This is a genomic window from Pseudomonas sp. L-22-4S-12 (assembly GCF_009799935.1).
Classification (GTDB): domain Bacteria; phylum Pseudomonadota; class Gammaproteobacteria; order Pseudomonadales; family Pseudomonadaceae; genus Aquipseudomonas.
In genome coordinates this window covers 1,175,260-1,226,074 of record NZ_WELL01000001.1, presented here as the reverse complement: position 1 = coordinate 1,226,074, position 50,815 = coordinate 1,175,260, and the positions used below count along the sequence as shown (strand labels likewise).

The 50,815-nt window shown below is 68.2% G+C and carries 54 protein-coding genes (1 of these 54 cut by a window edge); 37 read left to right on the top strand and 17 right to left on the bottom strand.

Features of this window, described 5'->3' with window-relative positions; genetic code table 11:
• Window positions 1-365, top strand: a 365-nt coding sequence (locus F3I16_RS05575; RefSeq protein WP_306110086.1) for a hypothetical protein, incomplete at its 5' end; no start/stop codon positions are given.
• A gap of 193 nt (window positions 366-558) precedes the next feature.
• Complete coding sequence (locus F3I16_RS05570) at window positions 559-1,281, top strand: trans-aconitate 2-methyltransferase (RefSeq protein WP_160492710.1); 723 nt, start codon at window positions 559-561, stop codon at window positions 1,279-1,281.
• Between the two features lie 113 nt (window positions 1,282-1,394).
• Here the strand turns inward: F3I16_RS05570 and F3I16_RS05565 are convergent, their stop codons facing one another.
• Both F3I16_RS05565 and F3I16_RS05560 read right to left on the bottom strand, forming a co-directional pair.
• Window positions 1,395-2,477: a fatty acid desaturase gene (locus F3I16_RS05565; RefSeq protein WP_160492709.1), complete on the bottom strand. Its 1,083-nt coding sequence runs from the start codon at window positions 2,475-2,477 to the stop codon at window positions 1,395-1,397.
• A gap of 41 nt (window positions 2,478-2,518) precedes the next feature.
• Complete coding sequence (locus F3I16_RS05560) at window positions 2,519-3,607, bottom strand: ferredoxin reductase (RefSeq protein ID WP_160492708.1); 1,089 nt, start codon at window positions 3,605-3,607, stop codon at window positions 2,519-2,521.
• A 152-nt stretch (window positions 3,608-3,759) separates the two neighbouring features.
• Between F3I16_RS05560 and fabR the strand changes: the two genes are divergently transcribed.
• The 7 genes from fabR (at window position 3,760) to F3I16_RS05525 (ending at window position 8,995) form a co-directional block, all read left to right on the top strand.
• Entirely contained in the window at window positions 3,760-4,407 is a 648-nt protein-coding gene (gene fabR, locus F3I16_RS05555; protein ID WP_160492707.1) for an HTH-type transcriptional repressor FabR, read from the top strand.
• 154 nt (window positions 4,408-4,561) lie between these two features.
• Window positions 4,562-5,062, top strand: coding sequence for an urease accessory protein UreE (gene ureE, locus F3I16_RS05550; RefSeq protein ID WP_160492706.1), 501 nt, complete (start codon window positions 4,562-4,564; stop codon window positions 5,060-5,062).
• A 279-nt stretch (window positions 5,063-5,341) separates the two neighbouring features.
• The gene (locus F3I16_RS05545) at window positions 5,342-6,016 is read left to right on the top strand and encodes an urease accessory protein UreF (protein ID WP_160492705.1); all 675 of its coding nucleotides are present in this window, start codon (window positions 5,342-5,344) and stop codon (window positions 6,014-6,016) included.
• A gap of 13 nt (window positions 6,017-6,029) precedes the next feature.
• Entirely contained in the window at window positions 6,030-6,644 is a 615-nt protein-coding gene (ureG, locus tag F3I16_RS05540; protein ID WP_160492704.1) for an urease accessory protein UreG, read from the top strand.
• Window positions 6,645-6,664: 20 nt separating this feature from the next.
• Window positions 6,665-7,237, top strand: a complete 573-nt coding sequence (locus F3I16_RS05535) for a HupE/UreJ family protein (protein ID WP_160492703.1) — start codon at window positions 6,665-6,667, stop codon at window positions 7,235-7,237.
• 322 nt (window positions 7,238-7,559) lie between these two features.
• Window positions 7,560-8,147, top strand: a complete 588-nt coding sequence (locus tag F3I16_RS05530; protein ID WP_160492702.1) for a TIGR00730 family Rossman fold protein — start codon at window positions 7,560-7,562, stop codon at window positions 8,145-8,147.
• Window positions 8,148-8,227: 80 nt separating this feature from the next.
• A complete protein-coding gene (locus tag F3I16_RS05525; RefSeq protein WP_160492701.1) occupies window positions 8,228-8,995 on the top strand; it encodes a tetratricopeptide repeat protein in 768 nt (255 codons plus the stop codon).
• Between the two features lie 5 nt (window positions 8,996-9,000).
• Here the strand turns inward: F3I16_RS05525 and F3I16_RS05520 are convergent, their stop codons facing one another.
• Window positions 9,001-9,855, bottom strand: a complete 855-nt coding sequence (locus F3I16_RS05520; protein ID WP_160492700.1) for a mechanosensitive ion channel family protein — start codon at window positions 9,853-9,855, stop codon at window positions 9,001-9,003.
• A gap of 165 nt (window positions 9,856-10,020) precedes the next feature.
• Here F3I16_RS05520 and F3I16_RS05515 point away from each other — a divergent pair, with 165 nt between their 5' ends.
• From F3I16_RS05515 to F3I16_RS05500, 4 genes are all read left to right on the top strand, one after another.
• The gene (locus tag F3I16_RS05515) at window positions 10,021-11,061 is read left to right on the top strand and encodes an extracellular solute-binding protein (protein WP_160492699.1); all 1,041 of its coding nucleotides are present in this window, start codon (window positions 10,021-10,023) and stop codon (window positions 11,059-11,061) included.
• The gene (locus tag F3I16_RS05510; RefSeq protein WP_160492698.1) at window positions 11,058-12,773 is read left to right on the top strand and encodes a diguanylate cyclase domain-containing protein; all 1,716 of its coding nucleotides are present in this window, start codon (window positions 11,058-11,060) and stop codon (window positions 12,771-12,773) included. Before F3I16_RS05515 ends, F3I16_RS05510 begins: the two co-directional genes overlap by 4 nt.
• Window positions 12,774-12,837: 64 nt before the next feature.
• Window positions 12,838-13,836, top strand: coding sequence for a response regulator (locus F3I16_RS05505; protein ID WP_160492697.1), 999 nt, complete (start codon window positions 12,838-12,840; stop codon window positions 13,834-13,836).
• A 2-nt stretch (window positions 13,837-13,838) separates the two neighbouring features.
• Window positions 13,839-14,282, top strand: a complete 444-nt coding sequence (locus F3I16_RS05500) for a PAS domain-containing protein (RefSeq protein WP_160492696.1) — start codon at window positions 13,839-13,841, stop codon at window positions 14,280-14,282.
• Window positions 14,283-14,370: 88 nt separating this feature from the next.
• Here the strand turns inward: F3I16_RS05500 and F3I16_RS05495 are convergent, their stop codons facing one another.
• From F3I16_RS05495 to F3I16_RS05485, 3 genes are all read right to left on the bottom strand, one after another.
• Window positions 14,371-15,693 (bottom strand): DEAD/DEAH box helicase, encoded by a 1,323-nt coding sequence (locus tag F3I16_RS05495; protein WP_160492695.1) that lies wholly within the window; start codon window positions 15,691-15,693, stop codon window positions 14,371-14,373.
• 168 nt (window positions 15,694-15,861) lie between these two features.
• Window positions 15,862-16,464 (bottom strand): PolC-type DNA polymerase III, encoded by a 603-nt coding sequence (locus tag F3I16_RS05490; RefSeq protein ID WP_160492694.1) that lies wholly within the window; start codon window positions 16,462-16,464, stop codon window positions 15,862-15,864.
• 9 nt (window positions 16,465-16,473) lie between these two features.
• Window positions 16,474-16,983 carry an NYN domain-containing protein gene (locus tag F3I16_RS05485; protein WP_178116640.1) on the bottom strand — a complete coding sequence of 170 codons (510 nt, stop codon included), beginning with the start codon at window positions 16,981-16,983 and terminating at the stop codon, window positions 16,474-16,476.
• Between the two features lie 89 nt (window positions 16,984-17,072).
• Between F3I16_RS05485 and F3I16_RS05480 the strand changes: the two genes are divergently transcribed.
• A complete protein-coding gene (locus tag F3I16_RS05480) occupies window positions 17,073-17,747 on the top strand; it encodes a YciC family protein (protein WP_160492692.1) in 675 nt (224 codons plus the stop codon).
• 34 nt (window positions 17,748-17,781) lie between these two features.
• Window positions 17,782-18,216 carry a VOC family protein gene (locus F3I16_RS05475; protein ID WP_160492691.1) on the top strand — a complete coding sequence of 145 codons (435 nt, stop codon included), beginning with the start codon at window positions 17,782-17,784 and terminating at the stop codon, window positions 18,214-18,216.
• Between the two features lie 25 nt (window positions 18,217-18,241).
• Here F3I16_RS05475 and F3I16_RS05470 read toward each other — a convergent pair whose 3' ends face one another.
• Together F3I16_RS05470 and F3I16_RS05465 are read right to left on the bottom strand one after the other, a co-directional pair.
• Window positions 18,242-19,081, bottom strand: coding sequence for an SDR family oxidoreductase (locus tag F3I16_RS05470; protein ID WP_160492690.1), 840 nt, complete (start codon window positions 19,079-19,081; stop codon window positions 18,242-18,244).
• A gap of 67 nt (window positions 19,082-19,148) precedes the next feature.
• Window positions 19,149-19,388, bottom strand: a complete 240-nt coding sequence (locus F3I16_RS05465; protein ID WP_160492689.1) for a CDGSH iron-sulfur domain-containing protein — start codon at window positions 19,386-19,388, stop codon at window positions 19,149-19,151.
• Window positions 19,389-19,498: 110 nt separating this feature from the next.
• Between F3I16_RS05465 and F3I16_RS05460 the strand changes: the two genes are divergently transcribed.
• Window positions 19,499-20,572 carry an endonuclease/exonuclease/phosphatase family protein gene (locus tag F3I16_RS05460; RefSeq protein ID WP_160492688.1) on the top strand — a complete coding sequence of 358 codons (1,074 nt, stop codon included), beginning with the start codon at window positions 19,499-19,501 and terminating at the stop codon, window positions 20,570-20,572.
• Window positions 20,573-20,675: 103 nt separating this feature from the next.
• Window positions 20,676-21,416 carry an ABC transporter substrate-binding protein gene (locus F3I16_RS05455; RefSeq protein WP_160492687.1) on the top strand — a complete coding sequence of 247 codons (741 nt, stop codon included), beginning with the start codon at window positions 20,676-20,678 and terminating at the stop codon, window positions 21,414-21,416.
• Between the two features lie 3 nt (window positions 21,417-21,419).
• Here the strand turns inward: F3I16_RS05455 and hrpB are convergent, their stop codons facing one another.
• Entirely contained in the window at window positions 21,420-23,939 is a 2,520-nt protein-coding gene (hrpB, locus tag F3I16_RS05450) for an ATP-dependent helicase HrpB (RefSeq protein WP_160492686.1), read from the bottom strand.
• 137 nt (window positions 23,940-24,076) lie between these two features.
• Between hrpB and F3I16_RS05445 the strand changes: the two genes are divergently transcribed.
• The 6 genes from F3I16_RS05445 (at window position 24,077) to F3I16_RS05420 (ending at window position 27,498) form a co-directional block, all read left to right on the top strand.
• Window positions 24,077-24,493: a polyribonucleotide nucleotidyltransferase gene (locus tag F3I16_RS05445; protein ID WP_160492685.1), complete on the top strand. Its 417-nt coding sequence runs from the start codon at window positions 24,077-24,079 to the stop codon at window positions 24,491-24,493.
• Complete coding sequence (locus tag F3I16_RS05440; protein ID WP_160492684.1) at window positions 24,493-24,999, top strand: DinB family protein; 507 nt, start codon at window positions 24,493-24,495, stop codon at window positions 24,997-24,999. Before F3I16_RS05445 ends, F3I16_RS05440 begins: the two co-directional genes overlap by 1 nt.
• Window positions 24,996-25,880, top strand: a complete 885-nt coding sequence (locus tag F3I16_RS05435) for a cation diffusion facilitator family transporter (RefSeq protein ID WP_160492683.1) — start codon at window positions 24,996-24,998, stop codon at window positions 25,878-25,880. The genes F3I16_RS05440 and F3I16_RS05435 overlap by 4 nt, the downstream gene beginning before the upstream one ends.
• Before the next feature lie 347 nt (window positions 25,881-26,227).
• Entirely contained in the window at window positions 26,228-26,707 is a 480-nt protein-coding gene (locus tag F3I16_RS05430) for an Lrp/AsnC family transcriptional regulator (RefSeq protein ID WP_160078483.1), read from the top strand.
• Window positions 26,708-26,803: 96 nt separating this feature from the next.
• Window positions 26,804-27,019: a DUF2788 domain-containing protein gene (locus tag F3I16_RS05425; protein ID WP_160078482.1), complete on the top strand. Its 216-nt coding sequence runs from the start codon at window positions 26,804-26,806 to the stop codon at window positions 27,017-27,019.
• Between the two features lie 86 nt (window positions 27,020-27,105).
• Window positions 27,106-27,498: a globin gene (locus tag F3I16_RS05420; RefSeq protein WP_160492682.1), complete on the top strand. Its 393-nt coding sequence runs from the start codon at window positions 27,106-27,108 to the stop codon at window positions 27,496-27,498.
• Window positions 27,499-27,519: 21 nt separating this feature from the next.
• Here F3I16_RS05420 and F3I16_RS05415 read toward each other — a convergent pair whose 3' ends face one another.
• Window positions 27,520-28,089 carry a pseudouridine synthase gene (locus F3I16_RS05415; RefSeq protein WP_160492917.1) on the bottom strand — a complete coding sequence of 190 codons (570 nt, stop codon included), beginning with the start codon at window positions 28,087-28,089 and terminating at the stop codon, window positions 27,520-27,522.
• A gap of 203 nt (window positions 28,090-28,292) precedes the next feature.
• Here F3I16_RS05415 and F3I16_RS05410 point away from each other — a divergent pair, with 203 nt between their 5' ends.
• Both F3I16_RS05410 and F3I16_RS05405 read left to right on the top strand, forming a co-directional pair.
• Window positions 28,293-29,318 (top strand): NAD(P)-dependent alcohol dehydrogenase, encoded by a 1,026-nt coding sequence (locus F3I16_RS05410; protein WP_160492681.1) that lies wholly within the window; start codon window positions 28,293-28,295, stop codon window positions 29,316-29,318.
• A 56-nt stretch (window positions 29,319-29,374) separates the two neighbouring features.
• A complete protein-coding gene (locus tag F3I16_RS05405) occupies window positions 29,375-29,818 on the top strand; it encodes a GNAT family N-acetyltransferase (RefSeq protein ID WP_160492680.1) in 444 nt (147 codons plus the stop codon).
• Between the two features lie 19 nt (window positions 29,819-29,837).
• On the opposite strand, the gene amn is transcribed toward F3I16_RS05405, so the two are convergent.
• The 4 genes from amn to F3I16_RS05385 form a co-directional block, all read right to left on the bottom strand.
• On the bottom strand, window positions 29,838-31,313 hold the full coding sequence (amn, locus tag F3I16_RS05400; RefSeq protein WP_160492679.1) for an AMP nucleosidase: 1,476 nt from the start codon (window positions 31,311-31,313) through the stop codon (window positions 29,838-29,840).
• A gap of 99 nt (window positions 31,314-31,412) precedes the next feature.
• Window positions 31,413-33,062, bottom strand: coding sequence for an acyl-CoA dehydrogenase family protein (locus F3I16_RS05395; RefSeq protein ID WP_160492678.1), 1,650 nt, complete (start codon window positions 33,060-33,062; stop codon window positions 31,413-31,415).
• 1 nt (window position 33,063) lies between these two features.
• Window positions 33,064-33,699 (bottom strand): TetR/AcrR family transcriptional regulator, encoded by a 636-nt coding sequence (locus F3I16_RS05390; RefSeq protein ID WP_160492677.1) that lies wholly within the window; start codon window positions 33,697-33,699, stop codon window positions 33,064-33,066.
• Window positions 33,700-33,806: 107 nt separating this feature from the next.
• Complete coding sequence (locus F3I16_RS05385; protein ID WP_160492676.1) at window positions 33,807-36,209, bottom strand: hybrid sensor histidine kinase/response regulator; 2,403 nt, start codon at window positions 36,207-36,209, stop codon at window positions 33,807-33,809.
• A 201-nt stretch (window positions 36,210-36,410) separates the two neighbouring features.
• Between F3I16_RS05385 and F3I16_RS05380 the strand changes: the two genes are divergently transcribed.
• From F3I16_RS05380 to F3I16_RS05365, 4 genes are all read left to right on the top strand, one after another.
• Window positions 36,411-37,208 carry a hydroxymethylpyrimidine/phosphomethylpyrimidine kinase gene (locus F3I16_RS05380; RefSeq protein WP_160492675.1) on the top strand — a complete coding sequence of 266 codons (798 nt, stop codon included), beginning with the start codon at window positions 36,411-36,413 and terminating at the stop codon, window positions 37,206-37,208.
• Window positions 37,209-37,218: 10 nt separating this feature from the next.
• Window positions 37,219-37,854 carry a thiamine phosphate synthase gene (thiE, locus tag F3I16_RS05375; protein ID WP_160492674.1) on the top strand — a complete coding sequence of 212 codons (636 nt, stop codon included), beginning with the start codon at window positions 37,219-37,221 and terminating at the stop codon, window positions 37,852-37,854.
• Window positions 37,855-37,871: 17 nt separating this feature from the next.
• On the top strand, window positions 37,872-39,155 hold the full coding sequence (hemL, locus tag F3I16_RS05370; RefSeq protein ID WP_160492673.1) for a glutamate-1-semialdehyde 2,1-aminomutase: 1,284 nt from the start codon (window positions 37,872-37,874) through the stop codon (window positions 39,153-39,155).
• Window positions 39,156-39,308: 153 nt separating this feature from the next.
• Window positions 39,309-39,857 carry a tetratricopeptide repeat protein gene (locus tag F3I16_RS05365; RefSeq protein ID WP_160492672.1) on the top strand — a complete coding sequence of 183 codons (549 nt, stop codon included), beginning with the start codon at window positions 39,309-39,311 and terminating at the stop codon, window positions 39,855-39,857.
• Between the two features lie 109 nt (window positions 39,858-39,966).
• Here the strand turns inward: F3I16_RS05365 and F3I16_RS05360 are convergent, their stop codons facing one another.
• Entirely contained in the window at window positions 39,967-40,290 is a 324-nt protein-coding gene (locus F3I16_RS05360) for a DUF1820 family protein (RefSeq protein WP_160492671.1), read from the bottom strand.
• Between the two features lie 133 nt (window positions 40,291-40,423).
• Between F3I16_RS05360 and miaB the strand changes: the two genes are divergently transcribed.
• The 5 genes from miaB to lnt all read left to right on the top strand — a co-directional run bounded on the left by miaB (window position 40,424) and on the right by lnt (window position 45,912).
• On the top strand, window positions 40,424-41,752 hold the full coding sequence (gene miaB / locus F3I16_RS05355) for a tRNA (N6-isopentenyl adenosine(37)-C2)-methylthiotransferase MiaB (RefSeq protein WP_160492670.1): 1,329 nt from the start codon (window positions 40,424-40,426) through the stop codon (window positions 41,750-41,752).
• A 97-nt stretch (window positions 41,753-41,849) separates the two neighbouring features.
• Window positions 41,850-42,857: a PhoH family protein gene (locus tag F3I16_RS05350; RefSeq protein ID WP_160492669.1), complete on the top strand. Its 1,008-nt coding sequence runs from the start codon at window positions 41,850-41,852 to the stop codon at window positions 42,855-42,857.
• Complete coding sequence (ybeY, locus tag F3I16_RS05345) at window positions 42,850-43,308, top strand: rRNA maturation RNase YbeY (protein WP_160492668.1); 459 nt, start codon at window positions 42,850-42,852, stop codon at window positions 43,306-43,308. Before F3I16_RS05350 ends, ybeY begins: the two co-directional genes overlap by 8 nt.
• A gap of 51 nt (window positions 43,309-43,359) precedes the next feature.
• Window positions 43,360-44,199 (top strand): HlyC/CorC family transporter, encoded by an 840-nt coding sequence (locus tag F3I16_RS05340; RefSeq protein WP_160492667.1) that lies wholly within the window; start codon window positions 43,360-43,362, stop codon window positions 44,197-44,199.
• Between the two features lie 174 nt (window positions 44,200-44,373).
• The gene (lnt, locus tag F3I16_RS05335) at window positions 44,374-45,912 is read left to right on the top strand and encodes an apolipoprotein N-acyltransferase (protein WP_160492666.1); all 1,539 of its coding nucleotides are present in this window, start codon (window positions 44,374-44,376) and stop codon (window positions 45,910-45,912) included.
• A 70-nt stretch (window positions 45,913-45,982) separates the two neighbouring features.
• Here the strand turns inward: lnt and F3I16_RS05330 are convergent, their stop codons facing one another.
• Together F3I16_RS05330 and F3I16_RS05325 are read right to left on the bottom strand one after the other, a co-directional pair.
• Window positions 45,983-46,744, bottom strand: a complete 762-nt coding sequence (locus tag F3I16_RS05330; RefSeq protein ID WP_160492665.1) for a YdcF family protein — start codon at window positions 46,742-46,744, stop codon at window positions 45,983-45,985.
• A gap of 45 nt (window positions 46,745-46,789) precedes the next feature.
• On the bottom strand, window positions 46,790-47,245 hold the full coding sequence (locus tag F3I16_RS05325; protein ID WP_160492664.1) for a hypothetical protein: 456 nt from the start codon (window positions 47,243-47,245) through the stop codon (window positions 46,790-46,792).
• A 177-nt stretch (window positions 47,246-47,422) separates the two neighbouring features.
• Between F3I16_RS05325 and leuS the strand changes: the two genes are divergently transcribed.
• The 3 genes from leuS to holA form a co-directional block, all read left to right on the top strand.
• Complete coding sequence (gene leuS / locus F3I16_RS05320; RefSeq protein ID WP_160492663.1) at window positions 47,423-50,035, top strand: leucine--tRNA ligase; 2,613 nt, start codon at window positions 47,423-47,425, stop codon at window positions 50,033-50,035.
• Window positions 50,036-50,088: 53 nt separating this feature from the next.
• Window positions 50,089-50,700: an LPS assembly lipoprotein LptE gene (gene lptE, locus F3I16_RS05315; protein WP_160492662.1), complete on the top strand. Its 612-nt coding sequence runs from the start codon at window positions 50,089-50,091 to the stop codon at window positions 50,698-50,700.
• A gap of 72 nt (window positions 50,701-50,772) precedes the next feature.
• Window positions 50,773-50,815, top strand: partial view of a DNA polymerase III subunit delta gene (gene holA / locus F3I16_RS05310; RefSeq protein ID WP_160492661.1) — the 5' end (the start) only. Its footprint extends 992 nt past the window's final position; only the first 43 of its 1,035 coding nucleotides appear in the window; its start codon is at window positions 50,773-50,775; its stop codon lies off the right edge, out of view.

The window sequence follows — 50,815 nt, the reverse complement described above, 5'->3', positions numbered from 1 at the left end:
AGAACGGCGCCGAACGCAGCAAAACCTTCCGCGTCGCCGAAGGCGGTGCCGAGCGTCTGCTCCAGCGCAACGAGGTCGCCGAGAACGGCGCCGAACGCAGCAAAACCTTCCGCGTCGCCGAAGGCGGTGCCGAGCGCCTGCTCCAGCGTGGCGCTGTCGCCGAGAACGGTGCCGAGCGCAACAAGGCCTTCCGCGTTGCCGAAGGCGGCTCGGATCGCCTGATCCAGCGCGACGCGGTCGCCGAAAACGGCGCCGAACGCAACAAGGCCTTCCGCGTTGCCGAAGGCGGTGCCGAGCGGCTGCTCCAGCGTGACGCGGTCGCCGAGAACGGCGCCGAACGCACCAGGGCCTTCCGCGCAGCCTGAAGCCAGCCGGCCTCGCCAGCTGATCGATAGCCGCCAGCAGTAAGGTCCCGCACGTGAAGCCGCACAACCCAGCCGAACGAGCCGGTGACTGCCCCCGCATTCACCGGCTTTTTACTGCCCGCCGGCAACCCAGGCTGGGCGCGCTGGAGCCGACTGCCTTATAGTCCCGCCATCAGGATCAGGCAGGGCAGCCATGCACACCATCGAACGGATCTACCCCAAGGATCTCGACCCGCGCAGCCGCGACGACCAGAACACCCTGCGCATCCACATGGAGCGCTACGAGTTCGCCGCCGACAACCTCAGCGGCCAGCACATCCTCGACATGGCCTGCGGCTGCGGCTACGGCACCGCCCTGCTGGCCGAGCGCAATCCGCAGCGGCAGATCACCGGAGTCGATATCGACCCCGACGCCATCGCCTATGCCCGGCAGCACTATCGCCTGCCCAACCTGCGCTACGTCTGCGCCGATGCCGAACGGTTCGCCGCCGAGCAGCCGTTCGACAGCATCGTCAGCCTGGAAACCATCGAGCACCTGCCCAGCCCCCAGCGCCTGATCGACAACTACGCCCGCCTATTGGCCGAACGAGGTCGAGTCATCGCCTCGGTGCCGATCACCCCGACCCTGGACGGCAACCCGCACCATTTGCACGACTTCAGCCGCCGCTCGTTCTTCGCCCTGTTCCGCCAACATGGCCTGCGCCCGCAGGCGCACTTCGAACAGATCCAGTGGTGGCAGTTCAAGGGACTGTTTTCCAAACGCCCGGACCAGACCAAGCGGCACCGTTCGGAAGGCGTCGGCAACGCCGTGCTGCTCTATTACCAGCGCCGCCCGCTGTACCTGTTCGCCCGCCTCGGCTCGATGCTGCGCTACGGCTTCAGCAACCGCTACCTGACCTGTTCGTTTCAGCGCTGAGCACCCGCTGTTTGTGGGGCTTATGGTTGTAGGAGCGAATTCATTCGCTATAGCAGGCAGCGGCAATCATCACCTGCTCGCGAATAAATTCGCTCCCACATCCAGGGCCATGTTCAGCCGCCGGCGACTGCGTTCTGCGGCAAACGGTACTTCCAGATCCGCCGCAGCACCGTGGCCAGCTGCGCGCTGAAGCTGCCGCAGTTGTAGACCTGGCCATAGCGCGCGGCGATCGCGCGCACTTCCACCGCCAGCGCTGCATAACGCCGCGCCGGCAGATCGGGGAACAGGTGGTGCTCGATCTGGTGGCTGAGGTTGCCGGTGAGGATGTGAAACAGCTGGCCGCCGCTCAGGTTGCTCGACCCGCGCAACTGGCGCAGGTACCAGTGGCCGCGGCTCTCGCCGACCACCGAGTCCTTGCCGAACACCGCCGCCTGCTCGGTGAAGTGGCCGCAGAAGATCACCGCAAAGGTCCACAGGTTGCGCAGCAGGTTGGCCAGGGCGTTGCCCGCCAGCACGGCCAAGGCGTTGGCGCCCAGCAGCAGGGCCAGCAGGGGGAAGAACAGGTAGTCCTTGCACCACTGGCGCAGCACCTTGGCCTTGAACTGGCGCAGCAGCGGACGCAGCTCGTCCTTGCTCATCCTGCCCTTGTAGACCTGGTCAAGACGCAGGTGCTGGATGGCGATCGAGTACTGGAACAGCAGCGCCTGCAAGGTCACCCACAGCGGTTGCCAGCGGTAGAAGGGCTTCCAGCGCTGCTCGGGGAACAGACGCACCAGGCCGTAGCCGACGTCGTCGTCCATGCCCAGCACATTGGTCCAGGTGTGGTGCACATGGTTGTGGGTGTGCCGCCAGAAATCGGCCGGGCCGGCGATGTCCCATTCGTAGCGGCGCCCGGCGAATTCCGGGTCGTTCATCCAGTCGTACTGACCGTGGATGACGTTGTGGCCCAGCTCCATGTTTTCGAGGATCTTGCCCAGCCCCAGCAGCAGCGTACCGAGCAGCCAGGTCGGCAGAAACCAGCCGAGCATCAGCAACGCCCGCCCGCTCCAGCAGCACAGCCGCACCGCACCGCGCACCCGGCGGATGTAGCGGGCATCCGCCGCGCCCAGATCGGCCAGGGTACGACTGCGCAGGGCATCCAGTTCGGCGCCAAAGGCATCCAGTTCCACGCGGCTCAGTTCGCGATCGCTACGCATAGTCGTCACCTCGGTTGGCCTGCCGCAGCGGCTGGCGAGAATTACAGATCGATGTCCACATCGCCCGCCGGCGCACTGATGCACAGGCGGATCGGCTGGCCCGGCTCGGCGAACAGCGCGCCGCTGCGCAAATCGCGCACCGTGCCGCCGAGCAGGGTGCAGGTGCAGCTGGCGCAGATGCCCTGGCGACAGCCATGGGCCGGGCGCAGGCCGGCGGCCTCGGCCTGTTCCAGCAGGCTGCGCGCGCTGTCCCCGGTGACCTGCCGGCGCGCGCGGGCAAAGCCCAGGCGCACCGCGCTGCCGGGTTCGACACTGCGCTCGGGAGCGGTAAAGGCTTCCACCTGCAGCGGCCCACGCCAGTGCCGGGCGACTGTTTCGACGAAGCCGGCCGGCCCGCAGGCCAGCACGTGGTCCGGCGCCAGCCCCTGCAGGTGCTCGCCGGTAAAGCGCCCGCGCAGTGGTTCATCGGCCGCCGGCTCGCCGGTCAGCGCCCAGCGCACGCTCAGGTTCGGATGGCGCTGCATGAGTTGCTGCAGCTCCTCGACAAACGGCCGCTGGCCCTGCTCGCGCACGTAGTGCAGCAGGCTGATCGGCGCGGCAAAGCCCCGGCTCAGGGCCTCGCGCAGCAGACCGAGCAAGGGCGTGATGCCGCTGCCCGCGGCCAGCAGCACCACCCCGGCGGAGTCCTGCGGCCAGTGCAGCTCGCCCTGGGCCTGGCCCAGCTCCAGCACGCTGCCGATAGCCAGGTGGTCGAGCAGGCGATTGGACAGGCGCCCACCCGGCTGACGGCGAATCGCCAGCTCGATGCGCCCGCCATGGCCGACGCGGGTCAGGCTGTAGCTGCGGCTGTGGCGCACGCCGTCCAGCTGCAGGTACAGCTGTACATGCTGGCCGGCGCGCCAGCCGCGCGCATTGCCGTTGCAACGCAGGCGCAGCGTCAGCATGTCTTCGGCCACCCACTCGCGCCCCTCGACGCGGGCGAACACCCGGTTCAGGCGCCAGCCTGGCTGCAGCCAGGCCAATACGGCATCCACCTCGGCCTCGCGCAACCAGCGCCGCTGCACCAGCCAGCGCAATGGCTGCAGCAGAGGACTCAGGGCACGCGACCAGCTCAGCGGGATTAGGGTCATGGCAGGGCTCCAGTGAACACTTGTACACAACAATGGCAGAGGCGCCATTTGTCAGTCAACACTCGTTCACTGGAATAGCAGGTTCGACGCCTGCGAAGCGCATTTGTTAGAGTGCGGCGCAAACCTGCCCCATAGCGAAACACCGAGTCCCCATGTCGCCACGCGCCGCACAGAAACAGCAGACCCGACATGCCCTGATGGATGCCGCCCGTGAGCTGATGGACAGCAACCGCGGCTTCGACAGCCTCAGCCTGCGCGAGGTCAGCCGGGCCGCCGGCATCGTGCCGACCGGCTTCTACCGGCACTTCCACGACATGGACGAACTGGGCCTGGCGCTGGTCGCCGAGGTCGATGCCACCTTCCGCGACACCTTGCGCGAAGTACGGCGCAACGAGTTCGAGCTGGGCGGCATCATCGAGGCCAGCACGCGGATCTTCCTCGACGCCATCAGCGCCAACCGCAACCAGTTCCTGTTTCTCGCCCGCGAGCAGTACGGCGGCTCGCAGCCGGTGCGCCAGGCCATCGGCCGGCTGCGCCAGCAGATCACCGACGACCTGGCGGCCGACCTCAAGCTGATGAGCCGCATGCCGCACCTGGACGATGCCGCGATCGACGTGGTCTCCGACCTGGTGGTGAAGACGGTCTTCGCCACCCTGCCGGAGCTGATCGACCCGCCGGCCGCCTCGCTGCCGGCCCACCTCACCCCGGAAGCCAAGATGGTTCAGCAGCTGCGCTTCATCTTCATCGGCGCCAAGCACTGGCAAGGCCTGGGCCTGGGCCTGGACAGCGCCGGGAGCTAGACGCACCAAAAGGCGGCATCCCGGCCAGCCAGGCACCAAAGCAAGGCGACATCTAGCCCCGTATTCAGGCACGCCGCCGCCAACCGCGGGGCCCCTCCGTTCTTGGCAAGCCCCTTGCTCTAGCACCAGCACATACTCAGGCCGGAAGCCCGCCATGCTGGTGATTCACCACCGCCTCGAACCCCAGCCGCACTGGGACGAAGAGCTGCACCTGACCTTCGATGCCCGCAGCAAGAGCCGCCTGCGCTGCTTCAGTGCAGCCGGTGAAGACGTCGGCCTGTTCCTCGACCGGGGCCAGCCGCCGCTGCGCGATGGCGACTGCCTGCGCGCCGAGGACGGGCGCATCGTGCGCGTCTGCGCGCGCCCGGAAGCGCTGCTGCACGTCACCTGCGCCAACGCCTTCGAACTGACCCGCGCCGCCTACCACCTGGGCAACCGCCATGTCGCCCTGCAGCTGGGCGACGGCTGGCTGCGCCTGCTCGACGACTATGTGCTCAAGGCCATGCTCGACCAGCTCGGCGCCAGCACCTGCACCCTCGAGGCGGCGTTCCAGCCGGAACATGGCGCCTATGGCGGCGGCCACCACCATTCGCACGCCGGCGACGCCGACTTCAACTACGCACCGCGCCTGCACCAGTTCGGCGTGCGCCTGTGAACAAGGCCTGGGCGCTCTTCAGGCTAGCCAGCCCGCAGCGGCCGCCTGGCCCGCTGGCTACCCCCGACGCAGGCCACGCCATGAATGAAGCCATGTACCTGTTACGCGTTGCCATGCCGCGCCGTTGTTTAGCTCAAGCGCTCGCGGTGGCTGCCCTGGCTGTTCGTGGGAGCGAATTCATTCGTGAGCAGGGCCTACGCCGAGCGGCCGGTTTATCGCGGATAAATCCGCTCCCACTCAAGCGCGATGGCCTGTGCAGCACGCTATTGGGACAGAGCCATGAATAAAGCCTGGGCACTGCTGCGTCTGGCCAGCCCGCAACTGCCGATCGGCGGCTACAGCTACTCGCAAGGCCTGGAAATGGCCGTCGAGCAAGGCCTGGTCGACAGCCAGGACAGCGCCGCGCGCTGGATCGCCGATCAGTTGCTGCTCAACCTGGCGCGCTTCGAGGCGCCGCTGCTGCTGGCCCACTGCACGGCCGCCGCAACCGGCGACTGGCCGACCCTGGGCGAGCTGGCCGAGCAACACCGCGCCAGCCGCGAGACCCGCGAGCTGGCCCTGGAAAGCCGGCAGATGGGCTACTCGCTCAGGCAGCTGCTCGACGGCCTGCCGGAACTGGACCAGGCCGCCCGCGCGTTTCTCGCCGGGCACGCCGAAATCGGCCTGGCCGCCGCCTGGGCCCTGGCCGCCCGCGCCTGGCGAATCGACGCCCAGGATGCCCTCGTCGCCTGGCTGTGGGGCTGGCTGGAAAACCAGCTGGCGGTGCTGATGAAGACCCTGCCGCTCGGCCAGCAGGCCGCCCAGCGCCTCACCTCGCAACTGCTCCCCCGGCTGGAACAGGCGCAGCGCCTGGCCAGCACACTCGAACCCGGCCACTGGGGCAGCGCCGCCTTCGGCCTGGCCCTGGCGAGCATGGCGCACGAGCGCCAGTACAGCCGTCTATTCCGCTCTTGATAAGGAAGCACCCATGAACAGCCAACCCCTGCGCGTCGGCATCGGCGGCCCGGTCGGTTCCGGCAAGACCGCCCTGACCCTGGCCCTGTGCCTGGCCCTGCGCGAGCGCTACAACATCGCCGTGGTCACCAACGACATCTACACCCAGGAAGACGCCCAGTTCCTGGTGCGCAACCAGGCTCTGGCGCCGGAGCGGATCATCGGCGTGGAAACCGGCGGCTGCCCGCACACGGCGATCCGCGAGGACGCCTCGATCAACCTGGAAGCGGTCGACCAGCTCAACCGACGCTTCCCCGGCCTCGACCTGATCATCGTCGAATCCGGTGGCGACAACCTCTCGGCCACCTTCAGCCCCGAGCTGTCGGACCTGACCCTGTACGTGATCGACGTATCCGCCGGCGACAAGCTGCCGCGCAAGGGTGGCCCCGGCATCTGCAAGTCCGACCTGCTGGTGATCAACAAGGTCGACCTGGCGCCGCTGGTCGGCGCCTCCCTGGAGGTGATGGACCGCGACGCGCGCAAGATGCGCGGCGACAAGCCCTTCGTCTTCAGCAACCAGAAGGTCGGCCAGGGGCTCGACCAGATCATCGCCTTCATCGAACGCCACGGCATGCTGACTGCCGCCTGAGTCAGCGCAAGGAGCCCGTCATGAACCTGCGTAAAAGCCTGTATGCCCTCGCCCTGTTCCTCACCCCGGCCGTGGCCTTCGCCCACCCCGGGCACGACCACGCCGGCCTGCTGGCCGGCCTGAGCCACTCGCTGCTGGGCCTCGACCACCTGCTGGCGATGCTCGCCGTCGGCCTGTGGGCCGCCCAGCAGCAGGGCGCCACGCGCTGGGCGCTGCCGCTGACCTTCGTCGCCAGCATGCTGCTGGGCGGCCTGCTCGGCTTCGCCGGCCTGCGGCTGCCGCTGCTGGAAACCGGCATCGCCGGCTCGCTGCTGGCCTTCGGCCTGCTGGTGGCCGTGGCCGCGCGCCTGCCGCAGGCCGTGGCGCTCGGCCTCACCGGCCTGTTCGCCCTGAGCCACGGCGTGGCCCATGGCCTGGAGCTGCCGGCACTGGCCAGCCCCTGGACCTATGCCGCCGGTTTCGTCGCCGCCACCGCCGCCCTGCACGCCAGCGGCTATGCCCTGGTGCGCTACCTGCCGCAAGCGGCGACGCCGCTGGTGCGCCTGGCGGGCACCGCCACGGCCGGCACCGGGGTCTGGCTGCTGGCCGGCTGAGTACCGGCCGACGATCCCGCGAGCCAAAGCCTGTTATTAACGCAGGCTGGCCGACGCGCAGCAGATCGTGGACAGGTTCCGAGGCAAGCCGGCGCTATCGCCACGATCGAGACAATCAACCGATCACCTGCGCCGGCAGCGGCTAGGCTGCAACTGTAGCCCCCAGGAGATCCGCCCATGTCGCTCAGCAGCCTGCTGCACAGCCTGTTCGCCGCCTATGCCGCCGGTGCCAGCGGCAACTGCCCGGACGAACACGCGCTGATTTGAACCGCGACCCCGCCAAGGTCTACCCTGTGCGCCATTTCGCCCACAGGAGCCTTGCATGAGCCTCAAGTCCGTCTGCGTGTTCTGCGGTGCCAGCACCGGCAGCAACCCGCTCTACCGTGAAGCCGCCGTCACCCTCGGCCGTACCCTCGCCGAGCGCGGCCTGACCCTGGTCTATGGTGGCGGGGCCGTGGGCCTGATGGGCGTGGTGGCGGACGCGGCCCTGGCGGCCGGCGGCCAGGTGATCGGCATCATCCCGCAGAGCCTGGAGCGCTCGGAAATCGGCCACAAGGGCCTGACCCGCCTGGAAGTGGTCGACGGCATGCATGCACGCAAGGCGCGCATGGCCGAACTGGCCGACGCCTTCATCGCCCTGCCCGGCGGCCTCGGCACCCTGGAGGAACTGTTCGAGGTCTGGACCTGGGGCCAGCTCGGCTACCACGGCAAGCCGCTCGGCCTGCTCGACGTCAACGCCTTCTACCGCCAGCTCAGCGGCTTCCTCGATCATCTGGTGGCCGAAGGCTTCGTCCGCGCCCCGCACCGCGGCATGCTGCAACGCAGCGAAGCGGCCGGCGAACTGCTGGATCGCCTGGCCGCCTGGCAGCCGGACGTGGCGCCGAAGTGGGCCGACAGCACGCCAAGCTGAACCCGGTCACAGACCCGCGCCTGACAGCCCGGCGGGCACGTGGTACATAGAGGGCCCTCTCAGCACGGATGCCGAAACCCATGCCCCTCCTCGCCCTGTTACTCATCGCCTGTCAGGTGTTCTGCGGTCTGCACGTGGTGCGCAGCGGCCAGGAACGCTACTGGATCTACCTGATCATCGCCCTGCCCGGCCTCGGCTGCCTGATCTATGCCCTCGGCATCATGCTCCCGGACCTGCTGCGCAGCCGGCGCGGGCGCCGCGCGGTCAACCAGCTGCAGGATCGCCTCGACCCCGAGCGCCATCTGCGCGCCCTGCGCAACGACTTGGAAATCAGCGACACCCGGGAAACCCGCATGCGCCTGGCCGACGAGCTGCTGCGCCTGGGCCAGGCCGCAGAGGCCGTCGAGCACTACCGCGCGGCCCTGCGCGGCATCCATGCCCAGGCCCCGGACATCCTCCTTGGCCTGGCCCGCGCCCAGCTGGCCAACGGCGAGGCCGCGGCCTGCCGGCTGAGCCTGGAACAGCTGCGCGAACACAACCCCGACTTCCGCAGCGCCGATGGCCACCTGCTGTATGCCCAGGCCCTGGCGCAGCTGGGCGAGACGCTCAAGGCGGAAGAGGAGTACCGCGCCCTGCTCGGCTACTTCGCCGGCCCCGAGGCGCCCCTGCATTACGCCCTGCTGCTCAAGCAGCTGGGACGCAGCCGCGAGGCGCGCGAGCTGCTGGAGCAGATCGACCGCCACGCCCGCCGCGCGCCCAAGCACTACCGCAACCTGCACCAGACCTGCCTGGCCCAGGCGCGCAGCGAGCTGCAGGAGCTGCGCAGGCCGCTCGACCAGCAGGTCTGAGCCCGTCAGGCGTTCGGCGCCTGCTGCATGATCACCCGCTGCGCCGCCATCGGCGCCGGGAAGCCGGCCTCGCCCAGGGCATCCTTGAGCACCTTGTTGCTGTCGAAATAGACCTGCCAGTAGTGGTCGTTATGGCAGTAAGGCCGCACCGCCAGCACCGGGCCGACCAGGTTGAACTCGAGGATTTCCACGTCCACCGCGGGCGTGGCCAGCACATTGTCGATGGCGCCAATGCGCTGCTTGAGCAGGGCCACCGCCGCCTTCCAGTCCGCCGCGCCGGACAGCTGGGCCTGCAGGTCGACCCGGCGGAAGGCGTTGTGCGAATAGTTCTGGATGTTGTCGCTGAAGATCTTGTTGTTGCCGACCAGAGTCAGCACGTTGTCCGGGGTGTTGATCGCCGTGGCGAACAGGCCGATCTCGGTCACCGTGCCAGTCACCCCGCCGGCACTGATGAAGTCGCCGACCTTGAACGGGCGCAGGACGATGATGAAGCCGCCGGCGGCCAGGTTGGCCAGCAACCCCGACCAGGCCATGCCGATGGCCAGGCCGACCGCGGCGATCAGCGCGGCGAAGGTGGTGGTCTGCACGCCGAAATAGCCGAGGATGCCGATCACCAGGATGATGTTGAGGGTCACGGTGATGAAGGAACCCAGGTAGCGCAGCACGGTCGGGTCGACCTTCTGCTTGCCCAGGGCCTTCTGCACCAGGCCGACGGCAAAGCCGATCAGCCAGCGGCCGATCACCCAGAAGGCGATGGCCGCGAGAATCTTCACACCGAACGCCGCGCCATACTGGGCGACCAGGTCGAGCAGTTGATTGGCCTTGGCGGTTCCGGCGCTGAGCAGGGCGTTCTCTTCCATGGCGGCATTCCTGTAGAAAGTGGCTGACCCGGAAAACGCTAGCACGCCCCGCCAGAATTACCCGCCGGCCCCCGCCAAAGCACCGAAAAGGGGCAGCGCAGACGGCTCGGCAAGGCAGATTGCCATCGTATACACTGCAGAAGCTCCCTTGTTCTGGCCTCGTCCATGACGTACCTGCGCCCGCTGCTGTTCACCCTGCTCACCGTTCTGACCCCTGCCCTGGCTCATGCCGGCAGCCAGACGTTGCGCCTGCTCGCCTGGCCCGGCTATGCCGACGCGGACCTGGTGGCCGAGTTCGAGGCCCGGCACGATGTGCAGGTCGAGGTGACCCTGGTCGGCAGCGACGACAAGCTGCGCAGCAAGCTGGCCGAAAACCAGGGCGGCAACTACGACCTGATCGCCGCCAACACCGCGGAAATCGAGTACTACATCGGCCGCCACCTGCTGCAACCGCTGCAGCCGGCGCGCATCGCCAACACCACCCGCCAGCTCTGGCGCTTTCGCGACTACCCGAAGATTCCCGGCATCATGGCCGCCGGCAAGGTCTACGCGATCCCCTACACCTACTCGGACATGGGCCTGATCTACGACCGCCAGCAGTTCGCCGAGCCGCCCACCTCCATCACCAGCATGTGGGACCCGCGCTACCGCGGCAAAGTGCTGGCCTTCAATGGCAGCAGCCACAACTTCTCCCTGGCCAGCCAGGCCCGCGGCCGCGACCCGTTCAACATCGCCGCCGAGGAATTCCCCCAGGTCGCCGAGCAGCTGATCGCCCTGCGGCGCAACGTGCTGACCTTCTATGCCCTGCCGGAGGAAGCCGTCAGCCTGTTCCGCGAGCACTCGGTGGCCCTGCTCTTCGCCAACTACGGGCGCCAGCAACTCAAGCAGCTGCGCGATGCCGGCGCCGATGTCGGCTACGTGATCCCGCGCGAAGGCGCCCTGGCCTGGCTCGACTGCTGGGCGATCAGCCGCGGCGCGCGGGACGTGGCCCTGGCCGAGGCGTGGATCGACTTCACCCTGGAGGCCCATGTCAGCCGCGCCCTGAGCGAGCGCCAGGGGCTGTCCAATACCCTGGAAGAGCCGAGCGGCACGGACAAGCCCGGCCAGCTGATCTGGCTGCGTCCGGTCGAGGACGACGCCCGCCGCGCCGCACTGTGGCAGCGCATCCTGTCCGGCGAACGACCGCCGCTGCAGGAGGCGCCATGAAGTTCGGCATCGCCCTCAAGCTGGGCGCCCTGCTGGCCCTGTTCGGCATCCTGGTTTCCGGCCTGACCGGCTACTACTCCTACCACAACAGCCGCGGCCTGCTGCTCAAGGCCGCCGAGCGCGACCTGCTGACGGCCGCCCAGGTGCTCGGGCGCAACCTGCGCAGCAGCGTCGAGGGGGCTTCCCGCGACGCCCTGCTGCTGGCCGGCGTCGCCCAGGTACGTGACCTGCCGGCCGCCGCCAGCCGGATCGAACGCGAACACGTGGACGGCGACCTGGGCGTGCTGTTCCGCTCGCTGCTCAGGGTGCACCCCGAGTACGTGCAGATCCGCCTGATCAGCGCCGCCGAGCATGGTCTCGAGCAGGTGCGGGTGGACCGCGACGGCGAGCGCCTGCTGCAGATCGACGGCACCCAGATGCAGGAGAAGGGCCACTACGCCTATGTGTTCGACACCCTGCGCCTGCAGCCCGGCGCGGTGCGCCTGTCGCCGATCGTGATCAACCACGAGCAGGGCGCGCACTCCGGCCAGGACCGGCCGACCCTGCACGTCTCCACGCCGGTGGCCGACAGCAGCGGCAAGGTGGTCGCCCTGATCGTGATCAACGTCGACCTCGCCCAGCTGTTCGCCCAGCTGCAAAGCGACCTGCCCGAACAGTACCGGGTGTACCTGAGCAATCGCTGGGGCGACCTGCTGATCCACCCGCAGCCCAGCCGCACCTTCGGCTTCGACCAGGGCCGGCGCTGGTTCATCCAGGACGAATTCCCCGAAGTCGCCAGCCTGCTGGCCGACAACGGCCGCGAGAGGCTGGTCACCCGCGGCGCCGAGCGGGCCCAGCGCGACCCGCTGGTGGCGGCCTTCGTGCGCCTGTCGGTCAGCCCGCAGAGCGCCGAGCGCTTCGTCATCCTCGGCCTCGGCCAGCCGCAGAGCCATGTCCTGGCCGAAGCCAGCGGCCTGGGGCAGCGCATCGCCCAGGTGGTCCTGCTGTTCAGCCTGCTCGCCCTGCTGGTCGCCGTGGTCGCCTCGCGCGCCATGACCAGCCCGCTGAAGCTGATGAACCAAGCCGTGCAGCTGTTCTCCCGGGAGCGGCGGATCAGCGAGCTGCCGCGCCGCCAGGACGAGCTGGGCCAGCTGGCGCATAGCTTCCGCCAGATGCAGGAGGAAATCCTCAGCCACCTCGACGAGCTGACCCGCAGCCGCAGCGCCCTCGAGCACCTGGCCCGGCACGACCCGCTGACCGGCCTGCCCAACCGCCGGGTGTTCTTCGAGCGCCTCGAACATGCCCTGGCCACCTCAAGGCGCAGCGGCAAGCAGTTGGCCGTGCTGTTCGTCGACCTCGACCACTTCAAGCAGCTCAACGACAGCCTCGGCCACAGCCTCGGCGACCACGTGCTGCAGGCGGTGGCCAACCTGCTGCGCTCGGCCACCCGCGAGAGCGACACGGTGGCGCGCCTGGGCGGCGACGAGTTCGTCATCCTGTTCGAGGTGGTCGAAGATCCCCAGCACATCGTCGCCATCCTGGAAAAACTGCACGACCGCTTCCAGCTGCCCATGCTGATCGACGGCCACGAGGTGCGGGTCCAGGCCAGCATGGGCGTCAGCCTGTTCCCGCGCGACGGCGACGACATCGAGGCCCTGGTGCAGCAGGCCGACCGTGCCATGTATGCGGCGAAGAACGCCGGGCGCAACACCTACTCGTTCACGCCGAACTGACCCGCCCCTGCCCGGCCGCTATGCTGGGGCTATTGCCAACCAACCTCTGCCGCATGGTGCTCCGGTGATTCCACTTCTGGTCTGCGACGATTCCGCCATGGCGCGCAAGCAGCTGATCCGGGCCCTGCCGCCCGAATGGCCGGTGCGCATCAGTCAGGCCAGCCAGGGCGAAGAGGCCCTGGCCGCGATTCGCCAGGGCCTCGGCCAGGTGGTGCTACTCGACCTGACCATGCCAGTGCTGGACGGCTACCAGGTACTCGCCCAGCTGCGCGCCGAAGGCCTGCAGAGCCGGGTCGTGGTGGTTTCCGGCGATGTCCAGGCGGAGGCCCTGCGCCGCGTGCAGGAACTGGGCGCGCTGGGTTTCATCAAGAAGCCGGTGGCCGCCGAGGAACTGCGCGCCACCCTGATCCGCCTGGGCCTGTTCCACCCGCCGGCCGTCCAGGCGCCGCCCCAGCCGCGCGCCGAGCCGGCGCTCAGGGTCAACTTCCGCGATGCCCTGCGCGAGGTCAGCAACGTCGCCATGGGCCGCGCCGCCGCGCTGCTGGCGCGGGTGCTGAAAGTCTTCGTGCGCCTGCCGATCCCCAACGTCAATATCTTCGAGGTCAGCGAGCTGCACATGGCCCTGCTCGACGCCCAGCGCGGCGAACGCCTGAGCGCGGTGTGCCAGGGCTTCATCGGCGATGCCATCGCCGGCGAGGCGCTGCTGCTGTTCCATGATTCGGAGACCGGCGACATCGCCCGCCTGCTCGGCTGGCAGCCACAGAACGACACGGAAACCTCGGAGATGCTGCTCGACCTGGCCAGCATCCTGATCGGCGCCTGCCTGTCCGGCATCGCCGAGCAGATCGACGTGCGCTTCTCCCAGGGCCACCCGCAGCTGCTCGGCCAGCACGCCTCCATCGAGCAGCTGATCAGCCTCAACCAGCGGCGCTGGAAGCAGACCCTGGCGGTGGAGATCAGCTACGGCCTGGAAGGCCACGCGGTGCACTTCGACCTGCTGCTGCTGTTCACCGAAGACTCGCTGCCGCGCCTGACCCAGAAAATCCACTACCTGATGGAGTAGCCATGCCGGCGCAGATCGATATCAAAGAAGTGCATTGGCTGCTCGACATCGTGCAGTGCCTGGATGTCGGGGTGATAGTGCTGGATCGCAGCTATCGCATCGAGGTGTGGAACAGCTTCATGGAGAACCACTCCGGCCTGGGCAGCGACGCGGTGCAGGGGCGCTGCCTGTTCGAGCTGTTCGGCGAAATCGACGAGCCCTGGTTGCGGCGCAAGGTGGAAAGCGTGGTGCAGCTGGGCACCCGCGCCTTCAGCCTGTGGGAGCAGCGCCCCTACCTGCTGCACTTCAAGAGCTACCGGCCGATCACCGGCCAGGCCGATTTCATGTACCAGAACGTCACCATCCTGCCGCTGGCCGCCGCGCAGGGCGAGGTCGAGCATGTCTGCGTGATGCTCTACGACATGACCGATGCGGCCATGCACAAGCTCGGCCACCAAACCACCTAAGCACGGCGCCACAGCCGCTAGGGTGCGCCGCGCGCACCACCGACCACACGGGGCCCAGGTGCGCACGGCGCACCCTACGCAAGGCTGATCAGGGCCTCTTCTTCGCCTTGCCGCCGAAGCCCGGTGCCTTGCGCACGGCCTTGACCACCGGCGCGGCCGGCTCCTCGGTTTCCAGCCACTTGCCCAGGCCGGCCTTGCCACCGACCACCTTGGGCTTCTTCGGTTTTTTCGGCTTCTTCAGCACCTGGCCGCTGGCGTCGGTCTGCGGCACCCGGTGATCCGGCTCGAAGCCCGGCTCGTCGACCCGGCGCAGGGTCTGACGGATCAGCACTTCGATGGCCGACAGCAGCTGCACTTCGTCGGCACACACCAGCGATACCGCCTGACCCGTGGCGCCGGCGCGGCCGGTGCGGCCGATGCGGTGCACATAGTCCTCGGCGACGATCGGCAGGTCGAAGTTGACCACCAGCGGCAGGTCGTCGATATCCAGGCCACGGGCCGCCACGTCGGTGGCCGCCAGCACCCGCACCTCCCCATCCTTGAAGCGCTGCAGGGCGCGCAGGCGCGACGGCTGCGGCTTGTCGCCGTGGATCGAGTCGGCGGCGATGCCTTCGGCCAGCAGCAGCTTCTCCAGTTCGTCGACGCCCTTGCGGGTCTTGACGAACACCAGCACCTGATCCCAGCGCTGGCTGCGATACAGGTGCAGAAACAGTTCGCTCTTGCGCTTCTTGTCCACCGTCACCAGCCACTGCTTGACGCTCTGCGCCGCGGCATTGCGCGGGCTGACCTCGACACTCAGCGGATCGTGCAGCAGTTCCTTGGCCATGCTGCGGATGGCCTCGGAGAAGGTCGCGGAGAACAGCAGGGTCTGGCGCTTTTTCGGCAGGGCGCAGAACACTTCGTCCAGCTCGCGGGCGAAGCCCAGGTCGAGCATGCGGTCGGCCTCGTCCAGCACCAGCGCCTGCAGCTGGTTGAACTTCACCGCGTTCTGCCGGTACAGGTCGAGCAGCCGGCCGGGGGTGGCCACCAGCAGGTCGATGCCCTTACGCAGCTTCATCATCTGCGGGTTGATGCTGACCCCGCCGTATACCGCATAGGTCCGCAGCGGCAGGTTCTGGCCGTACTGCAGGATGCTCTGGTGCACCTGCTCGGCCAGCTCGCGGGTGGGCACCAGCACCAGGGTGCGCACCGAGTTGCTCGTCACCTGGCCGCCTTCCATGGTCAATTTTTGCAGCAGCGGCAGGGCGAAACCGGCGGTCTTGCCGGTGCCGGTCTGCGCCGCGGCGAGCAGGTCGCGGCCCTTGAGCACGGCAGGGATCGCCTCCTTCTGCACCGGTGTCGGGGTGCGGTATTCGAGGCCGTCGAGGGCGCGCAGCAGGGGGTCGATCAGGCCGAGGGCGGCGAAAGTCATGGCAGGTAACCGGCAAAAGAGGAACAGGTGCGCAGTTTACCTGCTGTGCCGCTCCAGTGCCCGTAACGGCCTGTAGGTTGGGTTGAGGAGCCCAGCGACGAAGCCCAACGCAGCAAGCCCCGCAACGTTGGGCTTCGCTGCGCTCAACACCAACCTACATGCGCCGCGTCAGGCCTTGAGCAAGGCGCGCACCTTGGCCGCCGAGAGCTTCTGCAGGCCGCACAGGTAGGCATGGCTGACTTCGGCCACGCCGTAGCGCTCGCGCAGGCGGCTGGCCAGCCGCAGGGTCAGGTTGGCCGCCATTTCCGCATCGGCCAGCGCGCGGTGGGCCTGGCCGGTGTCCGGCAGGTTGGCCCAGCGGTTGAGGTTGCCCAGCTTGTGGCTGGGCGCCTCCGGCAGCAGGCGGCGGGCCAGCAGCAGCGAGCAGGCGAATTCCTGCCGGCGCGTGCGGCGCAGCAGGGCCAGCTCGGCATCCCAGAACTTCGCGTCGAACGCGGCGTTGTGCGCCAGCAGCGGCGTGGCCCCGACGAAGTCGGCCACCTCGCCCATCACCTGGGCCACCGGCGGCGCGCTGCGCACCATGGCATTGCTGATGCCGGTGAGCTGCTCGATGAACGGCGGAATCCACGCCCCGGCATTCATCAGGCTCTGGTAGCGCTCGACGATCCGCCCACCCTCGATGATCGCCACGCCGATCTCGGTCGGCCGGGCATTCTGCGCCGGCGACATGCCGGTGGTTTCAAAGTCGATTACGGCAATACGGTCCTGCATCCAGCGTCCTCAATTCTTTAGTAGCAGCGCGCCGTCTATCGGCACATAGCGGTCGGCGGCGCGGATCAGCGAGTTGGCGGTCAGCCCGGGCACGCCATACACGCAGCTGCTCACCCCGTGGGCGCTGCGCACTTTGTCCAGCAACAGGTCGAAGTCGCCATCACCGGAGGCCAGCACCACTTCGTCGACCCGCGGTGCGGCATCCAGCACGTCGATGCAGATGCCCACGTCCCAGTCGCCCTTGGCCGAGCCGTCGCTGCGCTGGATAAAGGGTTTCAGGCGCACCTCGAAGCCCAGGTTGCGCAGGATCTGCTGGAACTGGCGCTGCTTGGGATCGCCGCGGTCGATGGCATAGGCGTAGGCCTCGACTATCTGCCCGCTGGCGCTGACCTCGGCCCACAGGGCGGCATAGTTGAAGTGGCAGCCATGGGCCTGGCGCACGGTGTAGTAGAGGTTCTGCACATCGGCGAACAGGGCGATTTTCTTCACGGGGAAACCTGTAGTGAACGCGGCGGCCATTATGCGTCAGCCGGCAGCGATGCGCGTCATGTTCGCCGGCCCCGGCCATCGGCTAAAGTGAAAGCTGAAGTACTGCCGCGAACCCTGCCATGAACCCACTCAGCGTCCTGCGCGATTCATTCATCTTCTTCAGCCGCAACCTGCGCAGCATCGCGCCGCTGTGCCTGCCGCTGATCGCCGTGGAGTGCCTGCTGCGCGCCGTGGTCGCCGGCCTGGTGCCGCCGGCGCACTCACCCACCTACGAGCTGCTGGTCGGCCTGGTGGTCTACCCGCTGTACAGCGCCGCGCTGATCCTGTTCCTCGACGCCCGCAGCCAGGGCCGCCGGCCGAGCCTGCGCAACCTGCTGGCGGCCAGCGCGCTGCTGTGGCCGGGTTTCGCCGTGCTGGCCGGGCTGAGCACCCTGCTGATCATGCTGGCCGCCAGCGCCTTCGTGCTGCCGGCGCTGTGGGTGATGGTCAAGCTGGCCTTCGCCGAATACCTGCTGGTGCTGCGCGGGCTGACGCCGCTGCAGGCGATGCGCGAGAGCTTCATGCTGACCGTCGGCCACTTCTGGTCGCTGCTGGCCTGCGTGCTGCTGGTGATAGTGCCGCTGTGGCTACTCGACGACTGGACCCTGCAACTGCTCGGCGAACAGCCGGATGCCGTCGGCAGCCTGCTGCTGGACATCCTCAACGGCTTCCTCCAGCTGTTCTCCACGGTGGTGCTGTTCCGCTGCTTCATGCTCTGCACCCCGCAACCGGCAGAGGAAAGCCAGAGCAGCTAGGCTGGCAGGACTGTTTATTCCAAGAGGAAGACGCATGTCCGCAGTAAACCCGAGCATCCTGTCGCACGTCTCGATAGGCACCAACCGCTTCGAGCAGGCCGTGGCATTCTACGATCAGGTCCTGCCGACCCTCGGCTGCAAGCGCATCCTGGCCCATCCCGGCGCGGTGGCCTGGGGCCGCGAGTACCCGGAGTTCTGGGTGCAGACGCCGATCGACGGCCAGCCGGCCAGCGTCGGCAACGGCAGCCACTTCGGCTTCGTCGCCCCGGACAAGGCCTCTGTGCAGGCCTTCTACGCCGCCGCCCTGGAGGCCGGCGCCAGCCCCGACGGCCCGCCCGGGCCACGCCCGGACTACGGCGAGCCCTACTACGGCTGCTTCGTGCGTGACCTCGACGGGCACAAGATCGAGGCGGCCTACTGGGACATGGCGCAGCTCTACGAGCTGTATACCGAGCCGCACAGCCACTGAGCATCTGCCGTAGGGTCGCCCCTTCCTAGCGCCTGGAGCCCGGCTTCAACCCGGACAGCCGCGGCAGCAGCACCCGCTCGAACAGGCGCGGGAAGAAGCGCGCCAGCAAACGCGCCCGCCAGTTGACGTTGGACAGCACCAGCAGGCGCCGGCGGCGCAGGGCGCCACGGTAGATGGCCTCGGCGACATCCTGGGCGGAGGCCACCTTGCCGATCGCCAGCGGCGGTTGCTGGGCCACCGAGCCGTCGCCGACCAGGGCGTTCTTGCGCAGGTCGGTGGCGGTAAAGCCGGGACAGACCAGCATCACGTTCACCCCCGAGCCCTTGAGCTCGGCGCGCAGGGTCTCGAACAGGCCGTGCAGGGCATGCTTGCTGGCGTTGTAGGCGCTGCGGTAGAGCAGCGGGGCGAAGCCGGACAGCGAACTGAGCACGATGATCTGCCCGCGCCGCGCCACCAGGCTCGGCAGCGCGGCCTTGGTGCAGTGCACGGCGCCGAAGTAGTTGACCGCCATGACCCGCTGGAACACCGTCAGCTCGGTCTCGGCAAACGTGCTGCGGTGGGTGATGCCGGCATTGTTGATCAGCACATCGATGCCGCCGAAGCGCTCGCAGGCCTGCGCCACCGCCTGCGCCACCGCCGCCGCATCGGCCACGTCGCAGCGCAGGCCGATGGCCTCGCAGTTGAGGTTGTCGCGCAGGTGCTGCAACAGGCTGTCGAGCTCCGCCTGCTGCAGATCGAGGATCACCAGGCGCGCGCCGGCCTGGGCCAGGCGCATGGCCAGGGCGCGGCCAATGCCGGCACAGCCGCCGGTAATCAGCACCACCTTGCGTTCGAACACCTTGCTGGCGAATACCTTGCGATACATACGAGCTCCCATGGTTCTGCAATCTGCCGCCGCGCAAATGAGCCGGCGAGCAGCAACAGCTTATGCCCTACAGATCGTTATGCGTACCGTCGCACAGCGGCGGCGTATGGCTGTGCTTGCAGCCGCAGAAGAACAGGGTCTCGCTGTGTTCGGCATGCAGCTTCAGCGGCCGCAGGCCGGTGCCCTGATGCGAGCCGTCACAGAACGGCTGCTTGGCGCTGCGCCCGCAGCGGCACCAGAAGTAATCCTGCCCGGCGCAGACATCCACCGCGTAGGGGCCTCGTTGAGCGATCCGTACCTCGTCCATTGGCGCACTCCTCGGTGGCTGCGAATGCCGCGGCGCAAGCGGCTGCGGGCATGCCCGGGCGGCGCTTCTCGGGTATGCTCGGGCACTTTCAGCATAGTCCAGCCCGGCCGATGACCCTGCCCCGCCCCCTGCGCTTACTCCTGCTCGGCCTGCTCTGCAGCGCCACCGTCCTCGCGGCGCTGGTCTACAGCCTGACCTGGCACCCCGCCGCCCGCGAGCCGGCGCAGCTCGCCTGCCCGGCCGGCACCCCGCTGCTGCAACCCGGCCAGGCGCTCAAGGTGATGACCTGGAACGTGCAGTACCTGGCCGGCAAGCGCTACGTGTTCTGGCACGATCAGGCCGGCGGCCGCGACCTGCGCCCGAGCGCCACCGACCTGGCCTACAACCTCGACGAAGTGGCGCGGGTGATCCGCGACGAACAGCCCGACCTGGTGCTGCTGCAGGAACTGCACGACGGCGCCCGCGCCAGCGACTACCAGAACCAGCTGCAGCTGCTGCGCGAACGCCTCAACGACCTCTACCCGTGCAGCGCCGCGGCCTTCTACTGGCAGGCGGCGTTCGTGCCGCACCCGCAGATCATGGGCAGCGTCGGCATGCAGCTGGCCACCCTCAGCCGCGTGCGCATCGCCCGCGCCGAACGCCTGCAGCTGCCCCGCCTGCGCGGCAACCTGCTGAGCCGCCAGTTCCAGCCGCAGCACGCCCTGCTCGCCAGCTACCTGCCGCTGGCCAACGGCCAGGAACTGGTACTGCTCAACACCCAGCTGGCCGAACCCAGCGCCAGCGGCGACGACGCGGCGCGCCAGGTGGCGATGACCGGCAGCCTGCTCGACCAGCTGGAAAGCCAGCGCGCGCCCTGGCTGCTCGGCGGCGACCTCAACCTGCTGCCGCCCGGCCAGTACCAGCACCTGGCACCCCGCCAGCGCCGGCACTACCAGCAACCCAGCGAGCTGGCCCCGCTGCTGGCGCGCTACCCGAGCATCCCGAGCCCGAGCGAGACCACCCAGCCGGCCTGGTACACCCAGCAGCCCAACGATCCCGAGCTGCACACGGCCGATCGCACGGTCGACTACCTGCTGCACAGCCCGCGCCTGGTGCGCCTCGACGCGCGAGTGCGCGATGCCGACACCCGCGGCATTTCCGACCATCTCCCGCTCAGCGCCCGCCTGCTGTTGCCGCTCGACTGACCGGTCACCCCGGCGACTGGACAAAGCCCGTGCCGGCCTCCATGCTCAGGACCAATCGTCACCGCAATAACAACAAGACGGCCGCAGAGCCGCGAACTAGACAATGCCAAGATCGCTTTTAGTTGTTCTGCTGAGCTTCCTCTGCTGCGCCTTCGCGCAGGCACAAACCGGCGAAACCCTGCGCCCGGTCACCGTCGGCTATTACGAGTTCCCCCCCTATTCCTGGACCGGCCGCGACGGCCAGCCGCGCGGCAGCGTGCTGGCCCTGACCGAGCGCCTGCTGCGGCATGCCGGCTACCGTGGCGCCTACCGTTCGCTACCGGGCGCGCGCCTGTATGCCGGCCTGCAGGACGGCAGCGTGCAGCTGTGGCCGGGGGCCGGCGGCAAGGCCGAACTGGTCGGCCACACCCTGGAGGCGCGCAATCACTTCGGCGAGATCAACCTGGCCCTGTACTACCGCCCGGACACCCCGCCGCCGCAGATCCCCCGCGACCTGGCCGGGCGCGGGATCATCCTGATCAGCGGCTACAGCTACTGGAAGCAGGTCAACGACATGCTCGGCGACCCCGCCCTGGGCCTGCTCACCCACCGCACCAGCACCCACTCGGCCGCCCTGGAAATGCTCCTGCGCAAGCGCGGCGACTTCCTCATCGACTACCAGAGCCCGGTGGAGCAGGCGCGCAAGGAGCTGGGCATCGAACCGCTACCCTTCACCGTGCTGCAGCACCTGAAGCTGCGCCTGATCGCCTCGCGCCACAGCCCCGGCAGCGCCGAACTGCTGGAGAGCCTGGACCGCGCCTACGAGGAACTGCAGGCCAGCGGCGCCGACCTCGACCTGCAGTAGCCGTCACTTGCGCGGCTTGGCCCGCGCCGTCGGCTCGGCGATCAGCGGGTCGTCCGGCCAGTAGTGCTTGGGGTAACGGCCCTTGAGGTCCTTCTTCACCTCGCCGTAGGTATTGGCCCAGAAGCTGGCCAGGTCCTGGGTCACCTGCACCGGGCGGCGCGCCGGCGACAGCAGGTGCAGCTTGAGCCCCAGGCGCCCGCCGCCGATGCGCGGGGTGGCGGCCAGGCCGAACAGCTCCTGCAGGCGCACCGCCAGCACCGGCGGCTCCTCGCCGTAGTCGATGGCGATGCGCGAACCGGACGGTACCGTCAGGCTGCGCGGCGCCAGCTCGTCCAGGCGCTGCGGCAGCGGCCAGGGCAGCAGGCCGGCGAGGATGCCGGGCAGGTCCAGACCGGCGAAGTGGCTGAGCCGGCTGACCTTGCCCAGGTAGGGCAGCAACCAGTCCTCCAGGCTCGCCAGCAAGGCCGCATCGCTGACATCCGGCCAGTCGCTGGTCGGCTTCTCGGCCAGGTCGAGGCGGCGCAGCAGCGCCACCCGCGCCTGCCACTGGCGCAATTCGGCCGTCCAGGGCAGCAGTTCCAGGCCCTTGCGCCGCACCAGGCCGAGCAGGGCGCGGGCGCGCGCCGCCTCATCGAGCTCTTTCAGCGGCTCGCGGCTGAGCACCAGCTCGCCGACCTTGCGCTGGCGCTCGGCACGCAGCACGCCCTCGCGCTCGTCCCACTCCAGCTCCTCGACCTGGCTGACCTGTTCGGCCAGCACCCTGTCGAACAGCGCCGGATCGAGATCGGCCGCCAGGTAGATGCGCTCCTCGCGCTGGCCCTGGCGACTGCCGAGGTCGGCGATCACCAGCCACTCGTGTTTCATCAGCGCATCCGGCTCACCGAACTGGGCGGCGCGGCCGTTGGCCAGGCGGTAGTCGCCGCCCCCGGCACGGCGCTGGCGGGCGACCCGGTCCGGATAGGCGAAGGCCAGCAGGCAGCCGAGCCAGCGCGGATGCTCGGGATCGGCCACCGCCTCATTGCGCGGGCCTTTCAGATAAGAGCGGAACTGCCGGGCCAGCTGGCGCGCGCGCTGCACGCCGCCCTGGCTGCCGCGCGAGGCCTTGTCGGCGCCACTGAGCAGGGCGATGCGGCTGTGCAGGTCGGCGCCGGCGCCGCGCAGGATGTCGCGCTCGCCGAGCAGCGCAGCCAGGTCGCAGGCCAGATTGCCGAGGCCCAGGGCCTGACCGCGCAGCAGCAGGTGGGCGATGCGCGGATGGGCCGGCAGTTCGGCCATGGCCTGGCCGTGGGCGGTGAGCACGCCGCGCTCATCCAGGGCGCCGAGGCGGGTCAGCAGGTCGCGGGCCTGGGCGAACGGCGCGGCCGGCGGCGCGTCGAGCCAGGCCAGCTCGTGCGGCTCGACGCCCCAGCGCGCCAGCTGCAGGGCCAGCCCGGCCAGGTCGGCCGCGAGGATTTCCGCGTTGCCGTAGGCGGCCAGCTGCTCATGCTGGCTCTGCGACCACAGGCGATAGCACACCCCCGGCCCCAGGCGCCCGGCCCGGCCGGCGCGCTGGGTGGCGCTGGCGCGGGAGATGCGCTGGGTGTCCAGACGGGTCATGCCGCTGGCCGGGTCGAAGCGCGGCACCCGCGCCAGGCCGGCATCCACCACCACGCGCACGCCGTCGATGGTCAGGCTGGTCTCGGCGATATTGGTCGCCAGCACCACCTTGCGTTTGCCCGCCGGCGCCGCCTCGATGGCGGCGCGCTGGGCCGCCAGATCCAGCTCGCCGTGCAGCGGGCAGAGCAGGATCTCGTCGCGCCCGCTCAGGGCCTCGGCCAGCTGTTCATGCACCCGGCGAATCTCGGCCTGGCCGGGGAGGAACAACAGCAGGCTACCCGGTTCATCGGCCAGGGCCTGCAGCGCCGTCTGCACCACCCGCGGCTCCAGCCACTCGCCGGGCTGGAAAGGCGCGCCCCAACGGATATCCACCGGATGCATGCGCCCTTCGCTGGACACCACCGGCGCATCGCCGAGCAGGCGCGACAGGCGTTCGCCCTCCAGGGTCGCCGACATCAGCAGCACCTTCAGCGGCGGCTCGTCGCGCAGCAGCTCGCGGCCATTGAGGCACAGGGCCAGGGCCAGATCGGCGTCCAGGCTGCGTTCGTGGAACTCGTCGAAGATCACCAGGCCGACGCCGTCCAGCGCCGGGTCGTCCTGCAGGCGGCGGGCGAGGATGCCCTCGGTGACCACTTCGATGCGCGTGCGCGGGCCGACCTTGCTCTCCAGGCGGATGCGGTAGCCGACCGTTTCGCCGACCGGCTCGCCCAGCTCGCTGGCCAGGCGCTCGGCGGCGGCACGGGCGGCCAGGCGGCGCGGTTCGAGCATGAGGATGCGCTGTCCGGCCAGCCAGGGCTCGGCGAGCAGGGCCAGCGGCACGCGGGTGGTCTTGCCGGCGCCCGGCGGCGCCTCCAGCACGGCCTCATGGCTTTCGCCCAGGGCGGTGCGCAGGGCCGGCAGTACGGCATCAATGGGTAAGGGGGTCATGGCGGCTCCGCGAACAAGGCGGCGATTATAGAGGAGCCGGCCACTGAACCGGGCGCTGCCTGGCGTGGTCTGCAATGGGCCATCCAACTGCAATGGCGGGCTTGGTATAGTGCCGGCTGATTTTTCTGGAGGTGCGTATGCGCTTGAGTTCCCGTGTCATCGGTGGCGTTCTGCTCGCCAGCCTGTTCAGCCAGCTGACCGCCTGTGGCAGCATTTTCTTTCCCGATCGGCGCGGCCAGATCGAAGGCCGCATCGACCCGGTGGTGGCCGGCCTCAACGCCGTCGGCATCCTGTTCTACGTGATCCCGGGGCTGATCGCCTTCGGCGTCGACTTCGCCACCGGCGCCATCTACCTGCCCAACGACCAGTACTCGGTGGCCCCCGAGCAGCTGCAGGACGCCATCGGCGCCGACGGCCAGGTCGACCCGCTCAAGCTCAAGGCCATCATCCTGCGCGAAACCGGCCAGCAGCTGCCCCTCGACGATCCGCGCCTGATCCAGCACAGTGGCAGCAGCGCGCAACTGGCCGCCTACGGCCTGCGCCCGGAGGCCTGATGCACAACGTGCTCGCCAACCATCTGCAACGCCTGCTGGCCTATCACGGCTGGGCCTACGCCCGCCTCTGCGGACAGTTGGCGAGCCTCAGCGAGGAGCAGTACCGCGCGCCCTGCGGGCTGTTCTTCGGCAGCATCCACGGCACCCTCAACCACCTGGCGGTGGCCGACCGCCTGTGGCTGGCCCGCGCCCGCTTCGAGGTGCATCCGTTCGACCGCCTGGATGTCGAAGTGGCCAGCGAACTCGGTGCCCTGGAGAACTACCTGGAGATCGGCGTCGCCGCCTGGCGCGACCTGCTCCAAGACCTGGAAGACAGCGACCTGCTGGCGCCGATCGCCTACCGCAACCTGGGCGGCGAGCAGCAGTTGCGCCCGCTGGCGGAAATCGTCCCGCACCTGGTCAACCACGGCACCCACCACCGCGGGCAGATCAGCGCCGCGCTGACCGCCATGGGCCAGCCGGCCCCCGTGCTGGACTACCTCTACGCCCTGCCCGAGTTGCCATGAGAATCGACCCGCAACACGCCCGTCTGCTGCGCCTGGCCACCGGCACCGCGCTGGCAGTGGCCCTGCTCCTGGCCCTGGCCAAGGCCGTCGCCTGGTGGCTGAGCGGCTCGGTCAGTCTGCTCGCCGGCCTGACCGACTCGCTGCTGGACGGCGCCGCCTCGCTGCTCAACCTGATCGCGGTGAACTACGCCCTGCGCCCGGCGGATGCCGACCACCGCTACGGCCACGGCAAGGCCGAGGCCCTGGCCGGGCTCGGCCAGGCGCTGTTCATCGGCCTCAGCGCGGGGCTGGTCGGGGTGCACGGGGTCGAGCGCTTCCTCAACCCGCAGCCACTCAGCACGCCCACCCTCGGCGTGCTGGTGATGCTCGTCTCGCTGCTGCTGACCGGCGCCCTGCTGGCCTTCCAGCACCGCGTGGTGCGGATCACCGGCTCCACGGCGATCCGTGCCGACTCCCTGCACTACCGCTCGGACCTGCTGCTCAACGGCAGCATCCTGCTGGCCCTGGTGCTGGCCAGCTTCGGCTGGAGCCAGGTGGACGCGCTGTTCGGCATCGCCATCGCCTTCTTCATCCTGTGGAGCGCCGTGGGCATCGCCCGCGAGGCCTGCGCCGTGCTGATGGACCAGGAACTGGCCGCCGAACTGAGCGAGCGCATGCTCCTGCTCGCCTGCGGCGTGGACGGCGTGGTCGGCGCCCACGACCTGCGCACCCGCCGCTCCGGCATGCACTGGTTCGTCCAGCTGCACGTGGAGATTCCCGGCGAACTCAGCCTGCAGCAGGCCCATGAACTGTGCGAGCAGGTGGAAAACGCCATTCGCGGCGAATTCGCCCAGGCCGAGGTGCTGGTGCACGCCGACCCGCTGGATGTGGTCAGGCGCTGACGCCGCGCCCATCGACCTGCGCCGGCAAATTGCAGGCAAGAAAAAGGGGAGGCCATGGCCTCCCCTTTTTCTTGTCCGGCACTAGCGTTCGTGGCGCTGCTTTCCTCGCCCGCCTGGTTGGGCGGTGCGGACCCGGGAGCCTGCGCGATCCGGTAGGACCGCCGGCGCCGCGGCACCTGATTGGGCGCCGCGGGTGGACATCAACGTCCGGGCCATGAAACTGGGGAGAAGCTTAACCGCCAGGGCGCGACCAAGGATTGCGAATATTGCTCAGAAAAGCATTGCTTGCGCAATTTTTACTCATTGATAGAGTGATAAGCGCAATCTGACAACAAGGAAGCCATGAAATGAACAAGCTCGACCGCTACGACCTGCGCATCCTCGCCGAATTGCAGCGCGACGCGCGCATCTCCAACCAGGAGCTGGCCGAGCGCATCGGCCTGTCGCCCTCGCCCTGTTCGCGGCGGGTCAAGCAGCTGGAAGACGACGGCTATATCGTCCGCCAGGTGGCCCTGCTCGATCGCAAGAAGCTCGGCCTGAGCCTCACCGCCTTCGTCCTGATCGGCATGGACCGGCACACCCCGGAACGCTTCGAGCACTTCCAGGCGGTGATCCGCCAGTGCCCGCAGGTGCTCGAATGCAGCCTGGTGACCGGGATGGACGCCGACTACCAGCTCAAGGTGGTGGTGCCGGACATGGACCACTACCAGAAATTCCTCCTCGGCCAGCTGACCCGCATCGAGGGTGTGACCAGCGTGCGCTCCAGCTTCGTCCTCGATCAGGTACTGGCCAGCACCGAGCTGCCGCTCGAGCACCTGCGCGAGTGATGCGCACGGGGCCGACCAAGGTCTGCTGCCAGCTCGGCCGCAGGCGCGTATAATCGCCGCCCGCTGTCTATCCCAGCTATTACCGAAGAGGTCGCCGTGGAAACCGAAGAGTTCGAAGCCCTGATGATGTACGTCCTGGTTGGCGGGCTGATGGTGTTCATGGCCTTCATCATCTGGGACCTGGCGAAGAAGTCCAAGGCCGGCCGCCTGGGCACCGCCGTGCTGTTTCTCGGCCTCGGCCTGTGCCTGTTCGGTTTTGCCGCCAAGCCGGTGATCACCTACATCATCGAGGTAGCCCGGGGCATCGAGTAGTCCGCCCCGCGCAGCACCCCACTATTGAACGCGCTGACCGCAGCCCCGGCTGCGGCGCCGTCGTTATTCGCTGTTCAGGAGTTTCAATGAAAGCCACCGATCTGGTCATGCAGAGTTATGGACGTTGCTGCGCCAGCGCCACCTTCTTCGACGATTTCTATCGCCACTTCCTCGCCAGCTCGCCGCAGGTGCGCGACAAGTTCACCAACACCGACATGCCGGCCCAGAAGCAGCTGCTGCGCCAGGGCATCCTCAACCTGGTGATGTACGCCCGCGGCATGCCCGACACCAAGCTGCGCGCCCTCGGCGAAAGCCATGCGCGCGGCCGCCTGGACATCCGCCCGGAACTCTACGACCTGTGGCTGGACGCCCTGCTGATGGCCATCGCCGCCCACGACGGCCAGTTCAGCGAAAGCATCCGCAGCGCCTGGCGCGAGGTGCTGAACAAGGGCATCGGCGTGATCAAGTCCGGCTACTGATCGGCGTTTTTCCAGCGCCGCTCAGTCCAGCCGGGGCGGCAATTCGCGCCACTGCCCCGGCTCCAGCCCCTCCAGACTCCAGGGGCCGATGCGCACGCGCACCAGGCGCAGGGTCGGCAGGCCCACGGCGGCCGTCATGCGTCGCACCTGGCGGTTGCGCCCCTCGCGAATCACCAGCTCCAGCCAGGCCGTCGGCACGCTCTTGCGAAAGCGCACCGGCGGATGGCGCTCCCACAGCTGCGGCTCCTCCAGGCGGCGCGCCTCGGCCGGCAGGGTCGGCCCGTCGTTGAGCTGCACGCCGTCCCGCAGCTGGCGCAGCTGTTCCTCGCTCGGTTCGCCCTCCACCTGCACCCAGTAGGTCTTGGCCAGCTTGTGCCGGGGGTCGGCGATCTGCGCCTGCAGGCGGCCATCGTTGGTCAGCAGCAGCAGGCCTTCGCTGTCGCGGTCCAGGCGCCCGGCCGGGTAGACGCCGGGCACCGCGACGAAATCCTTGAGGGTGGCGCGGCCCTGCTCGTCGTTGAACTGGGTCAGCACGTCGAACGGCTTGTTCAGCATCAGCAGGCGCGGCGCGGCCGGCGGCGCCTTGGCCAGCCGCCGCGGGGCCGGTTTGCCGGCGGGGCGCGGCGGGGTGTGGGGACGAGGAGGACGCGACATGCGGATTCCAGGCTGGGGGAAAAGAGCGCCAGTTTACCCGAGGCGTAGCCCGCATCATCAGCCTGGCTGATGGACCACCCGGCGGACGCCGACAACGACTAAGCTGCTCGGGTCGACTCATCTGCCCGAAGGATTGCCCCATGAACAGTGAACTCGCCACCTTCACCGGCTGGGCCGCCACCGCCGCCGGCGCGCCCCTCGAACGCCACCAGTACGACCCGGGCCCACTGGGCGCCGAGGAGGTCGAGGTGGCCGTGGAATACTGCGGCATCTGCCACTCCGACCAGTCGATGATCGACAACGAGTGGGGCAATGCCCGCTACCCCTTCATCCCCGGCCATGAGGTGGTCGGCACCATCGTCCGCCTGGGCGAGCAGGCGCGCGGTCTCAGGCTCGGCCAGCGGGTCGGCATCGGCTGGTACAAGGGCAGCTGCATGCACTGCGGCTCGTGCATGGAAGGCTCGCACCAGCTGTGCGGCAAGGTGCAGCCGACCATTGTCGGCAGCCACGGCGGTTTCGCCGATCGCCTGCGCGCCCACTGGGCCTGGACCATCCCGCTGCCGGACGGGCTCGACCCGGCGCTGGTCGGCCCGCTGTTCTGCGCCGGCTCCACGGTATTCGCCCCGCTGTTGGAATTCGCCGTCAAGCCCACCGACCGGGTCGGCGTGGTCGGCATCGGCGGCCTCGGTCACCTGGCCCTGCGCTTTCTCAATGCCTGGGGCTGCGAGGTCACCGCCTTCACCTCCTCGCTGAACAAGCAGGAAGAAGCCAAGCGCCTGGGCGCGCACAAGGTGGTGGCGTCCACCGACAGCGCCGCGCTCAAGGCGATGGCCGGCAGCCTGGACTTCCTGCTGGTCACCGCCAGCGCCGACCTGGACTGGAACGCGCTGATCGGCACCCTGGCCGGCAAGGGCCGCCTGCACTTCGTCGGCATCGTGCCGAGCGCGATCCCGGTGCACGTGTTCAACCTGATTCCGCGCCAGCGCAGCCTGTCCGGCTCGCCGGTCGGTTCACCGGCGAGCATGGCGACCATGCTCGAATTCTGCGCCCGCCACCAGATCCTGCCGCAGGTCGAGCACTTCCCCATGAGCCAGGTGAATGCCGCCATCGACCACCTGCGTGCGGGCAAGGCGCGCTATCGGGTGGTTCTGGACGCCAGCCGATGACAAACGGGGCCACTTGGCGGCATGCTCGGCCCCACGCGCAGCCAAGTCAGCACTCCATGCCCCAGCGCATCGACACCCCCACCGCCGCCGACCTGCCCCGCCTGCTGGCGGTGTGGGAGGCGGCGGTGCGCGCCACCCACGACTTCCTCGGCGAGGACGACATCCAGTTCTACAAGCGCATGCTGTGCGAGCAGTACTTCCACCTGGTCCGCCTGGACTGCCTGCGCGACGCCTACGGTCGCGTGCTCGGCTACCTGGGCACCGCCGAAGACCGGGTGGAGATGCTCTTCGTCGACCCGCAGGTGCATGGCCGCGGCATCGGCAAGGCGCTGCTGCGCTACGCCATCGAACAGCGCGGCGCGCGCCTGGTCGACGTCAACGAACAGAACCCCCGGGCTCTGGCCTTCTACCTCAGCCAGGGCTTCCGGCAGATCGGCCGCTCGCCGCTGGACGGCGCCGACCGGCCGTTTCCGCTGCTGCATCTGCGCCTGGACGACTAGCCCCGCCGCCTGCCACGCCTTAGCGGAATGGCGGCTCGTCGAAGCTGCGCAGCTTGCGCGAGTGCAGCGAGTCGAGCTGGCAGCGCAGCAGGTCGAGGGCGGCGATGCCGATCGACAGGTGCTGGCTGACCGCGCGCTGGTAGAAGCCGCTGGCCGAGCCGGGCAGCTTCATCTCGCTGTGCAGCGGCTTGTCCGACACGCACAGCAGGGTGCCGTAGGGCACGCGCAGGCGGTAACCCTGGGCGGCGACGGTGCCGCTCTCCATGTCCACCGCCACCGCGCGGGCCAGGTTGATCAGCGGCCGCTCGTGGGCCCAGTGCAGTTCCCAGTTGCGGTCGTCGTAGGTCAGCACGGTGCCGGTGCGCAGGCGCTTCTTCAGGGTCTCGCCACGTTCGCCGGTGACGCTGGCGGCCGCTTCCTGCAGGGCCTGCTGCACCTCGGCCAGGGCCGGGATGGGGATGTGCGGCGGCAGCACCCGGTCCAGTATGCCGTCCCTGCGCATATAGGCGTGGGCCAGCACGTAGTCGCCGATGGTCTGCGATTGGCGCAGGCCGCCGCAGTGGCCGATCATCAGCCAGCAATGCGGGCGCAGCACGGCCAGGTGGTCGGTGATGTTCTTCGCATTGGACGGGCCGACGCCGATATTGACCAGGGTGATGCCGTGGCCGTCGTTGGCGATCAGGTGGTAGGCCGGCATCTGGTAGCGGTGCCAGACCACCGCGTCGGCCACCGCCTGGGCATCGTCCTCGCTGGTGCCGCGCTCGATGATCACGTTGCCCGGCAGCACCATGCGCACGAAGCGCGGATCGTCGCGCAGGCGCTCCAGGCCGTGGCGGATGAACTGGTCGACATAGCGGTGGTAGTTGGTCAGCAGGATCCACGGCTGCACGTGGCGCCAGTCGCTGCCGGTGTAGTGCTGGATGCGCTTGAGGGAGAAGTCGGTGCGCGCCGCGTCGAACAGCGCCAGCGGCAGGTCGCTGCTGTCGCCCCAGTCGAACAGGCCGTCGGCCACCGAGTCGGTGGCGGCGGACAGGTCGGTGCTGGGGAACACCCGCGCCAGCTCGGCGGCGCTCACCCCGGAGCCGGCCAGCTCGTCGCCCTGCTCGACCACGTAGGGGTAGGGAATGTTCTGCTGGCTGAGGCCGACCTCGACGGTGACGGTGAAGTCGTCCATCAGCGGGCGCAGCTGATCCAGCAGGTAGCCGCGAAACGCATCCGGATGGGTCACGCTGACCCGGTAGGTGCCGGGCAGCTGCACCTTGGCGTAGGCGCGCACGGTGCTCGGCACCTCGCCCTGGCAGTGATAGGTCAGGCGCAGTTCCGGGTAGCGGAACAGGGCGCGCTGACTGGCGCTGGGCTGAGTGCGTTCCTTGAGGTAGTTCTTCAGCGCCTGGCTCAGCGCCTCGGTGGCCTGGCGGTGCAGGGCCGCGAGGCGCTCGACGGCCTCCTCGGCAGTGGCAACGATGACGAATCCGGCGGGCGAAATAGCGGTCACGGGGCAGCTTCCTGACTGGAAATACCGCCCTATCTTGCGCCTTTGCCGCCATCGCCCGCCAGCCGGACGATGCTCCAGGCGGTAGCGGCAGCCGGCTGATTAGACCAGGTGCGGCGTGCTGCGCGCCACCAGTGCCGGAGCATCCACGCCGCGCGGCAGGGTGCCGTAGACCCGCCCGCCGCCGCCCAGGCGGCTGGCGATGAAGGCGTCGCTCACCGTGGCATTGCCGGCCTCCAGCAGCAGCTTGGCCTGCAGGGCCACGGCCACGTCCTCGGTCAGCTGGCGGGCGCGGTACTGGATGTCGCCGGTGTCGCGGAAGGCCGCCTGCAATTGCGCGATATGAGCTTTCAGCCGGGCATCGCCGTGGCCGTCGCCGAGTTCGGCGAACAGCGCGTCGAGCACGCCCGGTTCCTTGGACAGGGCGCGCAGCACGTCCAGGCACTGCACGTTGCCCGAGCCTTCCCAGGTGGAGTTGACCGGCGCCTCGCGGTACAGCCTTGGGAGGATGGTGTCCTCGACGTAGCCGGCGCCGCCCATGCATTCGGCGGCCTCGTTGATCATGGCCGGCGCGCGCTTGCAGATCCAGTACTTGCCGATGGCGGTGACCAGGCGGGCGAACTTCGCCTCCTGCTCGTCGTGCGGGCGGTCCAGGGCGCGGCCCATGCGCAGGGTCAGGGCCAGCGCCGCCTCGCTTTCCAGGGCCAGGTCGGCCAGCACGTTCTGCATCAGCGGCTGCTCGGCCAGCACGCGGCCGCCGACCTTGCGGTAGGCACAGTGGTGCGCGGCCTGGCTCAGGGCCTGGCGCATCAGGCTGCTGGAGCCGACCATGCAGTCGAAGCGGGTCAGAGCCACCATCTCGATGATGGTCGGCACGCCGCGGCCTTCCTCGCCGACCATCCAGGCCAGGGCGCCACGGAATTCCACTTCGCTGGAGGCGTTGGCCCAGTTGCCCAGCTTGTTCTTCAGCCGCTGCACATAGAACTGGTTGCGCGTGCCGTCCGGGCGGTGGCGCGGCAGCAGGAAGCAGGTCAGACCCTTGTCGGTGTAGGCCAGGGTGAGGAAGGCGTCGCACATCGGCGCCGAGCAGAACCACTTGTGCCCCACCAGCTCGTAGGCCTGGCCCGGGCCACCGGCCCCCACGGCATGGGCGCGGGTGGTGTTGGCGCGCACATCGGTGCCGCCCTGCTTCTCGGTCATCGCCATGCCGATGGTGACGCCGGCCTTCTGCTCCATCGGCACGTTGCGCGGATCGTACTGGGTGGCGAGGATCTTCGGCAGCCAGAGCGCCGCCAGGTCCGGCTGCAGCTTGAGCGCCGGCACCGCGGCGAAGGTCATGGTCAGCGGGCAGCCGCTGGCGGCTTCGGCCTGGCTGTGCAGGTAGGTCAGCCCGGCGCGGGCCACCTGGGCACCGGCGCGCGGGTCGGTCCAGGGCAGCGAAGGCAGGCCGTGTTCGATCGCCGTGCGCATCAGCTCGTGGTAGGCGGGGTGGAACTCCACCAGGTCGATGCGGTTGCCGTAGCGGTCGTGGCTCTTGAACACCGGCTTGTTCTCGTTGGCGAGGAAGCCAGCCGCCATCAGCGGCCCGCCAGCCAGGGCGCCGTAGGCATCCAGGCGGTCCTCGGCCCAGCCGCCACCGAAGCGGCGGATCCACTCCTGCAGGGGCAGATCGACGCGATAGAGGTTGGCGCCATCCAGGGGCGGCACCTGATTGAACACTTCGTGGGTTTCGGCGAACTGCTGCAGGGACATATCAGGACTCCGAGGCGCCGACGGCGCGCAGGCAGAAGGTGATCAGGGATTGGCTGACGCTGGTCAGCTCCAGGGTCGGCAGGCCGGCCGCACGGGCGGCGCGGGCCGGTGGCGAGAGCGGGCCGACCAGGGCTTCGGCGATGGCGCCGACCAGGCAGGCGGCGCTGAGGCCGAGCTGCGCCACGCGGAACTCGCCGCAGCGCACGCCCTCGGCGAGCAGCTCGATGAACAGCTCGGCATAGGCCTCGCGGAACAGCAGGCGCTGCTCGTCGACTTCCGGCTCGACCGGCTCGGCGATCAGGGCGAAGGCCAGGCGCCGGCTGTGCCAGGCGCGAGCGGCGAACTGTTCGAGGCCGGCGGCCAGGCGCTGGGTCGGCGTGCCGGGGCCGCGAAGGATCTCGCCGAGCACCGCGACCTCGATGCGGCAGGCATTGCTGAAGACTTCCGCGGCCAGTTCGCCCTTGCCGCTGAAGTGGCGGTACAGGCTGCCGGTGGCCACCCCGACATCGGCGGCCAGGGCCTGCATGGTCAATGCGCCAAAGCCGCCTTCACTGACCCGTGCCAGGGCGCAGGCGAGAATGCGCTCGCGCATTGCCTGGTCACGGTCGAGGCGGGCCGCAGTCACTCGATAGCTCATGAGCTGAATCCTTGTTCATGAATTCAGCTCAGTGAATCACGATTCAGATCTTGGGAGAAGGCGGCACTTCGGCCAAAAATGCGCCGAAAAATCCTGCTTCGCGTGGCTCAGGCGACCGGCGGCGCATCCACCTGCGCCCGGCACAGCACCCAGTCATGCAGCAGGCTCTGCAGCTCGACGAACTTCACCGGCTTGGCCAGGTAGTCGCTCATGCCGGCAGCCAGGCAGCGTTCGCGGTCGCCGCTGTGGCTGTGGGCGGTGATCGCCAGCACCGGCAGCTCGGCGCAGCCCGGCAGGGCGCGCAGGGCGCGACAGGTGGCGAAGCCGTCCATCACCGGCATCTGGCAGTCGAGCAGTACCGCGTCGACCGCCTCGCTGCGCAGGTATTCCAGCGCCTCGGCGCCGTTGTCGGCGGTGCGCACGCGGTAGCCGAGCTTGAGCAGCATGCCGCGGGTGACCAGCTGGTTGATCGCATTGTCCTCGACCACCAGCACCGTGCACTGCTCCGGACGGCGCAGGGGCTGGCCGCCGCCCGGCCGGCGCGCGGCGACCTGCTCGTGGCTCTGCACCGGCAGGTTGAGCTGCAGGTTCAGCTCGAAGACGCTGCCCTGGCCCGGCAGCGAGCGGTGCTGCAGGCTGCCGCCGAGCAGCTCGACCAGCTTGCGGCAGATCGCCAGGCCGATACCCAGCCCGCCGTACTGGCGGGTCATCGAGCCGTCCAGTTGGAGGAAGCGCTGGTACAGGTTGCCCTCGCTCGGCGTGGTGAAGCCGATGCCGCTGTCGACCACCTCGATGCGCAGCGGCATGCTCGCCGCCAGCGGCCCGGCCGCGGTGACGCGCAGGGCCACGCCGCCCTGGTGGGTGAACTTGATCGCGTTGTCGAGCAGGTAGCCGAGGCTCTGCGCCAGCTTGCCGGCATCGCCTTCGAGGGTGTCGGGCAGGCTGTCGTCGAGCTCGACGAGAAACCCCAGGCCCTTCTCCATGGCGCGCGGCGAATACTGCGCGCGCAGGCCGTCGAGCAGGCCGCGCAGGCTGAACGGTTCGCGCCGCGGGTAGAGCTTGCCGGCCTGCAGCTCGGTGAGGGCGAGGATGTCGCCCACCATGCGCATCATGTCGCGCGCCGAGCCGGCGGCGGTCTTCTGGTACTGCTCCAGCTCCACGTCCAGCTTGAGGGTCTGCATCAGCTCCAGCGAGCCGATCACCCCGTTCATCGGCGTGCGCAGCTCGTGGGTCACGGTGGCGAGAAACTCGTCCTTCAGCCGGTTGCTGGTGGCCAGCTCGCGGTTGAGGGTTTCCAGCTCGCGGCCGGCCTCCTGGAGAATGCGCGTGCGCTCCTCCTTCATCGCATTGATGCGGTCGGCCAGGGCCAGGGACAACAGGCCGACCTCCAGCGCCGAGCCGATCTGGCTGGCATACATGGTGAAGAACAGGTTGGGCAGGTAGCCCAGCACCATCAGGGTGTTGACCAGGCCGCCGAGGAGGAAGGCGCTCCAGGCGAAGATGAAGTAGCGCGCTACGCGCATGCCGCGCACCCAGGCGAGGATCGCGGCGCTGAAGATCACCACGGTGAAGCCCAGCGCCAGGTAGGTCGCCATGCGCAGCGCCAGGGCATAGCTGGCGGTGAGCGCCAGGGTCATGACCAGGGCGCCGCAGGCCATCATCAGCAGCAGGGCGCGGTCGACCCAGGGGCTGTGCTCGGCGGTATGCAGGAAGCTGCGGGCGAACTGGCAGCCGAACAGCGCCGCCGAGCCGATCAGGAACGGCGTGGCGGCGTTCGCCCACCAGGGATTGTTCGGCCAGAAGTACTCGATGCCGGCGCCGTTGACCGAGACCTGGTAGAGGCCGAAGGAGCCGATATAGAAGATGTAATAGAGGTAGCTGGTATCCCTGACGCTCAAGAAGATGAACAGGTTGTAGATCAGCATCACCAGCAGCACGCCGTAGATGATGCCGAGCACGTAGATGCGCTTGGGTTGTTCTTCCAGGTAGGCCTGCGGCGACCACAGGGTCAGCGGCGCCTGCATCGAGCCCTGGCTTTCCAGGCGCAGGTACAGGCGCTGGGTCTGCCCCGGCGGCAGGTCGAGGGCGAACAGGTAGTTGTTCTGCTTGATCTGCCGGCTGGCGAACGGCAGGGCGTCACCGGTGCGCTGGGCCAGGCGATAGCCGGCGGCGCCATCGGGCACGTAGAGGTCCAGGTGATCCAGCGGCGGGTAGGCCAGCTCCAGATACCAGGGCTGCGCCTTGCCGGGCTGGCGCGGCCGGTATTGCAGGTCGAGGCGCAACCAGAATACCGAGCGCGTGTAGCCGGCATTGAGCACCGCCCGCTGGTGCTGGCGGAAGCTGCCCTGCAGGGCCGGCGAGCTGATCTCGGCGATGCTGGCGTCGCCGCGCACATCCTCGAACACGTGCATCACCGCACCGAGCGGCAGGCGCCGGGTGTCTTCGTCGAACTCGACAGCGCCGGCCAGGGCCGGCAGCAGGCAAAGGAGCCAGAGGAAAATGCAGCGCATGCCGCTCCGCCAGAGCCCGCGACGACGCCCAGGCCCGCCGGCCCGCAGGCGCCTCCCAGGCACGCAATGATTGAGTGTGCCGCACTCTAGCAGCCCGCATACATAACTGAGAAGTCAGGTTGCAACCGCGGCAGTCGCTCGTGCGCCGCCGGCTCGATGCCACGGGCCGGGAGCACGGGTTTGGTGGTAAGCTCGCGCGCCATGAACAGACATAACTCCCGCCCCGTCGTCCTCTGTCTGTCCGGCCATGACCCCAGTGGTGGTGCCGGCCTGCAGGCGGACATCGAAGCCCTGCTCGCCCAGGGTTGCCACGCCGCTCCTGCCGTCACCGCGCTGACCGTGCAGGACACGGTCAACGTCACCGACTTCCGCGTACTCGACCGCGAATGGGTGCTGGCCCAGGCCCACGCCATCATCGCCGACCTGCCGGTAGCCGCGGTCAAGCTGGGCATGCTCGGCTCGGTGCAGATGGTCGACACCGTGGTCGAAATCATGCAGCGGCTGCCCGGCATCCCGCTGGTCTGCGACCCGGTGCTGCGCGCCGGTGGTGGCGGCTCGCTGGGCAAGGACGATGTCGGCTACGCCATGCGCGAGCGCCTGCTGCCGGTCGCCGCCATCGCCACGCCGAACCTGCCGGAAGCGCGCATCCTCGCCGAACTGCCGGACGGCAGCGCCGACCAGTGCGCCGAGAAGCTGCTGCCGTTCTGCCAGTACCTGCTGATCACCGGCGGCCATGGCGACGAAACGGAAATCCACAACCGCCTGTACGGACGCGACGGCAGCCGTCACGACTTCACCTGCGCGCGCCTGCCCGGCAGCTACCACGGTTCCGGCTGTACCCTGGCCAGCACCCTGGCCGGGCGCCTGGCCCTCGGCGAGGAAGTGGTCAGCGCCGTGCGCTCGGCCCTCGACTACACCTGGCGCACCCTGCGCGACGCCGAGCAACCGGGCCGCGGCCAGTTCGTGCCGCGCCGCCTGCCGCTGGACTTCTCCCTATGAGCAGCGGTTCGTGAGCACGCCGCTGCGCGGGCTGTATGCCATCACCGACAGCCAGCTGCTGGCCGATGGCCGGCTGCAGCCCTATGTCGAGGCGGCCCTGAAGGGCGGCACCCGCCTGCTGCAGTACCGCGACAAATCCGCCGATGCCGCCCGCCGCCTGCGCGAGGCCGAGGCACTGCGCGAGCTGTGCCTGCGCTACGGTGCCGAGCTGATCATCAACGACGATGCCGAGCTGGCCGCGCGCCTGGGCGTCGGTCTGCACCTGGGCCAGGGCGACGGCTCGCTGGCCGCCGCCCGCGCCCTGCTCGGCCGCCGGGCGATCATCGGCGCGACCTGCCACGCCCAGCTGGAACTGGCCGCCACCGCCAGTCGCGAAGGCGCCAGCTACCTGGCTTTCGGTCGCTTCTTCAACTCCAACACCAAGCCTGGCGCACCCGCCGCACCCCCTGAGCTACTGACCCAGGCACGCGCGCACTTCAATGTGCCGCTGGTCGCCATCGGCGGTATCACCCTGGGTAACGCCGGCGGCCTGATCCGCGCCGGCGCCGACCTGCTGGCCGTGGTCCACGCCCTGTTTTCCGCCCCCTCTGCCGCCGAGGTGGAGAGGCGCGCGCGCGCGTTCAGCGTGCTGTTCCCGTCCTCCTGATTCGAGAGAGCCCTGTCATGTCCCGTTCCGAAACCCTGTTCGCCAACGCCCAGAAGCACATCCCCGGCGGCGTCAACTCGCCGGTGCGCGCCTTCCGCAGCGTCGGCGGCACCCCGCTGTTCTTCAAGCATGCCGAAGGCGCCTACGTCACCGACGAAGATGACAAGCGCTACGTCGACTACGTCGGCTCCTGGGGCCCGATGATCCTCGGCCACGGCCACCCGGACGTGCTCGACGCGGTGCGCAACCAGCTGCAGCACGGCCTGTCCTACGGCGCGCCGACCGCCATGGAAACCGAGATGGCCGATCTGGTGTGCGGCATCGTGCCGTCGATGGAGATGGTGCGCATGGTCAGCTCCGGCACCGAGGCGACCATGAGCGCCATCCGCCTGGCCCGCGGCTACACCGGGCGCGACAGCATCATGAAGTTCGAAGGCTGCTACCACGGGCATTCCGACAGCCTGCTGGTGAAGGCCGGTTCCGGCCTGCTGACCCAGGGCGTGCCCAGCTCGGCCGGCGTGCCGGCGGCCTTCGCCAAACACACCCTGACCCTGCCGTTCAACGACCTCAAAGCGGTCGAGCAGATGCTCGCCGAAGTCGGCCAGGACGTCGCCTGCATCATCGTCGAGCCGGTCGCCGGCAACATGAACTGCGTGCCGCCGGCCCCGGGCTTCCTCCAGGGCCTGCGCGAGCAGTGCGACAAGTACGGCGTGGTGCTGATCTTCGACGAGGTGATGACCGGCTTCCGCGTCGCCCTCGGAGGCGCCCAGGCTTACTACGGCGTCACCCCGGACCTGTCGACCTTCGGCAAGATCATCGGCGGCGGCATGCCGGTCGGCTGCTTCGGCGGCAAGCGCGCCATCATGGAATGCATCGCCCCGCTCGGCCCGGTCTACCAGGCCGGCACCCTGTCGGGCAACCCGCTGGCCATGGCCGCCGGCCTGACCACCCTGCGCCTGATCAGCCGCCCGGGCTTCCACCAGGAACTCACCGACTACACCAGCCGCATGCTGCAAGGCCTGCAGGATCGCGCCGATGCCGCCGGCATCCCCTTCGTCACCACCCAGGCGGGCGGCATGTTCGGCCTGTACTTCAGCGGCGCCGACGACATCGTCACCTTCGACGACGTGATGGCCAGCGATGCCGAACGCTTCAAGCGCTTCTTCCACCTGATGCTGGAAGGCGGTGTGTACCTGGCCCCGAGCGCCTTCGAAGCCGGCTTCACCTCGATCGCCCACGGCGAAACCGAGCTGCAGCTGACCCTGGACGCCGCCGAGCGCGCCTTCGCCGCACTCAAGTGACGGCCGGCGGCGGGGCAACCCCGCCGCCCTTACCTGCACAAATGCCCGTAAAGACTTTGTAACGGCGCACCGGCTTATCACATAATGTGACGGCCGGCGCGTTCCGCCGGCCGGGCTTGGAGCCCGTCGGTTTCGCGAGGCACTGTAATTTCCATGAAATGCACCGGCCGCGCCCTGATTCTGGGCTGCCTGTTGCTTCTCCCTTCCCTGCCGGCCCATGCGGAAGGCGACGCCTTGCTGATCCCCGCGCTCGGCCGCTGCTCGCTGAACACCGCCCCGGAAGATCTACCGCAAGCCCTCGCCGCCTGCCAGCAGGCTGCCCAGCAGGGCGACGCGGCCGCGCAGTACGAACTGGGCGAATTCCATTACGACGGCACGCGCGCGCCGCGCGACCTGGCGCAGGCCCTGCACTGGTTCGAGCAGGCCTCGCTGCAAGGCAATGCCCAGGCCCAGCTGCGCCTGGGCAGCATGTTCTTCCGCGGCGAAGGCGTGCCGGCCAACAACGTGCAGGCCTATATCGTACTGAAGATGGCCGCGATCAACGGCTCGGACGAGGCCATGGACAGCGCCGACCAGGTCGCCGCGCAGATGAACCGCGAAGAGCTGCAGCTGGCCAGCCAGGTCCTCGGGCAGATCTTCCGCAACTACCTGCTGGAACTGCAAAACATCGACAGCAGCCCCGGCCTCACCCCGGAACAGTGATGTAGGTTGGGTTGAGGCGCGCAGCGCCGAAGCCCAACAGGCGGGGTTCGACTCAGCGCCGTGGCGGTCTGCAACTCCGCTCGTTGGGCTTCGCTGCGCTCAACCCAACCTACTTGTCCGGCATCGGCATGGGGAATGGCATCACGTTGCCGCTGCCCCTGGCTTCGCTGATCTTCGGCGTGCCCAGGCGCTCGACCTCGTCGATGCGGATGATCGCGTGCATGGGCACGAAGCTGCGCACCACGCCGTCGAACTGCGCCTTGAGCTTTTCCTCGCTGGGATCGACCACCACCTGGGTGCGCTCGCCGAAGACGAACTCCTCGACCTCCAGGAAGCCCCACAGATCGCTTTGATAGATCTGCTTGGCGTACATCTCGTACACCTGGCCCTGGTTGAGGAAAATCACCTTGTAGATAGGTTCACGCTTGCTCATGGACGACGGGAAAACACCGGGAATAAAAGGGGGTGCAAAGCATAGCATAGCCACCGGACAGGCAAGCCTAGGAAGCACGCCGTGCGCGCCCTATAATGAGCGGTTCAATCGAACCACCCGCGACGAAGACCCCATGGCCAAGAAGCTCTATATCGAAACCCACGGTTGCCAGATGAACGAGTACGACAGCTCGCGCATGGTCGATCTGCTGGGCGAACACCAGGCCCTGGAAGTCACGGAGAACCCGGCGGAAGCCGACGTGATCCTCCTCAATACCTGCTCGATCCGCGAAAAAGCCCAGGACCGGGTATTTTCCCAGCTGGGCCGCTGGCGCGAGCTGAAGCTGGAAAACCCCAACCTGGTGATCGGTGTCGGCGGCTGCGTGGCCAGCCAGGAAGGCGCCGCCATCCGCGACCGCGCGCCTTATGTCGACGTGGTGTTCGGCCCGCAGACCCTGCACCGCCTGCCGGAAATGATCGACGCCGCGCGCAGCACCAAGACCGCCCAGGTCGATATCAGCTTCCCCGAGATCGAGAAGTTCGACCGCCTGCCCGAGCCGCGCATCGACGGCCCCAGCGCCTTCGTCTCGATCATGGAAGGCTGCAGCAAGTACTGCACCTTCTGCGTGGTGCCCTACACCCGCGGCGAGGAAGTCAGCCGCCCGCTGGACGACGTGCTGGCTGAGATCATCCACCTCGCCGAGCACGGCGTGCGCGAAGTCACCCTGCTCGGGCAGAACGTCAACGGCTACCGTGGCGCAACCCGCGACGGTAGCATCGCCGACTTCGCCGAACTGCTCTACCTGGTCGCCGCCATCGACGGCATCGACCGCATCCGCTACACCACCAGCCACCCGCTGGAGTTCTCCGACGCGCTGATCCAGGCCCACGCGGAGATCCCGGAGCTGGTCAAGCACCTGCACCTGCCGGTGCAGTCCGGCTCCGACCGCATCCTCGCGGCGATGAAGCGCAACCACACCGCGCTGGAATACAAGTCGCGCATCCGCAAGCTGAAGGCGGCGGTGCCGGACATCCTGATCAGCTCGGACTTCATCGTCGGCTTCCCCGGCGAGACCGAAAAGGACTTCGAGCAGACCATGAAGCTGATCGAGGAGGTCGGCTTCGACTTCTCCTACTCCTTCGTCTACAGCTCGCGCCCCGGCACGCCGGCCGCCGACCTGCCCGACGACACCCCGGAGGAAGTCAAGAAGCAGCGCCTGGCCCTGCTCCAGCACCGCCTCAGCCAGCAGGGCTTCGAGAACAGCCGACGGATGGTCGGCAGCGTGCAGCGCATTCTGGTCAGCGACTACTCGAAGAAGGACCCGGGCATGCTCCAGGGCCGCACCGAGAGCAACCGCGTGGTCAACTTCCGCAGCAGCAACCCGGGCCTGATCGGCCAGTTCGTCGACGTGCATATCGACGACGCCCTGCCCCACTCCCTGCGCGGCAGCCTGCTCGACTAATGGCTACTCTTTCTCCGCGCGCCCATGCTTTCACCCTGGGGCGCGCAGGGTTATCCTTCGCTCATCATCCCAGCCGACTGGCGGCCAAAAAAACACTTTGAACGCGCCCATAGAACCGCATCGTTTCACCCTCGAACCCTTCGAAGCACGCCGCTTCGCCAATCTCTGCGGGCAATTCGACGAGCATCTGCGCCTGATCGAACAACGCCTGGCCATTGAAATCCGCAACCGCGGCAATCAATTCGAGCTGATCGGCGAACCGCACCACACCCACTCCGCAGAAAACCTGCTGCGCCGCCTGTACCGGGAAACCAAGGGTACCGAGCTGTCGCCGGACCTGGTGCACCTGTTCCTGCAGGAATCGGGGATCGAGGAGCTCAACAGCGACCCGCGCAGCACCGGCGGCGTCACCCTGCGCACCAAGAAGGGCGTGATCAAGCCGCGCGGCGCCAACCAGCAGCGCTACGTGAAGTCGATTCTCGACAACGACATCAACTTCGGCGTCGGCCCGGCCGGCACCGGCAAGACCTACCTGGCGGTGGCCTGCGCGGTCGACGCGCTGGAGCGCGAGCAGGTGCGACGCATCCTCCTGGTGCGCCCGGCGGTCGAGGCCGGCGAGAAGCTCGGCTTCCTCCCCGGCGACCTGGCGCAGAAGATCGACCCCTACCTGCGCCCGCTGTACGACGCCCTCTACGAGATGCTCGGCTTCGAACAGGTGGCCAAGCTGATCGAGAAGCAGGTGATCGAAATCGCCCCGCTGGCCTACATGCGCGGGCGCACGCTTAACAACAGCTTCATCATTCTCGACGAGAGTCAGAACACCACCCTCGAGCAGATGAAGATGTTCCTCACCCGTATCGGTTTCGGCTCCACCGCGGTGATCACCGGCGACATCACCCAGGTCGACCTGCCGCGCGGCACCAAATCCGGCCTGACCCACGTGATCGAAGTGCTGCGTGACGTGCCCGGCATCACCTTCACCCACTTCAAGCCCAAGGACGTGGTGCGCCATCCACTGGTGCAGCGCATCGTCGAAGCCTACGAGCGCTTCGAGGAGCGTCAGCCAGGCAAGAGCGAGTACCGGGACAGCCAGCGCGATGCTTGAACTCGACCTGCAGAATGCCTCGAGCGCCACACAACTGCCGAGCGAGGCGCAATTTCGCCGCTGGTGCGAACTGGCCCTGCGCCAGCGCACGGCCGACTCCGAGCTGACCATTCGCCTGGTCGACGAAGCCGAAGGCCGCGAGCTGAACCACAGCTTCCGGCACAAGGACTACGCCACCAATGTACTGTCCTTCCCCGCCGATGTGCCGGATGAGTTGCTGGACATCCCGCTGCTCGGCGACCTAGTGATCTGCGTGCCGGTGGTCGAGCGCGAAGCCGCCGAACAGGGCAAGACCGGCGAGGCGCACTGGGCGCACCTGGTCATCCACGGCTGCCTGCACCTGCTCGGCTACGACCACCTCGAAGACGAGGAAGCCGAGGAGATGGAAGCCCTGGAACGGCAATTGCTGGCCGAACTAGGCCACCCCGACCCGTACGCCGCCGACGAATAACTGCCAACACCCTAATAACTGCCCAACGAAGAAGGCCCTGAGACACACACCATGAGCGAAGACCGATCGAGCAACGAGCAGAAGTCCTGGCTGAACAAGCTGACCCAGGCTTTTGCTCATGAGCCGAGAAACCGCCAGGAGCTGCTGGAAGTGCTGCGTGACGCACACCAGAACAAGCTGCTCGACAGCGAAGCGCTGGCCATTGTCGAGGGCGCCATCCAGGTCGCCGACCTGCAGGTGCGCGACATCATGGTGCCGCGCTCGCAGATGGTCAGCATCAAGGCCTGCCAGACGCCCCAGGAATTCCTCCCGGCGATCATCGACTCGGCCCACTCGCGCTACCCGGTGATCGGCGAAAGCATCGACGAGGTGATCGGCATCCTGCTGGCCAAGGACCTGCTGCCGCTGATCCTGCTGAACGGCAGCAAGCCGTTCAACATCAAGGATCTGCTGCGCCCGGCCACCTTCGTGCCGGAGTCCAAGCGCCTCAACGTGCTGCTGCGCGAATTCCGCGCCAACCACAACCACATGGCCGTGGTCATCGACGAATACGGCGGCGTGGCCGGCCTGGTGACCATCGAGGACGTGCTGGAGCAGATCGTCGGCGAGATCGAAGACGAGCATGACGTCGAGGAAGACAGCTACATCAAGCCGCTGCCGTCCGGCGACTTCCTGGTCAAGGCGCTGACGCCGATCGACAACTTCAACGAAGCCTTCGACACCGGCTTCCCCGACGACGAGTTCGACACCGTCGGCGGCCTGGTGATGAGCGCCTTCGGCCACCTGCCCAAGCGCAACGAAGTCACCGAGATCGGCGAATACCGCTTCCGCGTGCTCAACGCCGACAGCCGCCGCATCCACCTGCTGCGCCTGACCCCGCTGGAGCGCTAAGCGCTTTGCCCCGCAGCCCGGGCGCAATCCGGGCTGCGCACGGGCAAAAGCGGCCCGACCGCGCCAACCCCGCCGCCACGGCCAGGCATCGCCACCCAGAACCGCCCCGCTTCCTGCCTTTTGCGGCTTCCAGTACCCTTGCCCGCCTGATTCCCCCCTGATCAAGGACGCATGATGCGCTGGATCACCCAACCCGGCTGGCCGGGCAACCTGCTGGCCATCGCCGCCGGCGCCCTCACCACCCTGGCGCTCGCCCCCTTCGATATCTGGCCGCTGGCCGTCGTCTCGATCGCCCTGTTCTACGTCGGCCTGCGCGACCTCAAGCCGCGCCAGGCCCTGCTGCGCGGCTGGAGCTATGGCTTCGGCCTGTTCCTCAGCGGCACCAGCTGGGTCTACGTCAGCATCCACGACTATGGCGCCGCCTCGCCGCCACTGGCCGCAGCGCTGACCCTGGGCTTCGTCGGCGGCCTCGGCCTGCTGTTCGCTCTCAGCGGCTGGCTGTGGGCGCGCTGGCTGCGCCGCAACGACGCGCCACTGGCCGACGCCCTAGCCTTCGCCGCCCTGTGGCTGGCCCAGGAAGCGTTCCGCAGCTGGTTCCTCACCGGCTTCCCCTGGCTGTATGCCGGCTACAGCCAGCTGCACGGCCCGCTGGCCGGGCTGGCTCCGGTCGGTGGCCTGTGGCTGCTGTCCCTGAGCCTGGCCCTGAGCGCCGCGCTGCTGGTCAACCTGTCGCGCCTGCGCGGCAGCAAGGTGCATCTGGCCACGGCCCTGGCCCTGCTGCTGGCGCCGTGGGTGACCGGCCTGGCCCTGCAGGGACACAACTGGACCCAGCCCAAGGGCGCGCCGCTGAAAGTCGCGGTGATGCAGGGCAATGTCGAACAGAACCTCAAGTGGGACCCGGCCCAGCTGCGCGTCCAACTGGAGCTGTACCGCGACCTGACCCTGGGCAGCCAGCCGGCCGACCTGATCGTCTGGCCGGAAACCGCCGTGCCGGTGCTCAAGGAGTTCGCCGAAGGCTACCTGCAGTTCATCGGCCGCGTCGCCCAGGAGCGCCAGGCCGCGCTGATCACCGGCGTGCCGATCCGCCAGGCCAACGAACTAGGCGAGAAGCGCTACTACAACGGCATCACCGTGGTCGGCGAGGGCGAGGGCACCTACCTCAAGCAGAAGCTGGTGCCGTTCGGCGAGTACGTACCGTTGCAGGAAGTGCTGCGCGGGCTGATCGCCTTCTTCGACCTGCCGATGTCCGACTTCGCCCGCGGCCCGGCCGACCAGCAACTGCTGCAAGCCCAGGGCCTACAGATCGCGCCGTTCATCTGCTACGAGGTGGTCTACCCGGAATTCGCCGCCGGCCTGGCCGCACGCAGCGACCTGTTGCTGACCATCAGCAACGACACCTGGTTCGGCACCTCGATCGGCCCCCTGCAACACCTGCAGATGGCGCAGATGCGCGCCCTCGAAGCCGGACGCTGGATGATCCGCGCCACCAACAACGGCGTCACCGCGCTGATCGACCCGCAGGGGCGCATCACCACGCAGATCCCGCAGTTCCAGAAGGCCGTGCTGTATGGCGAAGTGCAGGCCATGCAGGGCCTGACGCCCTACCTGGTCTGGCGCGCCTGGCCGCTGGCTGCACTCTGCGCCCTGCTGCTGGGCTGGGCGATCTGGGCACGCCGACGCGAACCAAACGACCAGGTCATGAGCCTGGCGTAGGTTGCGGTTGAGCGCAGCGCAGCCCAACACCCTGCACGTTGGGCTTCAGGGCTGCGCCCTTCAACCCAACCTACCGATACAGCAACGGATAGACCGCCAGCCCCAGCGCCTCGTTGAGCAGCCGGGTGCTCTGCCAGAAAGCCTTGCCTTCCGGCAGCCAGCCGCCCAGCGGGCGCGCGTTGGCCACGCCGAGAAAGCCCAGCGGCGCCGCCACCACCTGCAGCCCGGCCCGCTCGAAACACCAGCGCGAACGCGGCATGTGCGCCGCCTGGGTCACCAGCACCACCCGCCTGATACCCTGCTCGCGCAACAATTGCGCCGTGTTTTGGGCATTTTCCCAGGTGGTGCGGCTACGCTCCTCGCGCCAGCGGGTCGCCACGCCGAAATCACGCTGCAGCACCTCGGCCATCAACCCGGCTTCGCTGGGCGGCTCGCCATAATGCAGGCCGCCGCTGATCAATACGGGCAAGCCGGAGGCGCGATGCAGGCGCGCGGCATAGCGCAAGCGCTCCAGCGCCGTGGCGCTGGGCTGGTCGCCACCCCAGGCCGGATCGGCCTCCTCGCGCCCGGAGCCGAGCACCACTATCACCTCGCCGCGCTGCGCCAGCGCCGCCCACTGCGCCTCGGCCAGGGCCGGCTCGCGCTCCAGGGCACGCGCGGCATATTCGACCACCACCGGCAGGCTCATCAGCCACAAGCCACCGACACCCAGCACCAGCAGCACCACGGCCAGACGCGGACGGGCCGCCGCGCACAGCCAGGCCAGCACGATCAGCAGCAACAGGCCGCCAGGGGGAAGAAGCAATTGTTTGAGAATAAAGCGCAGTTCCATGGGCACCTCCAAGTGCCCGCGCAGCCTAGCAGAGGCGCGCCGCAATCAGTGTGCGTGCCCGGTGCGAAACAGCTTGGAGCCACAGGTACTGCAGGGCAGCACGCCCTCGCCGCGCAACCACTCGGCGGATGCCCCGCACAGCGCGCAGCATAGTTGCTGGCGCCGCTTGAGCAGCGGCCTTAGCCTGGCCTGGGCGCGCAGCGCGGTCTTGCTCGTGCCCGGCGGACGCAGAACCTTGGCCGGGCGGGACGCCGGCATCTGCTCGATCTGCGCCAGCTCCTCGGCGGCCGCATGCCAGCCCCGCAACCAGTTGAGGTCACGATCCAGGTAGGCGCGGATCAGCTCAAGCTCTGCCGGCGTCAAGCCACGCAACTCCAGTTCGACCGGCGCCATATCGCGCAGGCGAGTGGCGGTTTCCGCCTCATCCAGAGCCAGGGCAAGACGCTGCAGCAGGCGCTCATAAAGCCCGCTTCCTGCCTCAGCACGCCGCAACTCTGCCATCCATCACCTCGCCCGGACGCCACCAACCCGCCCCTTACAGCCAAGCTTAGCGCCAGCCCCGCGCCAGACCGCGCGCCGCGACAAACGGCGGCGCGCAATCTGGGTTTCCCTAGGCCGCCGGGGGTCATGTATGCTACCGCGTTTCCTGTAAGCCCCCTTTTTGCCAGCCAAGTAGCCATGCACGAACAGTATTCGCCCCGTGATATCGAAGCCGCCGCGCAGTCCCACTGGGACGCGCAGAAATCCTTTGTCGTGAGTGAGCAGCCGGGCAAGGAAACCTTCTATTGCCTGTCGATGTTCCCCTACCCCAGCGGCAAGCTGCACATGGGGCACGTGCGCAACTACACCATCGGTGACGTGATCGCCCGCTACCAGCGCATGCAGGGCAAGAACGTGCTGCAGCCGATGGGCTGGGACGCCTTCGGCATGCCGGCGGAAAACGCCGCGATGAAGAACAAGGTCGCGCCGGCCAAGTGGACCTACGAAAACATCGACTACATGAAGACCCAGCTGAAATCGCTGGGCCTGGCCATCGACTGGACCCGCGAAGTCACCACCTGCAAGCCGGACTACTACCGCTGGGAACAGTGGCTGTTCACCAAGCTGTTCGAGAAGGGCGTGATCTACCGCAAGAACGGTACCGTCAACTGGGACCCGGTCGACCAGACCGTGCTGGCCAACGAGCAGGTCATCGACGGACGCGGCTGGCGTTCCGGCGCGCTGATCGAGAAGCGCGAAATCCCCATGTACTACTTCAAGATCACCGCCTACGCGGAAGAGCTGCTGAGTAGCCTGGACGAACTGGATGGCTGGCCGGAACAGGTCAAGACCATGCAGCGCAACTGGATCGGCAAGAGCTTCGGCGCCGACGTGGTGTTCGATTACGACCAGGCCAGCATCGGCATCGACGGCCAGCTCAAGGTCTACACCACCCGTCCGGACACCCTGATGGGCGCCACCTACGTCGCCGTCGCCGCCGAGCACCCGCTGTCGCAGCGCGCCGCCGAGAGCAATCCGGCCATCGCCGCCTTTATCGCCGAATGCAAGGCCGGCTCCGTGGCCGAGGCCGATATGGCCACCATGGAGAAGAAGGGCCTGGCCACCGGCCAGTTCGTCATCCACCCGCTGACCGGCGACAAGCTGCCGGTGTTCGTCGCCAACTACGTGCTATGGGGCTACGGTGAAGGCGCGGTAATGGCTGTGCCGGCGCACGATGAGCGCGACTTCGAGTTCGCCAGCAAGTACGACCTGCCGATCAAGCAGGTCTACGCCGGCGCAGGCAAGGACTACGACACCGCTCAATGGCAGGACTGGTACGGCGACAAGAGCGGCCTGACCACCGTCAACTCCGGCAAGTACGACAACCTCGATTTCAACGGGGCCTTCGACGCTATCGTCGCCGACCTCGAAGCCTGCGCCCACGGCGCACGCAAGACCCAGTTCCGCCTGCGCGACTGGGGCATCAGCCGCCAGCGCTACTGGGGCTGCCCGATCCCGATCATCCATTGCGACGCCTGTGGCGACGTACCGGTGCCGGAAGACCAGCTGCCGGTGGTGCTGCCGGAAGACGTGGTGCCGGATGGCGCCGGTTCGCCGCTGGCGCGCATGCCGGAGTTCTACAGCTGCACCTGCCCGAAATGCGGCGCGGCGGCCAAGCGCGAAACCGACACCATGGACACCTTCGTGGAAAGTTCCTGGTACTACGCGCGCTACGCCTCGCCGCAATACAGCGGCGGCATGGTCGACCCGCAAGCAGCCAACCACTGGCTGCCGGTCGACCAGTACATCGGCGGCATCGAACACGCCATCCTGCACCTGCTGTATGCGCGCTTCTTCCACAAGCTGATGCGCGACGAGGGCCTGGTGTCGTCGAACGAGCCGTTCAAGAACCTGCTGACCCAGGGCATGGTGGTCGCCGAGACCTACTACCGCACCCTGGATAACGGCGGCAAGGACTGGTTCAACCCGGCCGATGTCGAGCTGGAGCGTGACGCCAAGGCCAAAGTCATCAGTGCCAAGCTGAAATCCGACGGCCTGCCGGTGGAAATCGGCGGCACCGAGAAGATGTCCAAGTCGAAGAACAACGGCGTCGACCCGCAGTCGATGATCGATGCCTACGGCGCCGACACCTGCCGCCTGTTCATGATGTTCGCCTCGCCGCCCGACATGAGCCTGGAATGGTCCGACTCCGGCGTCGAGGGTGCCAACCGCTTCCTGCGTCGCGTCTGGCGCCTGGCCCACAGCCATGTCAGCGGCGGCCTGCCGAGCGCCCTGGGCAAGCATGCCCTGAGCGACGAGCAGAAGGCCGTGCGCCGCGCCATCCACCTGGCCATCAAGCAGGCCAGCAACGATATCGGCCTGCACCACAAGTTCAACACCGCCATCGCCCAGGTGATGACCCTGATGAACGTGCTGGAAAAGGCACCGAGCGAGACCACCCTGGATCGCAGCCTGATGCACGAAGGCCTGCAGACCGTGGCCCTGCTGCTGGCGCCGATCACCCCGCATATCAGCCACGAGATCTGGCGCAGCCTGGGCCACAACGGCGCGATCATCGACGCCCAGTGGCCGCAGGTGGACGAATCGGCCCTGGTGCAGGACAGCCTGACCCTGGTGATCCAGGTCAACGGCAAGCTGCGCGGGCAGATCGAAGTGCCGGCCAGCGCCAGCCGCGAGGAAGTCGAAGCCGCCGCCCGCGCCAACGAGAACGTACTGCGCTTCACCGAAGGCGTGACCATTCGCAAGGTCATCGTCGTACCGGGCAAGCTGGTCAACATCGTTGCCAACTGATTAAGCTCGGCGCCATGCCCGCATGGCGCCGTGACTCTCCAAGGGGATAGAGAATGATGAAACGGAATCTGATGGTAATCGGCCTGGCTGTTCTGCTCAGCGCCTGCGGCTTCCAGCTGCGCGGCACCGGCACTGCCGACTTCGCCCTCAAGGAAGTCGACCTGCAGGCGCGCAACGCCTACGGCGACACGGTCAAGCAAGTGCGCCAGGTTCTGGAAAACAGCGGCGTCAAGGTCCACACCGGTGCGCCCTACACGCTGAGCCTGGCCAACGAGAAGGAAAGCAAGCGCACCGCCAGCTATACCAGCAACGCGCGTAGCGCCGAGTACGAGCTGACCACCACCCTGGACTACGAGATCCGCGGCGAGAAGAACCTGCTGCTGCTCAACGACCAGCTGGAAGTGCAGACCACCTACGTCCACGACGAGAACAACCTGATCGGTTCCGACCAGGAGTCCGGCCAGCTGCGCCAGGAAATGCGCCGCGAACTGGTGCAGCAGATGGTCCTGCGCCTGCAGCTGATCACCCCGGCCCAGCTCGAGCAGCTGCAGCAGGAAGCCGAAGCCCGCGCCCAGGCCGAAGCCGAAGCGACCGCCGCGGCGCGCCGCGCCGAGCAGGAAGCGGCGCCGCTGCAGTCGCCGATCCAGCTGCCGATCAGCCAGTAAACAGACAAGGGCCGGGTAACCGGCCCTTTTCGCAAGTGATGAAGCCCGACCCGCGATGAAACTCGGCTTTCGATGAAACTGAATCCCGCCCAACTCGGCAAACACCTGCAAGGCA

What these genes read in the sequence shown, in the direction of transcription:
- F3I16_RS05570 (WP_160492710.1), top strand. Translation starts at nt 559, where the DNA reads ATGCACACCATCGAACGGATCTACCCCAAGGATCTCGACCCGCGCAGC.
- F3I16_RS05565 (WP_160492709.1), bottom strand. Translation starts at nt 2,477, where the DNA reads ATGCGTAGCGATCGCGAACTGAGCCGCGTGGAACTGGATGCCTTTGGC.
- F3I16_RS05560 (WP_160492708.1), bottom strand. Translation starts at nt 3,607, where the DNA reads ATGACCCTAATCCCGCTGAGCTGGTCGCGTGCCCTGAGTCCTCTGCTG.
- fabR (WP_160492707.1), top strand. Translation starts at nt 3,760, where the DNA reads ATGTCGCCACGCGCCGCACAGAAACAGCAGACCCGACATGCCCTGATG.
- ureE (WP_160492706.1), top strand. Translation starts at nt 4,562, where the DNA reads ATGCTGGTGATTCACCACCGCCTCGAACCCCAGCCGCACTGGGACGAA.
- F3I16_RS05545 (WP_160492705.1), top strand. Translation starts at nt 5,342, where the DNA reads ATGAATAAAGCCTGGGCACTGCTGCGTCTGGCCAGCCCGCAACTGCCG.
- ureG (WP_160492704.1), top strand. Translation starts at nt 6,030, where the DNA reads ATGAACAGCCAACCCCTGCGCGTCGGCATCGGCGGCCCGGTCGGTTCC.
- F3I16_RS05535 (WP_160492703.1), top strand. Translation starts at nt 6,665, where the DNA reads ATGAACCTGCGTAAAAGCCTGTATGCCCTCGCCCTGTTCCTCACCCCG.
- F3I16_RS05530 (WP_160492702.1), top strand. Translation starts at nt 7,560, where the DNA reads ATGAGCCTCAAGTCCGTCTGCGTGTTCTGCGGTGCCAGCACCGGCAGC.
- F3I16_RS05525 (WP_160492701.1), top strand. Translation starts at nt 8,228, where the DNA reads ATGCCCCTCCTCGCCCTGTTACTCATCGCCTGTCAGGTGTTCTGCGGT.
- F3I16_RS05520 (WP_160492700.1), bottom strand. Translation starts at nt 9,855, where the DNA reads ATGGAAGAGAACGCCCTGCTCAGCGCCGGAACCGCCAAGGCCAATCAA.
- F3I16_RS05515 (WP_160492699.1), top strand. Translation starts at nt 10,021, where the DNA reads ATGACGTACCTGCGCCCGCTGCTGTTCACCCTGCTCACCGTTCTGACC.
- F3I16_RS05510 (WP_160492698.1), top strand. Translation starts at nt 11,058, where the DNA reads ATGAAGTTCGGCATCGCCCTCAAGCTGGGCGCCCTGCTGGCCCTGTTC.
- F3I16_RS05500 (WP_160492696.1), top strand. Translation starts at nt 13,839, where the DNA reads ATGCCGGCGCAGATCGATATCAAAGAAGTGCATTGGCTGCTCGACATC.
- F3I16_RS05495 (WP_160492695.1), bottom strand. Translation starts at nt 15,693, where the DNA reads ATGACTTTCGCCGCCCTCGGCCTGATCGACCCCCTGCTGCGCGCCCTC.
- F3I16_RS05490 (WP_160492694.1), bottom strand. Translation starts at nt 16,464, where the DNA reads ATGCAGGACCGTATTGCCGTAATCGACTTTGAAACCACCGGCATGTCG.
- F3I16_RS05485 (WP_178116640.1), bottom strand. Translation starts at nt 16,983, where the DNA reads ATGGCCGCCGCGTTCACTACAGGTTTCCCCGTGAAGAAAATCGCCCTG.
- F3I16_RS05480 (WP_160492692.1), top strand. Translation starts at nt 17,073, where the DNA reads ATGAACCCACTCAGCGTCCTGCGCGATTCATTCATCTTCTTCAGCCGC.
- F3I16_RS05475 (WP_160492691.1), top strand. Translation starts at nt 17,782, where the DNA reads ATGTCCGCAGTAAACCCGAGCATCCTGTCGCACGTCTCGATAGGCACC.
- F3I16_RS05470 (WP_160492690.1), bottom strand. Translation starts at nt 19,081, where the DNA reads ATGTATCGCAAGGTATTCGCCAGCAAGGTGTTCGAACGCAAGGTGGTG.
- F3I16_RS05465 (WP_160492689.1), bottom strand. Translation starts at nt 19,388, where the DNA reads ATGGACGAGGTACGGATCGCTCAACGAGGCCCCTACGCGGTGGATGTC.
- F3I16_RS05460 (WP_160492688.1), top strand. Translation starts at nt 19,499, where the DNA reads ATGACCCTGCCCCGCCCCCTGCGCTTACTCCTGCTCGGCCTGCTCTGC.
- F3I16_RS05455 (WP_160492687.1), top strand. Translation starts at nt 20,676, where the DNA reads ATGCCAAGATCGCTTTTAGTTGTTCTGCTGAGCTTCCTCTGCTGCGCC.
- hrpB (WP_160492686.1), bottom strand. Translation starts at nt 23,939, where the DNA reads ATGACCCCCTTACCCATTGATGCCGTACTGCCGGCCCTGCGCACCGCC.
- F3I16_RS05445 (WP_160492685.1), top strand. Translation starts at nt 24,077, where the DNA reads ATGCGCTTGAGTTCCCGTGTCATCGGTGGCGTTCTGCTCGCCAGCCTG.
- F3I16_RS05440 (WP_160492684.1), top strand. Translation starts at nt 24,493, where the DNA reads ATGCACAACGTGCTCGCCAACCATCTGCAACGCCTGCTGGCCTATCAC.
- F3I16_RS05435 (WP_160492683.1), top strand. Translation starts at nt 24,996, where the DNA reads ATGAGAATCGACCCGCAACACGCCCGTCTGCTGCGCCTGGCCACCGGC.
- F3I16_RS05430 (WP_160078483.1), top strand. Translation starts at nt 26,228, where the DNA reads ATGAACAAGCTCGACCGCTACGACCTGCGCATCCTCGCCGAATTGCAG.
- F3I16_RS05420 (WP_160492682.1), top strand. Translation starts at nt 27,106, where the DNA reads ATGAAAGCCACCGATCTGGTCATGCAGAGTTATGGACGTTGCTGCGCC.
- F3I16_RS05410 (WP_160492681.1), top strand. Translation starts at nt 28,293, where the DNA reads ATGAACAGTGAACTCGCCACCTTCACCGGCTGGGCCGCCACCGCCGCC.
- F3I16_RS05405 (WP_160492680.1), top strand. Translation starts at nt 29,375, where the DNA reads ATGCCCCAGCGCATCGACACCCCCACCGCCGCCGACCTGCCCCGCCTG.
- F3I16_RS05395 (WP_160492678.1), bottom strand. Translation starts at nt 33,062, where the DNA reads ATGTCCCTGCAGCAGTTCGCCGAAACCCACGAAGTGTTCAATCAGGTG.
- F3I16_RS05390 (WP_160492677.1), bottom strand. Translation starts at nt 33,699, where the DNA reads ATGAGCTATCGAGTGACTGCGGCCCGCCTCGACCGTGACCAGGCAATG.
- F3I16_RS05385 (WP_160492676.1), bottom strand. Translation starts at nt 36,209, where the DNA reads ATGCGCTGCATTTTCCTCTGGCTCCTTTGCCTGCTGCCGGCCCTGGCC.
- F3I16_RS05380 (WP_160492675.1), top strand. Translation starts at nt 36,411, where the DNA reads ATGAACAGACATAACTCCCGCCCCGTCGTCCTCTGTCTGTCCGGCCAT.
- hemL (WP_160492673.1), top strand. Translation starts at nt 37,872, where the DNA reads ATGTCCCGTTCCGAAACCCTGTTCGCCAACGCCCAGAAGCACATCCCC.
- F3I16_RS05365 (WP_160492672.1), top strand. Translation starts at nt 39,309, where the DNA reads ATGAAATGCACCGGCCGCGCCCTGATTCTGGGCTGCCTGTTGCTTCTC.
- F3I16_RS05360 (WP_160492671.1), bottom strand. Translation starts at nt 40,290, where the DNA reads ATGAGCAAGCGTGAACCTATCTACAAGGTGATTTTCCTCAACCAGGGC.
- miaB (WP_160492670.1), top strand. Translation starts at nt 40,424, where the DNA reads ATGGCCAAGAAGCTCTATATCGAAACCCACGGTTGCCAGATGAACGAG.
- ybeY (WP_160492668.1), top strand. Translation starts at nt 42,850, where the DNA reads ATGCTTGAACTCGACCTGCAGAATGCCTCGAGCGCCACACAACTGCCG.
- F3I16_RS05340 (WP_160492667.1), top strand. Translation starts at nt 43,360, where the DNA reads ATGAGCGAAGACCGATCGAGCAACGAGCAGAAGTCCTGGCTGAACAAG.
- lnt (WP_160492666.1), top strand. Translation starts at nt 44,374, where the DNA reads ATGCGCTGGATCACCCAACCCGGCTGGCCGGGCAACCTGCTGGCCATC.
- F3I16_RS05330 (WP_160492665.1), bottom strand. Translation starts at nt 46,744, where the DNA reads ATGGAACTGCGCTTTATTCTCAAACAATTGCTTCTTCCCCCTGGCGGC.
- F3I16_RS05325 (WP_160492664.1), bottom strand. Translation starts at nt 47,245, where the DNA reads ATGGCAGAGTTGCGGCGTGCTGAGGCAGGAAGCGGGCTTTATGAGCGC.
- leuS (WP_160492663.1), top strand. Translation starts at nt 47,423, where the DNA reads ATGCACGAACAGTATTCGCCCCGTGATATCGAAGCCGCCGCGCAGTCC.
- lptE (WP_160492662.1), top strand. Translation starts at nt 50,089, where the DNA reads ATGATGAAACGGAATCTGATGGTAATCGGCCTGGCTGTTCTGCTCAGC.